The organism is Streptomyces sp. NPDC047049 (assembly GCF_040643995.1).
GTDB classification, from domain to species: Bacteria; Actinomycetota; Actinomycetes; order Streptomycetales; family Streptomycetaceae; genus Streptomyces; species Streptomyces mooreae.
The window spans coordinates 1-57,671 of the sequence record NZ_JBEYVM010000028.1 but is presented as its reverse complement, the minus strand read 5'-3'; the positions used below and the strand labels follow the sequence as shown (position 1 = coordinate 57,671).

The window sequence follows — 57,671 nt, the reverse complement described above, 5'->3', positions numbered from 1 at the left end:
CGACGGCGTGCATCCGGCCCTCGATCTTGGGGCGGGCGTCCCGGGGGACATGGCCGATGGCCTCCCACCGCTCGTTGATCGAGCGGAATGCCGACCGCGCGGCCTTCAGGTCCGAGACGGGGAGCAGCTTCTCGGCCTCGACGGCCAGCTCCTCCTTGCGGGTCAGGTTCTCCCGCTGCTCGGCGTCCCGCTCCGCGAAGACCTCGCCGCGCGCCTGGAAGAAGACGTCCTGGGCGCCGCGGAAGCGGTTCCACAGGTCGTCCTCGTGCTCGCGCTGGGCACGGCCCGCGGCCTTCCAGTCGGCCATCAGCTCGCGGTAGCGGGCCGCGGTGGCCCCCCAGTCCGTCGAGTTCGACAGCGACTCGGCCTCGGCGACCAGCTTCTCCTTCGCCTTACGGGACTCCTCGCGCTGCGCGTCCAGCGACGCGAAGTGCGCCTTGCGGCGCTTGGAGAACGCCGAGCGGGCGTGCGAGAAGCGGTGCCACAGTTCGTCGTCCGTCTTGCGGTCGAGCCGCGGCAGGCCCTTCCAGGTGTCGACCAGGGCGCGCAGCCGCTCGCCGGCCGCCCGCCACTGCTCACTGGCCGCCAGCTCCTCGGCCTCGGCGACCAGCTTCTCCTTGGCCTGCCGGGCCTCGTCGCTCTGCTTGGCCTTCTGCGCCTTGCGCTCCTCGCGGCGCGACTCGACGGCCTCGACGAGCTTGTCCAGCCGCTTGCGCAGCGCGTCCAGATCGCCCACCGCGTGGTGTTCGTCGACCTGGGTGCGCAGATGATCGATCGCGGTCGTCGCGTCCTTCGCCGACAGGTCGGTGGTCTTGACCCGGCGCTCGAGGAGGCCGATCTCGACGACCAGGCCCTCATACTTGCGCTCGAAGTAGGCGAGGGCCTCCTCGGGAGTTCCTGCCTGCCACGATCCGACGACCTGTTCGCCCTCGGCTGTACGCACGTACACGGTCCCCGTCTCGTCGACGCGGCCCCATGGGTCGCTGCTCACAGCGCCTCCTCCACATGATGCCGACGGGGGCGTGCGGCCCCCCGGCATCGTCCACAGTTTCTGTCCGGCAGAGCCGCGCCCTGGCCGGTCCGACGGGCTGAATTGCGGGTGAGGGTGGCAGCCGTCGGAGCAGGCACCCTACCCAACGCCAATCTAGGCGACCGGCGGTCCGCTGTCCGCATCCAGCACGACGAAATTCCGCGGTTCGCCCGGGGCGGCGCCGCGGCGCCGCCCCAGGTCGTCCGGCCGGTCAGGACTTCCGCACGGACGCCTTGTCGATCACGACGGTGGCGTTGGGCGCACTGTTGCGGGTCTGCGGGTCCGTCGTGGCACCGGCCTTGGCGATCTTCCGCAGGACGTCCATACCGCCCGTGATGGTGCCGAACGGTGTGTAGTTCGGCGGCAGCTTGCTGTCCTGGTAGACGAGGAAGAACTGGCTGCCGCCGGAGTCGCGGGTCTTCGCGTTCGCCCCGTCGTAGCGGTTCGCCATCGCGACGGTGCCCGCCGGATAGACGCCGCCCTTGAGCCGCGGGTCCTTCAGGTTTTCGTCCGGGATGGTGTAGCCGGGGGTGCCCCGGCCGGTGCCCTTCGGGTCGCCGCACTGCAGGACGAAGATTCCCTCGTCCACCAGGCGGTGGCACTTGCTGTGGTCGAAGTAGCCCTGGCCGGCCAGGAAGGCGAAGGAGTTGACCGTGTGCGGCGCCTTGCCGGCGTCCAGCTTGATGTCGATGGTGCCGCAGGTCGTGGCCAGCTTCGCGGAGTAGGAGGCCGAGGTGTCGAGCGACATCGCCGGCTCCTTCGGCCAGGTCTTCTTCGACGGGCTGCCCTTCGCGGGCCGGCCGCAGGGGTCCGGCGCCTTGGACGGCGCCGGGGCCGCGGCCCGGTCCTCCTGGTCGCTGCCGCCCGCGAGGCCTGCGGAGGCGTAGACCGCGGCGCCGGCGGCCAGCGCCACGGCCGCGACGGACGCGATGATCACATTGCGGCGTTTGGCCTTCCGCTGGGCCGCGGACCGCCGTTGCTGCTGACGCTCGTACTTCTCGCGGGCGAGCTGCCGCCGCCGCTGATCTTTGCTGACCACCGGTCGTCTCCTTGTCCGATCATCGATCGCGCTCGTGCGCCGTGGCCGTACGGTATACGGGTTCGCCCTGCCGGGAGTCCCGCCGGTAGGCTCTGGAGCTGCCGAGATGTCCGGGAGGAGCGGCCTTGCGGGCCGGCCTCCACACCGACCGTAAGGACGAACGTGCTGATTGCCGGGTTCCCCGCCGGGGCCTGGGGCACCAACTGCTACTTGGTCGCCCCCGCCGCAGGCGAGGAGTGCGTCATCATCGACCCGGGCCACCAGGCGGCCCCAGGAGTCGAGGACGCGGTCGCAAAGCATCGGCTCAAGCCCGTCGCGGTCGTTCTCACGCATGGTCATATCGATCACGTCGCCTCGGTCGTCCCGGTGTGCGGCGCGCACGACGTCCCGGCCTGGATCCACCCCGAGGACCGCTACATGATGAGCGACCCGGAGAAGGCCCTCGGCCGCTCCATCGGTCAGCAGCTCATGGGCGAGCTCACGGTGGGTGAGCCGGACGACGTCAAGGAGCTGGGCGACGGTGCCACCCTGCAGCTCGCCGGGATGGAGTTCTCCGTCGCGCACGCCCCGGGCCATACCAAGGGGTCGGTGACCTTCCGGATGCCCGAGCAGGCCGCCACTCCAGCAAATCAGGGGTGCCCGCCGGTCTTCTTCTCGGGCGACCTGCTGTTCGCCGGCTCCATCGGACGCACCGACCTGCCGGGCGGCGACCACGCCGAGATCCTGCAGTCGCTGGCGCGTGTGTGCCTGCCGCTGGAGGACTCGACCGTCGTCCTGTCCGGCCACGGCCCCCAGACCACCATCGGCCAGGAGCGCGCCACCAACCCCTTCCTGCGGGAGGTGGCCGCCGGCCTCGGAGACGGCTTCAGTCCGGCTCCACGACGAGGAATGTGACGAGAGCTTCCGTGAGCACCTTCAAGGCCCCCAAGGGCACCTACGACCTGATCCCGCCGCAGTCCGCCACCTATCTCGCGGTGCGCGAGGCGATCTCCGCACCGCTGAAGAACTCCGGGTACGGCTACATCGAGACGCCCGGCTTCGAGAACGTCGAGCTGTTCGCGCGCGGGGTCGGCGAGTCCACCGACATCGTGACCAAGGAGATGTACGCCTTCGAGACCAAGGGCGGCGACCGGCTGGCGCTGCGCCCCGAGGGCACCGCGTCCGTGCTGCGGGCCGCGCTGGAGGCCAACCTCCACAAGGCCGGCAACCTCCCCGTCAAGCTCTGGTACTCCGGCTCGTACTACCGCTACGAGCGTCCGCAGAAGGGCCGTTACCGCCACTTCTCCCAGGTCGGCGCCGAGGCCATCGGTGCCGAAGACCCGGCGCTGGACGCCGAGTTGATCATCCTGGCCGACCAGGCCTACCGCGCGCTGGGCCTGCGGAACTTCCGCATCCTGCTCAACTCCCTGGGCGACAAGGAGTGCCGCCCCGTCTACCGCGCCGCGCTGCAGGACTTCCTGCGCGGGCTCGACCTGGACGAGGACACCCGGCGCCGGGTCGACATCAACCCGCTGCGGGTCCTGGACGACAAGCGCGAGGCGGTGCAGAAGCAGCTCGACGGGGCGCCCAGGCTCCGCGACTACCTCTGCGAGGCCTGCAAGGCCTACCACGAGCAGGTGCGCGAGCTGCTGACCGCGGCGGGCGTGGCCTTCGAGGACGACGAGAAGCTGGTCCGCGGCCTCGACTACTACACCCGCACCACCTTCGAGTTCGTCCACGACGGCCTGGGCTCGCAGTCCGCGGTGGGCGGCGGCGGCCGCTACGACGGCCTCTCCGAGATGATCGGCGGCCCCGCGCTGCCGTCCGTCGGCTGGGCCCTGGGCGTCGACCGCACCGTCCTGGCGCTGGAGGCGGAGGGCATCACGCTCGACATCCCCGCCGCCACCGCGGTGTACGCCGTCCCGCTCGGCGAGGAGGCCCGCCGGGTGCTGTTCGGCGTGGTCACCGAGCTGCGCCGGACCGGTGTCGCCACCGACTTCGCGTTCGGCGGCAAGGGCCTGAAGAACGCCATGAAGTCCGCCAACCGCTCCGGCGCGCGGCTGGCGCTGGTGGCGGGTGAGCGGGACCTGGCCGAGGGCATCGTCCAGCTCAAGGACCTGGAGAGCGGCGAGCAGACCGCGGTGACGCTGGACGGCGTGGCCGGGGAGGTCCGGCGCAGGCTGGGCTGAGGCCGCACGGCGAGAGGAGCGAGGGGCCCGACGGCGATCTGCCGTCCGGGCCCTTCGCGCTGCCGGCGTCCGGTGTCAACGCCGGTCGCGGCTGTCATCCCGGCGGAGGGATTCCGGGACCGCCGCACCGGCGCGGGCGCGCCCCGGACCGGCGGCCGGGCGGGCCGGAGCGGGGCGAAGCCTGAGAGAACGCTGTGTGCGGCCGCCTCGTCTTTATGTTCACCGCACAGTGGGTCATGGTGGAGTTGGGGCAGAATGAACGGCGGTGCCGCGCTCGCGGACCCGTGTGCTCAGCCCCATCTCCCCAGGGATCGACGGAACGGCGATATGACGACGACAGCGCTTGACGACGTGTCCACCGACGACGACCACGCGAGCGGCGCGGGCAGCATCGGTTCCGGCCGCGGCCTCGCGCTGCTCCTGGTGATCACCAGCGCGCTGGGGCTGCTGGCGGCCTGGGTCATCACCCTGGACAAGTTCGAGCTGCTGAAGGACCCGAACTACAAGCCGGCCTGCAGCCTCAACCCGATCATCTCCTGCGGCAGCGTCATGCAGAGCAAGCAGGCGGAGGTCTTCGGCTTCCCGAACCCGATGGCCGGGCTGGTCGGCTTCGGCGTGGTCATGGCGGTCGGGATGGCCCTGCTGGCGGGCGCCCGCTTCCGCCGCTGGTACTGGATCGGCCTGAACACCGGCACCGGGCTCGCCGCGGTCTTCTGCATGTGGCTGATGTCCCAGTCGCTGTACAGCATCAACTCGCTGTGCCTGTGGTGCACGCTGACCTGGTGCGTCACCATCCTGATGTTCTGGTACACCACCGCCCACAACCTCAAGCACGGCATCATCCCGGCTCCCGCGGGGCTGCGCGCCGCGGTGGTGGAGTTCCACTGGGTGGTGCCCGTGGTCTGGTACGGCGTGATCGCGATGCTGATCCTCACCAAGTGGTGGTCGTACTGGAGCACGCTGATCTAGGGGGAGGCACCCCCGGCGGACGCCCTCCGGGCCGCCCGCACGAGCCCACCGCACGCCCCGGCCGCCGTCAACGGCGCCCGGGGCGTTGTCAGTGGGGTGGCATAGGCTCGTGGACGTGGAGCCCGACCTGTTCACCGCCGCTGCCGAAGACCGTCAGGAGAAGGACCCCGCGGGGTCCCCGCTCGCCGTGCGGATGCGTCCGCGCACCCTCGACGAAGTCGTGGGCCAGCAGCATCTCCTCAAGCCGGGGTCCCCGCTGCGGCGGTTGGTGGGAGAGGGCAACAGCGGACCGGCCGGGCCGTCCTCGGTGTTCCTGTGGGGGCCGCCGGGCATCGGCAAGACGACCCTCGCGTACGTCGTCAGCCAGGCGACGAACAAGCGCTTCGTGGAGCTCTCGGCCATCACGGCAGGCGTCAAGGAGGTCCGCGCGGTGATCGACGGCGCCCGGCGCGCCTCGGGCGGCTTCGGCAAGGAGACCGTCCTCTTCCTGGACGAGATCCACCGCTTCAGCAAGGCCCAGCAGGATTCCCTGCTGCCCGCCGTGGAGAACCGCTGGGTCACCCTGATCGCCGCGACGACCGAGAACCCGTATTTCTCGGTGATCTCGCCGCTGCTGTCCCGCTCGCTGCTGCTGACCCTCGAACCCCTCACGGACGACGACCTGCGCGGGCTGCTGCGCCGCGCGCTGAGCGATGCGCGCGGGCTGGCGGGCGCGGTCACCCTCCCCCAGGACACCGAGGGGCATCTGCTGCGGATCGCCGGCGGCGATGCCCGGCGGGCGCTGACGGCGCTGGAGGCCGGTGCGGGATCCGCGCTGGCCAAGGGGGAGAAGGAGATCACCCTCCAGACGCTGGAGGAGTCCGTCGACCGGGCGGCGGTGAAGTACGACCGGGACGGCGACCAGCACTACGACGTCGCCAGCGCGCTGATCAAGTCCATCCGGGGCTCGGACGTCGACGCCGCGCTGCACTACCTCGCGCGCATGATCGAGGCGGGCGAGGACCCGCGCTTCATCGCCCGCCGGCTGATGATCTCGGCGAGCGAGGACATCGGCCTGGCCGATCCGACAGCCCTGCAGACCGCGGTGGCCGCCGCCCAGGCCGTGTCGATGATCGGCTTCCCGGAGGCGCGGATCACGCTGAGCCAGGCCACCATCGCGCTCGCCCTGGCTCCGAAGTCCAACGCCGCGTACCTGGCGATCGACGCCGCCCTGGCGGACGTCCGGGCCGGTCAGGCGGGTGCGGTACCGCCGCATCTGCGCGACAGCCACTACAAGGGCGCGCAGAAGCTCGGCCACGGCCAGGGCTATCAGTACCCGCACGACCTGCCGGGCGGCATCGCGGCCCAGCAGTACGCGCCGGACGAGGTGCACGGCAAGCGCTATTACGAGCCCACCCGCCATGGCGCGGAGGCGCGCTACGCCGAGGTGGCCGAGCGGGTCCGCGCCCGCCTGCGCTCGGCCTCCGGCGAGGCCGCCACCGAGTAGCCCCGGTCGCCACCCAGCAGCCCCGGCCGCTCCGCACGCCCCGGCTACTCCGCCGCCGCCTCGAAGAGCCGGTGCATCGCCCGCCGCAGCTCCGTCACGTCCCGCACGGGCCCGGGGAAGTCGAACCGCGCGTCGAAGGACCGCTGCTCGGCGTCGGTGAAGCGGACCCGCAGGCCGAAGCGGTCCAGGCCCACCGGCACGGCCCGGTCGCGCACCCCGCAGGCCTCCTTGCGCTCGCCCAGCAGGGCACACAGCCCGCGCACCTGCTCGCTGTGCGCGGAATGCAGATGCTGCAGCAGCTCCGCCTCGTGGGGCGCCAGCGGATCGGGGGCCGCGGCCGCGAACTCGTCGGGCTCGACGGGCTCGGCGCCCCACAGATCGTCCACCGCGCCCTCGCCGACCTCCAGGCGCAGCATCATCCAGGCGGCCCGCCCGTACAGGCCCGGTGCCGGGTCCGGCTGCAGCGCCTCACCGATGCCCAGCAGCTCGCCCACCGGGTGCCGCTCGGCGAGCAGCATGGCGGCCTCGGCGCGCTGGTCATTGCGTACGGGGGTCAGCCAGCCGGCCACCCAGGCCCGTCCGCGGATGCGATGAGGCACCGAAACCGGGGCGACGTCCGTGATCTCCATCACGGCTGTGACGTCGTCGTCCTGTGCGTGCGCGGCCGCCCGAGCCGCCGCAGAGTCCCCAGGAACCAGCAACAGCACGTCTCCACCGGGTGTGACGGTCCGGCAGACGGGGGCCGAGAGGCCGGCCTCGTCGGGGTCCTCGACACCGGGGATGCTCAAGGACGCCATACCATGGGACTCGACGAGGGTTCGTATGCGCTCGGCGGCGGAGGGCCGCTGGGCGCCTTCCACGGGACGCGGCTGACCCGCCTCGGTGCGGTGTGCACTGGGCAGGGGGATCCCAGGTCGAAACATGCGTTCTCCTCGCGCTAAGGTAAGCCTCACCTAACTTACATGGAGGAACGTTCCACGTGAACCAGTCGCGTCCCAAGGTCAAGAAGTCCCGCGCGCTCGGCATCGCGCTGACGCCGAAGGCCGTCAAGTACTTCGAGGCCCGTCCCTACCCGCCCGGCGAGCACGGCCGTGGCCGCAAGCAGAGCAGTGACTACAAGGTCCGTCTGCTGGAGAAGCAGCGCCTGCGTGCGCAGTACGACATCAGCGAGCGCCAGATGGCGCGTGCCTACGACCGCGCTCGGAAGGTCGAAGGCAAGACCGGCGAAGCGCTGATCATCGAGCTTGAGCGCCGTCTGGACGCGCTCGTCCTGCGGTCGGGCATCGCCCGCACCATCTACCAGGCTCGTCAGATGGTCGTCCACGGCCACATCTCGGTGAACGACCGCAAGGTCGACAAGCCGTCCTTCCGCGTCCGCCCCGGCGACGTCGTGATGGTCCGCGAGCGCAGCCGCGAGAAGCACCCCTTCCAGGTCGCCCGCGAGGGTGGCTACGACACCGAGGGTGAGACCCCGCGCTACCTCGAGGTCAACCTGCCGGCTCTGGCGTTCCGTCTCGACCGGGACCCGAACCGCAAGGAGATCCCGGTGATCTGCGACGAGCAGCTCGTCGTCGAGTACTACGCCCGCTAAGCACCACAGCAGGCACCGCGCCACGCGCGCTCGGCCCGCCGTCTCCCCGCCCTCGCGGAGGGGGAGGCGGCGGGCTCATTCGTGCCCGGGTGCCGTGTCCCGCACCGGGCGCAGCTGTGCGGGCAGCAGTCCGGCGGGCCGCAGGACCCGGGCCACCGCCGCGTCCAGGTCCAGCCGCTCACCCGCGCGCCGGAAGTGCTCGTAGCGCTCGTTCCCCAGCCGCTCGCGCGCCTGCTCCTCGCACCGTGCGTGCGGCTGGTTGAAGTGCCGCGAGCCGAACAGCGGCAGCCCCACCGACGGCCAGATCCGCCCGGCGGCGCCCTGCAGCACGGCCGCCTCCTCCGCGTCGCCCTCGCCGAGCGTCACCAGGGCCAGCAGCTCGATCGCCAGCACCGCCCCGAGCAGATCGTGGAAGGTGTGATCGATGGCCAGGCACTCCTCCAGCAGCGCACGGGCCCGCCCGCCGTCGCCACCGGACCAGGCCGCGAAGGCCAGCACGTACTGGGCGTACGAGAGCGTCCAGCGCTCGCCGTGCTCCTCGCACACCTCCAGGACGTCCTCGCACAGCCGCACCGCGTCCGCCAGCTCGCCCTGGAAGGCCACCGCCATCGCCAGCTCGACCTGCCCCAGCAGCACATTGCTGTTGAGCTCGCCGATCTCCCGGTAGCGCTCCAGCGCCGCGCGCAGCAGCTTCTCGGCGCGCGGCAGGTCATCGCTGACCAGGGCCAGACAGCCGGTGCGGTGCAGCGCATACGCGGCCGCGGTGGCGTTGCCGGTCCGCTCGGCCTCGTCACGGCACTCCTGCAGGGCCCCCAGCGCGCCGACGGTGTCCCCCTGGAGCGCCGCGACATAGCCGGCCACCCACAGCGCCTTCATCCGCGCCTCGTCGTGGGTGCTCTCCAGCTCCAGGGCCCGGTCCAGCCAGTGCCGGCCCTCCGCGAGCCGGCCGCAGCCCACCCAGTAGAACCACAGCGTGCCCGCCAGGTACTGGCCCAGGTGGGTATCGGCGGGGCTCTCCAGGCTCTGTTCCAGCGCCACCCGCACATTGGGCAGGTCGGCCTCGATCCGGGCCGCGATCTCGGCCTGCCGGGAGCTGAACCAGTCCAGTTCGCACCAGGTGGCCAGCCCCAGGTACCAGTCGCGGTGCCGCCGCCGCAGCCGCTCGCCGTCGGGCGTCACCGCCAGCCAGCCCGCCCCGTAGGCCCGTACGGTGTCCAGCATCCGGTAGCGGACCCCGGCCGCGGTCTCCTCGCGCACCAGCACCGACTGGGTGACCAACTCGGTGAGGACGTCGAGGAGTTCACCGGCCGGCAGCTCCGGCCCCGAGCAGACGTATTCGGCCGCCTCCAGGTCGAAGTGCCCGGCGAAGACCGACAGCCGCGCCCACAGCAGCCGTTCCTCGGGCGTGCACAGCTCATGGCTCCAGCCGATCGCGGTACGCAACGTCTGGTGGCGGGACGGGGGCCCGCCCGGCTCGCGCGGCGCCGGGAGCGAGGGCGGGGCCCCCTCCTGCCCGGACGGGACCGAGAGCTCGGGGGAGCGGCGCGGGCGGGTGCCGGTCAGCAGCCGGAAACGGTCGTCGAGCCGGTGCAGCACCTGGTCCACGGACAGGGCGCGCAGCCGTCCGGCGGCCAGCTCCAGCGCGAGCGGAATGCCGTCCAGCCGGTCGCAGAGCTCGGTGACCGCCGCCTCGTCGGCCGGCCCGACGGTGAACCCGGGGACGACGGCGGCGGCCCGCTCGGCGAAGAGGGCGGCCGCGTCGGCGGTGTTCATCGGCGGCAGCGGCACGGTCCGCTCACCGTCCAGCCCGAGCGGCCGCCGGCCCGCGGCCAGCACCTTCAGCCCGGGGGCACGGCGCAGCAGCGCTCCGGTCAGGTCGGCACAGGCGTCGACCAGATGCTCGTGGCCGTCCAGGACGAGCAGCAGGTCCCGGTCGGCGAGGAGGTCGCACAGCGCGGTGCGCACCGGGCGGCCGCTGTGGTCGGTGGCCCCCAGCGCCTCGGCGACGGTGTGCTCCAGGAGGTGCGGCTCGCGCAGGGCGGCCAGTTCGACCAGCCACACCCCATCGCAGAAGCGATCCTGCAAGATCCCTGCCGCCTGGCGGGCAAGCCGTGATTTCCCGACGCCGCCCAGGCCGGTGAGGGTCACCAGCCGGGCGGATTCCAGCTGCCGTGCCAGCGCGGCCAGTTCGTCGTGGCGGCCGATGAAGCCGCCCAGCTCCGCGGGCAGGTTCCCCGGCCGGGCCGGCTCCCGCCGACGCGCGGGGGAGAGGCGGGGAACAGGGCCGGGGCGCGTGAGGCGTCGCATGGCACACGGAGCGTACTCGGCGGGATGCGGACCGTACAATCACGCCCCGGGAATCTTGGGCCCGCGCTCCGCGTTCGAGGGGGAACGGGGTACGGACGGACAGTCACGGCGCGATAAGGTCAAGGGTGCCGTTCGAGCGGGAGTGCCGAGCGGGAATGAGCCCCGACCAAATCATTCGGAGTGTGGTGCCGACGTGTCCGGTGGAGAGGTGGCCGGGATCCTCGTGGCCGTCTTCTGGGCGATCCTGGTGTCGTTCCTCGCCCTCGTGCTGGTGAGGCTCGCGCAGACGCTCAAGGCGACCACCAAGATGGTGGCCGAGGTGTCCGAGCAGGCCGTCCCGCTGCTGGCCGACGCCTCCGCGACCGTCCGCTCCGCGCACACCCAGCTGGCCCGCGTCGACGCCATTGCCGCCGACGTCCAAGAGGTCACCGCCAACGCCTCCGCGCTCTCCTCGACCGTCTCCTCCGCCTTCGGCGGCCCGTTGGTCAAGGTCGCGGCCTTCGGCTACGGCGTGCGCCGCGCGATCGGCAAGAAGGGTGAGCCGGAACCCGAGCGCACCGTCCTCCTCGGCCGTACCCTGCCCGGCGCCCGCCGCGGCGGGCGCCGCAACCGTCGCTCCAAGGACTGATCACAGCGATGTTCCGCCGCGCATTCTGGTTCACCACCGGCGCCGCCGCCGGCGTCTGGGCCACCAACAAGGTCCACCGCAAGCTGCGCAAGCTGCAGCCCGACAGCCTCGCCGCACAGGCCGCGGACAGGGCCGTCGAGACCGGACACCGGCTGCGCCAATTTGCATTGGACGTACGGGCCGGAATGGCGGACCGTGAAGAGCAGCTGCACGAGGCCCTGGGCCTCGGCGGGACGGACGAGGTGCGCGAGCTGCCCGCGCCGCGCCGTGCGGTGCTCGAACCGCAGTACCGCACCACGAGAACAACCGGACAAACCGGTCTGACCGGACCGACTGGAAAAGAGGACCACTGATGGAGTCGGCTGAAATCCGCCGCCGCTGGCTGCGCTTCTTCGAGGAGCGCGGGCACACCGTCGTGCCGTCGGCGTCGCTCATCGCGGACGACCCGACGCTGCTGCTCGTCAACGCGGGCATGGTCCCCTTCAAGCCGTACTTCCTCGGCGAGGTCAAGCCGCCCGCCCCGCGCGCCACCAGCGTCCAGAAGTGCGTCCGTACGCCGGACATCGAAGAGGTCGGCAAGACCACCCGGCACGGCACGTTCTTCCAGATGTGCGGCAACTTCTCCTTCGGTGACTACTTCAAGGAAGGCGCCATCAAGTACGCCTGGGAGCTGCTGACCGGCTCCCAGGCCGACGGTGGCTACGGCCTCGACCCGGAGAAGCTCTGGATCACCGTCTACCTGGAGGACGACGAGGCCGAGCGCATCTGGCACGAGGTCATCGGCGTGCCCAAGGAGCGCATCCAGCGGCTGGGCAAGAAGGAGAACTACTGGTCCATGGGCGTCCCGGGCCCCTGCGGCCCGTGCTCCGAGATCAACTACGACCGCGGCCCCGAGTTCGGCGTCGAGGGCGGTCCGGCCGTCAACGACGAGCGGTACGTGGAGATCTGGAACCTGGTCTTCATGCAGTACGAGCGGGGTGCGGGCACCGGCAAGGAGGACTTCGAGATCCTCGGCGAGCTGCCCAGCAAGAACATCGACACCGGCCTCGGCCTCGAACGCCTGGCGATGATCCTGCAGGACGTCCCGAACATGTACGAGACGGACACCCTCCGTGTCGTCATCGACAAGGCCACCGAGCTCTCGGGCGTGCGCTACGGCGCCGCGGACGACACCGATGTCTCGCTGCGCGTCGTCGCCGACCACATCCGTACGTCCACGATGCTCATCGGCGACGGCGTCACCCCCGGCAACGAGGGCCGTGGCTACGTCCTGCGCCGCATCATGCGCCGCGCCATCCGCAACATGCGCCTGCTCGGCGCCAGTGGGCTGGTCATCGGCGAGCTGCTGGACGTGGTCATCAAGACCATGGGCCAGCAGTACCCGGAGCTGCTGGAGGACCGCCGCCGCATCGAGACGGTCGCCCTCGCCGAGGAGGCCGCCTTCGTCAAGACGCTCAAGGCCGGCACCAACATCCTCGACACCGCCGTCACCGACACCAAGTCCGCCGGCGGCACGGTCCTGCCCGGCGAGAAGGCCTTCCTGCTCCACGACACCTGGGGCTTCCCGATCGACCTCACCCTCGAAATGGCCGCCGAACAGGGCCTTTCGGTGGACGAGTCGGGCTTCCGCCGCCTGATGACCGAGCAGCGGGAGCGCGCCAAGGCCGACGCCCAGGCCAAGAAGAGCGGCCACGCCGACCTGTCGGCCTACCGCGAGGTCGCCGACAAGTCCGGCGCCACGGAATTCACCGGCTACAGCGCCACCGAGGGCGAGTCCACCGTCGTCGGCCTGCTGGTGGGCGGCGTCCCGGCGCCCGCTGCCCATGAGGGCGACGACGTCGAGGTCGTTCTGGACCGCACCCCCTTCTACGCCGAGGGCGGCGGCCAGCTCGCCGACACCGGCCGGATCAAGCTGGACTCCGGCGCCGTCGTCGAGGTCCGCGACGTCCAGCAGCCGGTGCCCGGCGTCACGGTCCACAAGGGCGTCGTCCAGGTCGGCGAGGTGGTGCTCGGCTCGGCCGGGTACGCCGCCATCGACGTCACCCGCCGGCGTGCCATCGCCCGCGCCCACAGCGCCACCCACCTCACCCACCAGGCGCTGCGCGACGCCCTCGGCCCGACGGCCGCCCAGGCCGGTTCGGAGAACTCCCCGGGCCGCTTCCGCTTCGACTTCGGCTCGCCGGCAGCCGTGCCCGGCACCGTCCTCACGGATGTCGAGCAGAAGATCAACGACGTGCTCGCCCGTGAGCTCGACGTCCATGCCGAGGTCATGAGCATGGACGACGCCAAGAAGCAGGGCGCCATCGCCGAATTCGGCGAGAAGTACGGCGACCGCGTCCGGGTGGTCACCATCGGTGACTTCTCCAAGGAGCTGTGCGGCGGCACCCACGTCCACAACACCGCTCAGCTGGGCCTGGTGAAGCTGCTCGGCGAGTCCTCCATCGGCTCCGGCGTACGCCGTGTCGAGGCGCTGGTCGGCGTGGACGCCTACAAGTTCCTCGCGCGTGAGCACACCGTCGTCTCCCAGCTCACCGAGCTGGTCAAGGGACGCCCGGAGGAGCTGCCCGAGAAGATCTCCGGTGTCCTGGCCAAGCTGAAGGACGCCGAGAAGGAGATCGAGAAGTTCCGCGCCGAAAAGGTGCTGCAGGCCGCCGCCGGGCTGGCCGAGGGCGCCAAGGACGTCCGCGGTGTGGCGCTGGCCGCCGGTCAGGTCCCGGACGGCACCTCCGCCGACGACCTGCGCAAGCTCGTACTCGATGTGCGCGGGCGCATCCAGGGCGGCCGGGCCGCGGTGGTGGCGCTCTTCACCGTCGCCAATGGCCGCCCGGTGACGGTCATCGCCACCAACGAGGCCGCCCGCGAGCGCGGCATCAAGGCCGGTGACCTGGTGCGCACGGCTGCCAAGACGCTCGGTGGCGGTGGCGGCGGCAAGCCGGACGTCGCCCAGGGCGGCGGGCAGAACGCCGCCGCGGTGCCCGAGGCCATCGAGGCCGTCGAGCGCCTCGTCGCCGGGGCGGCCTGACGCGCGTGAGTGAGATGCGACGCGGACGGCGCATCGCCGTGGATGTCGGGGACGCCCGTATCGGGGTCGCCTCGTGCGACCCCGACGGGGTCCTCGCCACCCCCGTCGAGACCGTCCCGGGGCGTGACGTCCCGTCAGCGCACCGGCGGCTCAAGGCGATCGTCGAGGAGTACGAACCCCTCGAAGTCGTGGTCGGCCTGCCCCGCTCCCTCAGTGGGGGAGAGGGGCCGGCCGCGGCCAAGGTCCGGGGCTTCGCCCAGGAGATGGCCCGGAACATCGCACCCGTAGGGGTCCGGCTGGTCGACGAGCGGATGTCGACGGTCACGGCCACCCAGGGGCTGCGGGCCTCGGGTGTGCGCAGCAAGAAGGGCCGCTCGGTGGTCGACCAGGCCGCCGCGGTGGTGATCCTGCAGAGCGCCCTGGAGGCCGAACGTGTCTCCGGGGAACCTCCGGGCGAGAGCGTCGAAGTGGTCATCTGATCGCGGTACGGTAACGTTCCGCGCGATGTGCGGCGTTCGAACAGCCGCGCGTGCAAGTAGAGGCGGGTCGGATTCAGCAAGCGCGCTGCCGGTCCGGAGCACACCGCCTCTCGGCTCTAGGGGATCGATGACCGAGTATGGCCGGGGCTACGGCTCCGAACCGTGGCATCCGGAGGACCCGCTCTACGGTGAGCAGGGTGCCTCCAGAGGCCAGGCGCAGCAGCCCCAGTGGGACGGACAGCAGGCCGCCCGGTATCCCCAGCAACACGCCGACCCGTACGCCGGGCAGCAGTACAACGGCGGCTGGGACGGTACGCAGGGCGGGCAGCTGTCGTACGACCCGTACGACCCCTACGGGCAGCAGCAGCCGCCGGTCGACCCGTACAGCGGGACGAGCCCCGACTACTACGCCACCCCTGACGCCTATCCGCCGCCACAGCCGCAGCATCTGCAGCAGCAGGCGCAACAGCAGCAGATGCAGCAGCAGTACCAGCAGGCGCCGCATCCGCAGCAGGTGAGCCCGCAGTATCCGCAGCAGGCGGAGCCGCAGCCGCACTACGACGACGGCGACGGCCCCGGTGACGACTGGCGGGCCGAGCCGGAGCCCCGTGAGCCGGAGCCGGAGCATGCGTTCTTCGCCGGCGGCGGGGACGACGACCACGACGACGACCCGCGCGAGACCCGCCGGGGCGACCGCGAGCGCCGCGGCAAGAAGAACGGCGACAAGAAGAACAAGCGGCGCAGTGGCACCGCCTGCCTGGTCGTCGCGCTGGTCTTCGCTGGAGCCGTGGGCGCGGTCGGCTACTTCGGCTATGACTTCTTCATGGCCCACTTCGGTTCGGCCCCCGATTACGAGGGGGAAGGGTCCGGCGAGGTCCAGGTCGACATTCCGGACGGTTCGACGCTCTCGGAAATGGGCCAGATCCTCCAGCGCGAGGGCGTCATCAAGAGCCCCGGAGCCTTCACCGAAGCGGCCGGTGAGAACCAGAAGGCGAACAGCATGCAGCCGGGGACGTACACGCTGCGCAAGCAGATGTCGGGCGCCGCGGCCATCGACCTGATGCTGGATCCCAAGAGCCGTAACGGCCTCACGATCCGTGAAGGTCTGCGGGCCGGCGACGTCTACAAACTCATCGACAAAAAGCTGCACCTCAAGGCGGGTACGACCAAGGGCGTGGCGAAGAGCGACGTCAAGAGCCTCGGGCTGCCGTCGTGGGCCAACGACTCGCCGAAGATAAAGGACCCGCTGGAGGGATTCCTCTACCCGTCGACCTACAGCGTCGGCGGAAAGGCGAAGCCGGCCGCGGTCCTCAAGCAGATGGTGGCGCGGGCGAACCAGGTCTACACGCGGTACGACCTGGAAGGGAAGGCCCGCACGCTCAAGCTCGACTCGCCCATGCAGCTGCTGACCGTCGCCAGCCTCACGCAGGCCGAAGGCAAGTACAAGCATGACTTCGTCAAGGTCGCGCGCGTCGTCTACAACCGGCTCAAGCCGGACAACACCGAGACGTACGGCCTGCTGGACTTCGACTCGACGGTGAATTACGCGAAATCCCAGAGCACGCTGGACACGGGCTCCGTCGACAACCTGCGCAATTTCAACGATCCCTACAACACCTACAAGTTCAAGGGACTGCCGCCGGGCCCGATCGGCAACCCGGGTGAAGTGGCGCTCAAGTCGGCCATCGCCCCCGCAAAGGGCAACTGGTACTACTTCGTCTCGATCAACCCGGAAAAGACGCTGTTCGCCGAGACGAACGAAGAGCATGAGCGAAACCGGCGCATCTACGAAAAGGAACAAGAGAAGAACAAGCAATGAGCGCCACACGTCGAGCCGCGGTTCTCGGCTCCCCGATCGCCCACTCCCTCTCGCCGGTGCTGCACCGCGCCGCCTACCGGGAACTGGGGCTGAGCGACTGGACCTACGACCGTCACGAGGTCGACGAAGCGGCGCTGCCCGCCTTCATGGAGCGCCTGGACACCACCTGGGCGGGTCTCTCGCTGACCATGCCGCTCAAGCGGGCGGTGATCCCGCTGCTCGACGAGATCAGCCCCACGGCGGCCTCGGTCGAGGCGGTGAACACCGTCGTCCTCGCCGCCGACGGGCGCCGCCTGGGCGACAACACCGACATCCCCGGCATGCTCGCCGCGCTGCGCGAACGCGGGGTGCGGCAGGTCGAGCGGGCGTCGGTGCTGGGCGCGGGCGCCACCGCCTCCTCGGCGCTCGCCGCGCTCTCCCGTCTCTGCACCGGTGAGGTCACCGCCTACGTCCGCAGCCGGGCGCGCGCCGACGAGATGCGCGGCTGGGGCGAGCGGCTGGGCGTCACGGTCCGCACCGCCGCCTGGGAGGACGCCCCAGCGGCCTTCGAGGCGCCGCTGACCATCGCGACCACCCCGGCGGGCACCACCGACGCGCTCGCCGCCGCCGTCCCCGACCGGCCCGGCACGCTCTTCGACGTCCTCTACGAGCCCTGGCCGACGACACTGGCCACCGCCTGGGCCGCCCGCGGCGGCGCCGTGGTGGGCGGCCTCGACCTGCTGGTCCACCAGGCCGTACTGCAGGTGGAGCAGATGACGGGGCGGTCCCCGGCGCCCCTGGCCGCGATGCGCAAGGCCGGGGAGGCGGCACTCGCCTCCCGCTGACCCGCCCGCTCCGGCCCGCTCCGGTTCCCCGCTGCCCGCGTGCGCCCGGTCCGCCCCCTGGACTGGGCGCCGCCCCTCGCGCGCGACGTGGGAGGATCGGGGGGAAGACCGTACGCGGATGAGCAGTACATGAGGAGCACCGTTGAGCAGGTTGCGCTGGCTGACGGCGGGGGAGTCGCACGGCCCCGCACTCGTGGCGACGCTGGAAGGCCTCCCGGCCGGAGTCCCGATCACCACGGAGCTGGTGGCGGACGCCCTGGCCCGGCGCCGGCTCGGCTACGGCCGCGGTGCCCGGATGAAGTTCGAGCAGGACGAGGTCACGTTCCTGGGCGGGGTGCGGCACGGACTGTCACTGGGCTCGCCGGTGGCCGTGATGGTCGGCAACACCGAGTGGCCCAAGTGGGAGCAGGTGATGGCGGCCGACCCGGTGAACCCGGAGGAGCTGGCCGCACTCGCCCGCAACGCGCCGCTGACCCGTCCCCGCCCCGGCCATGCCGACCTCGCCGGTATGCAGAAGTACGGCTTCGACGAGGCCCGCCCGATCCTGGAGCGCGCCTCCGCCCGCGAGACCGCCGCCCGGGTCGCCCTGGGCGCGGTGGCCCGCTCCTTCCTCAAGGAGACGGCCGGTATCGAGATCGTCTCGCACGTCGTCGAGCTGGCCGCGGCCAAGGCCCCGTACGGGGTGTACCCGAAGCCCTCCGACGTCGAGCGGCTGGATGCCGACCCGGTGCGCTGCCTGGACGCGGACGCGAGCAAGGCGATGGTCGCCGAGATCGACCAGGCCCACAAGGACGGCGACACCCTCGGCGGTGTGGTCGAGGTGCTGGCGTACGGCGTGCCGGTCGGCCTGGGCTCCCACGTCCACTGGGACCGGCGCCTGGACGCCCGCCTGGCCGCCGCCCTCATGGGCATCCAGGCGATCAAGGGCGTCGAGGTCGGCGACGGCTTCGACCTGGCCCGGGTGCCCGGCTCGAAGGCCCACGACGAAATCGTCTCGACCGACGACGGCATCAAGCGCAGCTCGGGCCGCTCCGGCGGCACCGAGGGCGGGCTGACCACCGGCGAGCTGCTGCGGGTGCGGGCCGCGATGAAGCCGATCGCGACGGTGCCGAAGGCGCTGGCGACCGTCGACGTGAGCACCGGCGAGGCGGCCAAGGCGCACCACCAGCGCTCGGACGTCTGCGCCGTGCCGGCCGCGGGCATCGTCGCCGAGGCGATGGTGGCCCTGGTCCTGGCGGACGCGGTGGTGGAGAAGTTCGGCGGCGACAGCGTGCCGGAGACCCGCCGCAACGTGCAGACCTACCTCGACCACCTGGCGATCCGATGACGTCGCCGGTCGTCGTGCTGATCGGCCCGCCCGGGGCCGGCAAGTCGACGGTGGGCGCGCTGCTGGCCGAGCGGCTGGACGTCGGCTACCGGGACACCGACGCCGACATCGTCGCCACGGCCGGCCGCCCGATCGCCGAGATCTTCATCGACGAGGGCGAGCCGTACTTCCGCGAGCTGGAGCGGACGGCGGTGCGCGAGGCGCTGGAGGGCCACCCCGGGGTGCTCTCGCTCGGCGGCGGCGCGATCCTGGACGACGGCACCCGCGCGCTGCTCACCGGGCTGCCGGTGGTCTTCCTGGACGTGCAACTCGCCGACGCCGTCAAGCGGGTGGGCCTGGACGCGCCCCGCCCGCTGCTGGCCGTCAACCCCCGCAAGCAGTGGCGCGAGCTGATGGAGCACCGCCGCCCGCTGTACACCGAGGTCGCGCGCGCCGTGATCGAAACGGGGGAGCGCACCCCCGAGCAGGTCGCCGAGGCGATCCTGGACGCTTTGGAGCTACGGTCGGCCGCGGGGAGCCCGCGGGCCGCCCACAGGGAGGAACAGGCATGACGGAGCAGGCCACCCGTATCCAGGTCGGCGGCACGGCGGGCACCGACCCGTACGAGGTGCTTGTCGGGCGGCAGCTGCTCGGCGAGCTCGCGGGCCTGATCGGCGACAGCGCGAAGCGTGTGGCGGTGCTGCACCCGGAGGCGCTGGCCGCCACCGGCGAGGCGCTGCGCGAGGACCTGGCCTCCCAGGGCTACGAGGCGATCGCCATCCAGCTGCCGAACGCCGAGGAGTCCAAGACCGCCGAGGTCGCGGCGTACTGCTGGAAGGCGCTGGGCCAGTCCGGCTTCACCCGCAGCGATGTGATCGTCGGGGTCGGCGGTGGCGCCACCACCGACCTGGCCGGCTTCGTCGCCGCGACCTGGCTGCGCGGGGTCCGCTGGATCGCGGTGCCCACCACCGTGCTCGGCATGGTGGATGCGGCGGTCGGCGGCAAGACCGGCATCAACACCGCCGAGGGCAAGAACCTCGTCGGCGCCTTCCACCCCCCGGCCGGGGTGCTCTGCGACCTGGCCGCGCTCGACTCGCTGCCGGTCAACGACTACGTCTCCGGTCTGGCCGAGGTCATCAAGGCCGGCTTCATCGCCGACCCGGCGATCCTCGAACTGATCGAGTCGGACCCGGAGGCCGCCAAGCGCCCGGACGGTGCGCACACCGCCGAGCTGATCGAGCGGGCGATCCGGGTCAAGGCCGAGGTCGTCTCCGCGGACCTCAAGGAGTCCGGCCTGCGCGAAATCCTCAACTACGGCCACACCCTCGCGCACGCCATCGAGAAGAACGAGCGCTACAACTGGCGGCACGGCGCCGCCGTCTCCGTCGGCATGGTCTTCGCCGCCGAACTCGGCCGGATCGCCGGCCGCCTGGACGACGCCACCGCCGACCGGCACCGCTCCGTGCTGGAGTCCGTCGGGCTGCCGCTGACCTACCGCGGCGACCAGTGGCCCAAGCTGCTGGAGACGATGAAGGTCGACAAGAAGTCCCGCGGCGACCGGCTGCGCTTCATCGTCCTGGACGGCCTCGCCAAGCCGACCGTCCTGGAGGGCCCGGACCCGGCCATGCTGCTCGCCGCACACGCGGAGATCGCGGCATGAGCGGCACGACGAGCCGGCGGGTGCTCGTCCTCAACGGGCCCAACCTCGGCCGGCTGGGCTCCCGTGAGCCCGAGGTATACGGCGCCACCTCCTACGCCGGTCTGGTCCAGGAGTGCGCCCGGCTCGGCAAGGAGCTGGGCTTCGAGGCCGAGGTCCGGGAGACCAACGACGAGGGGGAGATGATCCGCTGGCTGCACGAGGCCGCCGACGGCTCGCTCCCGGTCGTCATCAACCCGGGTGCCTTCACGCACTACTCGTACGCCCTGCGGGACGCGGCCGCCCAGCGCACCGCCCCGCTGATCGAGGTGCACATCTCGAACCCGTACGCGCGCGAGGAGTTCCGCCACCACTCGGTCATCGCGGCCGTCGCCAGCGGCACGGTCGCCGGCTTCGGCATCGGCTCCTACCGTCTCGCGCTCCGCGCGCTGGCCGAGGAACTGAACGGCTGACGCCCCCTGGACGCCCTCTGGAGGGCACCTTCCCCCGCCCCCGGCCGTTCCCGCACCGAGCGCCGGGGGCAGCGGAAGCTCCCACCGCGTCCGGGAGGGTACCGTTCGCTGCAACACCCACCCACGCCGACGGCCGTGGGGCACAACGGCCCCTCCGGGCGGCCGGGTTGGTTACCGTCAGGCACACCGGGCAGCCGAGCCCCGGCGCCTGGGCGCACCCCACCCGGCATGAGCCGGAGGAGCACCGCACCACCTCGACCGCACGAGTCGACCGCACGAGACGGAGAGCCACCGGATGCACTACGCAGTGGGGGCTCCGCTGCCACCGCCCCACGGGCAGGCATCACCCGGCGCCGCCATGAACTGGACGCCCCACCCGGGACAGCACACCCCGCCCGCCCCGCCGTCGGCCCCGGCCGCCCCGCCTGCGCCCGCGCAGCAGCCCGCCTCCGGCCAGGGCGGGCACGGGCCCGCGCACGGGCAGGCCCCGACCGTGCCGCACGGCACGGACATCACCGGCCATGTGCAGCTGCCCCCGGGCGCCCCGGTGCCGCTGCCCAGCCCGCCCACCGACACCACGGCGCCGGACGCCGCGCATGCGGCCGTCGCGGTGCTGCTCATCGGCCCGGCGGGGGCCGGCAAGACCAGCGTGGCGCGCCACTGGGCCGACACCCGGCGGGTGCCGACCGCGCACATCAGCCTCGACGACGTCCGCGAATGGGTCCGGTCCGGCTTCGCCGACCCGCAGGCCGGCTGGAACGACCACTCCGAGGCCCAGTACCGCCTCGCCCGCCGCACCTGCGGCTTCGCGGCCCGCAACTTCCTTGCCAACGGCATCTCCTGCATCCTCGACGACGCCGTCTTCCCCGACCGGCCGGTCATCGGTCTGGGCGGCTGGAAGCGCCATGTAGGACCCGGCCTGCTGCCGATCGTGCTGCTGCCCGGCCTGGAGATCGTCCTGGAGCGCAACGCCCGGCGCAGCGGCAACCGCCGGCTCTCCGACGAAGAGGTGGCGAGGATCCACGGACGGATGGCCGGCTGGTACGGCTCCGGCCTGCCGATCATCGACAACTCCCAGCACGACGTCGCCACGACGGTGCGGGTGCTGGACGACGTCGTCGCCCGCAGCATCGCCAGCCCGCCGAACTGGTAGCGGCCACGGCCGCCCGGTCCCCCGGGCGGCCCCGCTCGACCGGCCGCCCCGGGGGAGCCGCCGTAGGCTCGTGATATGTCCGAGTTGTACGCGGCCCGACGCACGCGGCTGCGTGATCGCGTAGCCGCGACCGGAAGTGCCGCCGCACTGATCTCGCGCCCCGCGAACGTCCGCTACCTCACCGGCTGCGCGCCGCCCGGCGCCGCGCTGCTGCTGGGCCCGGCCGACGAGGTGCTGCTGTGCGGCAGGCCGCTGAGCGGTGATCCCGCCGAGGGCCGGCCGACCGATGACGTACGGGTGTCGGTGCTGCCGACCCGTGGCGGCGACCCGGTGGTGGCCGGCGCCGACCTCGCCGCGACGGCCGGCGCGGACACCCTGGCCGTCGAGGAGCACCACCTCACCGTCACCCGGCACCGCGCCCTCTCCCAGGTCGCGCCCCGGCTGCGGCTGACCGACCTGGCCTGCGCGGTCGAGGGACAGCGGCTGGTGAAGGACGACGACGAGATCGCCTGTCTGCGGATCGCCGCCGAGATCGCCGACCAGGCCCTGGGGGAGCTCCTGGAATCGATCCTGGTCGGCCGCACCGAGCGGCATCTGGCACTGGAGCTGGAACGCCGGCTGGTGGACCACGGCGCGGACGGCCCGGCCTTCCCCACCTCCGTCGCGACCGGCCCGAACGCCGGCCGACCCGGGCATCTGCCCACCGACCGGCGGGTCGAGGAGGGCGACTTCCTCAGTGTCTGCCTGGGCGCCAATTACCGCGGCTACCGCTGCGAGATCGGCCGGACCTTCGTCATCGGCACCACGCCCTCGGACTGGCAGATCGAACTGTACGATCTCGTTTTCGCAGCCCAGCGTGCCGGGCGCGAGGCGCTTGCGCCGGGTGTGGAGTGCCGCGAGGTGGACCGGGTGACCCGCCATGTACTGGACGCCGCGGGCTACGGGGAGCGGCTGGGAGCATGGACCGGGCACGGCGTGGGGCTCGAAATCGACGAGGACCCTCAATTGTCGCCTGCCGCCATGGGTAAACTGGACGCTTGCGTGCCGGTCACCGTCGAGCCGGGGGTTCACATCCCGGGCCGCGGGGGTGTCCGGATCGACGACACACTCGTCGTCCGCCCCGAGGCGGACGGCGGGCCCGAGCTACTCACGATCACGACCAAGGAGCTGCTCGCACTCTGAGCCGTAGGGGTTCGGCGTGCGGTGCTCCGGGGTCCCACCACCTGCAGTCCAGGAGATTCCGCAACCGTGGCATCCACGAACGACCTCAAGAACGGCATGGTGCTCAAGCTCGAAGGCGGCCAGCTCTGGTCCGTCGTCGAGTTCCAGCACGTCAAGCCCGGCAAGGGCCCGGCCTTTGTCCGCACCAAGCTCAAGAACGTGCTGTCCGGCAAGGTGGTGGACAAGACCTTCAATGCCGGCGTGAAGGTCGAGACGGCCACCGTCGACAAGCGCGGGATGCAGTTCTCGTACATGGACGGCGACTACTTCGTCTTCATGGACATGGACACCTACGACCAGCTGCACGTCGACCGCAAGGCCGTCGGCGACGCCGCGAACTACCTCATCGAGGGCTTCGAGGCGGTCGTGGCGCAGCACGAGGGCGAGGTGCTGTACGTCGAGCTGCCCGCCGCGGTCGAGCTGACCATCAAGCACACCGAGCCCGGTGTGCAGGGCGACCGCTCCACCGGCGGCTCCAAGCCCGCCGAGCTGGAGACCGGCTACTCCATCCAGGTGCCGCTCTTCATCACCACCGGTGAGAAGATCAAGGTCGACACCCGCACGGGCGACTACCTCGGCCGGGTGAACAGCTAACCGTGGCTGCCCGCACCAAGGCCCGTAAGCGCGCCTTCCAGATACTCTTCGAGGCCGACCAGCGCGGTGCCGATGTGCAGTCCGTGCTCGCGGACTGGATGCGGCACGCCCGGACCGACCCCCGGCAGCCGCCGGTGAACGAATACACCCTGCAGTTGGTCGAGGGGTACGCGGACCATGTCGCCCGGATCGACGAACTGATCTCCACCTACGCGGTCGACTGGGACCTGGACCGGATGCCGGCGGCCGACCGCAGCATCGTGCGGCTCGGTGCCTATGAACTGCTCTGGGTGGACGACACGCCGGACGCGGTGGCGATCGACGAAGCCGTACAGCTCGCCAGGGAGTTCTCCACGGACGACTCCCCGGCCTTCGTCAACGGCCTCCTCGGCCGGTTCAAGGAGCTGAAGCCGAGCCTGCGGCGCGAGGCGCAGTAGGCGGTCGGCAGAGCGTGTGAACGGGCCCGGAGCGAAGGGCAGTGCTCCGGGCCCTTCGCATGCCCGCAGAACGGCGTACGGGGGCTCTCCTGGCGCTGTGCGCGCCCCCGGTGTGCGCCGCCCGTGCGCCGGGATACAGAAACCGCCGCCCCGGAAACCCGGAGCGGCGGCACGTTTCTGCAGGTGGAGCGGTGGATCAGAGCTCGTCGTGCTGCACGGCACGGCGCGCTTCCGCGTCCAGCACGCCCCAGCTGATCAGCTGCTCGGTCAGCACCGAGGGCGACTGGTCGTAGATGACCGCGAGGGTGCGCAGGTCGTCCTGGCGGATCGAGAGGACCTTGCCGTTGTAGTCACCGCGCTGGCTCTGGATGGTGGCGGCGTAGCGCTGCAGCGGGCCGGCCTTCTCCTGCGGGACATGGGCCAGGCGCTCCAGGTCGAGCACCAGCTTCGGCGGCGGCTCGGCCGCCCCGCCCGGTGTCGTCCCCGGCAGCAGTTCCTGCACCGGAACGCCGTAGAAGTCCGCCAGCTCGGCGAGGCGCTGCACGGTCACGGCACGGTCGCCGCGCTCGTACGAACCCACCACCACGGCCTTCCAGCGGCCCTGGGACTTCTCCTCGACGCCGTGGAGAGAGAGGCCCTGCTGGGTGCGGATGGCGCGGAGCTTGGCCCCGAGCTGTTTGGCGTATTCGCTGGACATAAAACTCCCCAGACGGCTGTATCGACATGCGGCTCCGCCGCGGGCTGGTAACTCACTGTGAGGTTACGCAGCGTAATCTGACTTCGTCAAGCGGAACGGGGCAGACCCTCACCCGTCAGGGGTGCGGACCGCTCCTGTGAGGGGCCCTGATAGCCTGGGCTGCGTAATTCCGACGTCCTTTAAGGTCCGTCCCGTGAGGCGGAGAAGGAGGTCCGTTTCATATGGACGCAAGCAGTTCCGACACGACGGATCGGCTCCCCGCGCGCCCGGTGCTCGAAGGCCCGGACATCGCGCGGATGCTCACCCGCATCGCCCACGAGATCGTCGAGCGCGCCAAGGGCGCGGACGATGTGGTGCTCCTGGGGATCCCCACCCGCGGCGTCTTCCTCGCCCGGCGCCTGGCCGCCAAGCTCGAAGAGATCACCGGCCGCACGGTCCCGGTCGGCTCGCTCGACATCACCATGTACCGCGACGACCTGCGCCTGGGCCCGGCCCGCACGCTCGCCCGCACGGACATCCCCGCCGACGGCATCGAGGGACGCGTCGTCCTGCTCGTCGACGACGTGCTCTTCTCCGGACGCACCATCCGTGCCGCGCTGGACGCGCTGGGCGACATCGGACGGCCGCGCGCCGTGCAGCTGGCGGTCCTCGTCGACCGCGGCCACCGCGAACTGCCGATCCGTGCCGACTACGTAGGCAAGAACCTCCCCACGTCGCTGCGGGAGACGGTCAAGGTCCAGCTCACCGAGGAGGACGGCCGGGACGCCGTGCTGCTCGGCGTGAAGCACCCCGCCCCGGCCGGCGAGCGATAGCGCACCGCGCACGGACCCGGTGACCCCGGGTCCGCAGGCATGCCCGCTCGACGGATATTCCCGTACACCTCCTTCACTCACGGAGAAAACCGGATGAAGCGTCACCTCATCTCGGCCGCCGATCTCACGCGCGACGACGCCGTCCTGATCCTCGACACCGCCGAGGAGATGGCCCGGGTCGCCGACCGGCCGATCAAAAAGCTCCCCACCCTGCGCGGACGCACGGTCTGCAACCTCTTCTTCGAGGACTCGACCCGGACCCGGATCTCCTTCGAGGCCGCCGAGAAGCGGCTCTCCGCGGACGTGATCAACTTCGCGGCGAAGGGATCCAGCGTCTCCAAGGGCGAATCCCTCAAGGACACCGCCCAGACCCTGGAGGCGATGGGCGTGGACGCCGTCGTCATCCGGCACAGCGCCTCCGGCGCCCCCTACCGGCTCGCCACCTCCGGCTGGATCGACGCCCCGGTCATCAACGCCGGTGACGGCACCCACCAGCACCCCACCCAGGCCCTGCTCGACGCCTTCACCATGCGCCGCCGGCTCATCGGGCCGGACGCCGGGATCGGCCAGGACCTCGCCGGCCGGCAGATCACCCTGGTCGGCGACGTCCTGCACAGCCGGGTCGCGCGTTCCAACGTCGACCTGCTGCACACCCTGGGCGCCGAGGTCACCCTCGTCGCGCCGCCCACCCTGGTGCCGGTCGGGGTGGAGAACTGGCCGTGCGAGGTCTCCTACGACCTCGACGCGGTGCTGCCCAAGTCCGACGCCGTGATGATGCTGCGGGTGCAGCGCGAGCGGATGAACGCCGCCTTCTTCCCGACCGAGCGGGAGTACTCGCGCCGCTACGGCCTGGACGGTGAGCGGATGGCGCGGATGCCCGGGCACGCGCTGGTGATGCACCCCGGCCCGATGGTCCGCGGCATGGAGATCACCGCCGAGGTCGCCGACTCCGACCGCTGCACGGTCGTCGAGCAGGTGACCAACGGCGTCTCCATCCGGATGGCCGTCCTGTACCTGCTCCTGGGCGGCAACGAGCCGGCCCTCACCCACCCCCGTACCGAGGAGAAGTAAGAACCATGAGCAAGATCCTGATCCGCGGTGCCAGGGTGCTGGGCGGGGAGCCCCAGGACGTCCTGATCGACGGGGAGTTCATCGAGGCCGTCGGCACCGGGCTGAGCGCCGAGGGCGCCGAGGTCGTCGAGGCCGACGGCAAGGTCCTGCTGCCCGGGCTCGTCGACCTGCACACCCACCTGCGCGAGCCCGGCCGCGAGGACTCCGAGACGGTGCTCACCGGCACCCGCGCCGCCGCCTCGGGCGGCTACACCGCCGTGTTCGCCATGGCCAACACCTTCCCGGTCGCCGACACCGCCGGCGTCGTCGAGCAGGTCTACCGGCTCGGCAAGGAGCACGGCTACTGCGACGTGCAGCCCATCGGCGCGGTGACCGTCGGCCTGGAGGGCAAGAAGCTCGCCGAGCTGGGCGCCATGCACGAGTCCGCGGCCGGCGTCACGGTCTTCTCCGACGACGGCAAGTGCGTCCACGACGCCGTGATCATGCGCCGGGCGCTGGAGTACGTGAAGGCCTTCGGCGGCGTCGTCGCCCAGCACGCCCAGGAGCCGCGGCTGACCGAGGGCGCCCAGATGAACGAGGGCGTGGTCTCCGCCGAGCTGGGGCTGGGCGGCTGGCCGGCCGTCGCCGAGGAGTCGATCATCGCCCGCGACGTGCTGCTCGCCGAGCACGTCGGCTCGCGGGTGCACATCTGCCACCTGTCGACCGCCGGGTCCGTGGAGATCGTGCGCTGGGCCAAGTCCCGCGGCATCGACGTCACCGCCGAGGTCACCCCGCACCACCTGCTGCTGACCGACGAGATGGTGCGCAGCTACAACCCCGTCTACAAGGTCAACCCGCCGCTGCGCACCGAGCGCGACGTGCTGGCCCTGCGCGAGGCGCTGGCCGACGGCACGATCGACATCGTCGCCACCGACCACGCCCCGCACCCGCACGAGGACAAGGACTGCGAGTGGGCCGCCGCCGCCATGGGCATGGTGGGCCTGGAGACCGCGCTCTCCGTCGTCCAGCGGACGATGGTCGACACCGGCCTGCTGACGTGGGCGGACGTCGCGGACCGGATGTCCTTCGCGCCGGCCAGGATCGGCCGCGCGGCCGGCCACGGCCGTCCCGTCTCGGCTGGTGAGCCTGCCAACCTCGTGCTGCTCGACTCCGCTTACCGTGGAGAGGTGGACCCCGCGGGCTTCGCCTCCCGCAGCCGCAACACCCCCTACGAGGGCCGTGAGCTGCCGGGGCGCGTCACCCACACCTTCCTGCGGGGCCGGGCAACGCTCGTCGACGGGAAGCTGGCGTGACACCTCCACTGAGTACCTTGGCCGCGGCGCAGCACTCCGCTCCGGTCACCGACTGGGCCGCACGGATCGGCTGGGTCGCCGGTCTGCTGGTCTTCGTCGTCTTCGTCTACTGGCTGATGCGCCAGGGCTGGAAGTGGCGCGGCACGCTCCAGGGCGACCTGCCCGAGCTGCCGTCCGCGCCCGAGGACCCCGGAGCCCCGCTCCTGACCCTGTCGGGCCGCTACCACGGCTCCACCACCGCGGGCCAGTGGCTCGACCGGATCGTGGCGCGCGGCCTGGGCACCCGCAGCCGCGCCGAGCTGACCCTCACCGACCGGGGACTGGACGTCGTACGGCCGGGCGCGGCGGACTTCTTCGTGCCGGCCTCCGCACTGCGCGGCGCCCGCCTCGACAAGGGCATCGCCGGCAAGGTCCTGACCGAGGGCGGCCTGCTGATCGTCACCTGGGAGCACGGCGGCCGGCAGCTCGACTCCGGCTTCCGCGCCGACACGGCGGACGTCCACCCGGCCTGGGTCGAGGCCGTCAACCGGCTGAGCACCACCGAGCACACCACCAGCACCACCGAGCACACCGAAACGGAAGGCGCACGATGACGACCTCCACCAGGGGCACCGCCCACGGCACAAGGGGGATCCCCGCCGTACTCGTCCTGGAGGACGGCCGCAGCTTCCGCGGCCGCTCCTACGGGGCCGTGGGGGAGGCCTTCGGCGAGGCGGTGTTCTCCACCGGCATGACCGGCTACCAGGAGACCCTGACCGACCCCTCGTACCACCGCCAGGTCGTCGTCATGACCGCCCCGCACATCGGCAACACCGGGGTGAACGACGAGGACCCCGAGTCGCAGCGGATCTGGGTGGCCGGCTACGTCGTCCGCGACCCCGCCCGTGTCCCGTCCAACTGGCGCTCGGTGCGCTCCCTCGACGACGAGCTGGTCGCCCAGGGCGTCGTCGGCATCAGCGGCGTCGACACCCGCGCCCTGACCCGCCACCTGCGTGAGCGCGGTGCCATGCGGGTCGGCATCTTCTCCGGCGAGGCGCTGGCCGACGAGGGCATGATGCTGGCCAAGGTGCGCCAGGCCCCCGAAATGCAGGGCGCCGACCTGTCCACGCAGGTCGCCACCAAGGAGTCCTACGTCGTCCCGGCGATCGGCACGAAGAAGTTCACCGTCGCCGCGATCGACCTGGGCATCAAGGGCATGACCCCGCACCGGATGGCCGAGCGCGGCATCGAGGTGCACGTCCTGCCCGCCACCGCCACCGTCGAGGACGTCTACGCGGTGAACCCGGACGGGGTGTTCTTCTCCAACGGCCCCGGCGACCCGGCCACCGCCGACCACCCGGTCTCCGTGATGCGGGGAGTGCTGGAGCGCAAGACGCCGCTGTTCGGCATCTGCTTCGGCAACCAGATCCTGGGCCGCGCGCTGGGCTTTGGCACCTACAAGCTCAAGTACGGCCACCGCGGCATCAACCAGCCGGTGCAGGACCGCACGACCGGCAAGGTCGAGGTCACCGCGCACAACCACGGATTCGCCGTCGACGCCCCGCTCGACACCGTCTCCGACACCCCCTTCGGCCGCGCCGAGGTCTCCCACGTCTGCCTCAACGACAACGTGGTGGAGGGCCTGCACCTCCTCGACCAGCCGGCCTTCAGCGTCCAGTACCACCCCGAAGCCGCCGCGGGTCCGCACGACGCCGCGTACCTCTTCGACCGCTTCGTATCCCTGATGGAGGGCCAGCGTGCCTAAGCGCACCGATATCCAGTCCGTCCTGGTCATCGGCTCCGGCCCGATCGTCATCGGCCAGGCCGCCGAGTTCGACTACTCCGGTACCCAGGCGTGCCGGGTCCTCAAGTCCGAGGGCCTGCGCGTCATCCTGGTGAACTCCAACCCGGCGACGATCATGACCGACCCGGAGATCGCCGACGCCACCTATGTCGAGCCGATCACCCCGGAATTCGTCGAGAAGATCATCGCCAAGGAGCGCCCGGACGCCCTGCTGCCCACCCTGGGCGGCCAGACGGCGCTGAACACCGCGATCTCGCTGCACGAGTCCGGCACCCTTGACAAGTACGGTGTCGAGCTGATCGGCGCCAACGTCGAGGCGATCAACAAGGGCGAGGACCGCGACCTGTTCAAGGAGGTCGTGGAGGAGGTCCGCAAGAAGATCGGCCACGGCGAGTCCGCACGCTCCTACATCTGCCACTCCATGGACGACGTCATGAAGGGCGTCGACGAGCTCGGCGGCTACCCCGTCGTCGTCCGTCCCTCCTTCACCATGGGCGGCGCCGGCTCCGGCTTCGCGCACGACGAGGAGGAGCTGCGCCGGATCGCCGGCCAGGGCCTCACGCTCTCGCCGACCACCGAGGTGCTTCTGGAGGAGTCCATCCTCGGCTGGAAGGAGTACGAGCTGGAGCTGATGCGCGACAAGAACGACAACGTCGTGGTCGTCTGCTCCATCGAGAACTTCGACCCGATGGGTGTGCACACCGGTGACTCGATCACCGTCGCCCCGGCGATGACGCTCACCGACCGCGAGTACCAGACCCTGCGGGACGTCGGCATCGCCGTCATCCGCGAGGTCGGCGTGGACACCGGCGGCTGCAACATCCAGTTCGCGGTCAACCCCGAGGACGGCCGGGTCATCGTCATCGAGATGAACCCGCGCGTCTCGCGCTCCTCGGCGCTGGCCTCCAAGGCCACCGGCTTCCCGATCGCGAAGATCGCCGCCCGGCTCGCCGTCGGCTACACCCTCGACGAGATCCCCAACGACATCACCGAGAAGACCCCGGCCTCCTTCGAGCCGACCCTCGACTATGTCGTCGTCAAGGTGCCGCGGTTCGCCTTCGAGAAGTTCCCCGCCGCCGACGCCACCCTCACCACGACCATGAAGTCGGTCGGCGAGGCCATGGCCATCGGCCGCAACTTCCCCGAGGCGCTGAACAAGGCCCTGCGCTCGCTGGAGAAGAAGGGCAGCCAGTTCGACTTCCTGGCCGAGCCGGGCGAGAAGGCCGCGCTGCTGGAGAAGGCCAGGGTCCCCACCGACGGCCGGATCAACACCGTCATGGAGGCGATCCGGGCCGGCGCCACGCCCCAGGAGGTCTTCGACGCCACGAAGATCGACCCCTGGTTCGTCGACCAGCTCTTCCTCGTCAAGGAGATCGCCGACGAGATCGCGGCCGCCGAAAAGCTCCACCCGGAGATCCTTGCGGACGCAAAGCGCTACGGCTTCTCCGACGCCCAGATCGCCGCGATCCGCGGGCTGCGCGAGGACGTCGTCCGCGAGGTCCGCCACGCCCTCGGCGTCCGCCCGGTCTACAAGACGGTCGACACCTGCGCCGCCGAATTCGCCGCGAAGACCCCGTACTTCTACTCGTCCTACGACGAGGAGACCGAGGTCGCGCCCCGCGAGAAGCCGGCCGTGATCATCCTCGGCTCCGGCCCCAATCGCATCGGCCAGGGCATCGAGTTCGACTACTCCTGCGTCCACGCCTCGTTCGCGCTCAGCGACGCCGGCTACGAGACCGTGATGGTCAACTGCAACCCGGAGACCGTCTCGACGGACTACGACACCTCCGACCGTCTGTACTTCGAGCCGCTGACGCTCGAGGACGTGCTGGAGATCGTGCACGCCGAGACCCAGGCGGGCCCGGTCGCCGGCGTCGTCGTCCAGCTCGGCGGCCAGACCCCGCTGGGCCTGGCGCAGGCGCTCAAGGACAACGGCGTGCCGATCGTCGGCACCTCGCCCGAGGCGATCGACCTCGCCGAGGAGCGCGGAGCCTTCGGCCGGGTGCTCACCGAGGCCGGACTGCCCGCGCCCAAGTACGGCACCGCCTTCTCCTTCGACGAGGCCCGGCGGATCGCCGCCGAGATCGGCTACCCGGTCATGGTCCGCCCGTCCTACGTGCTCGGCGGCCGCGGCATGGAGATCGTCTACGACGAGCCGTCGCTCGGCGAGTACCTCACCCGCCACGCCGGCCTGATCGACCGCCACCCGGTCCTCATCGACCGGTTCCTCGACGACGCCATCGAGATCGACGTCGACGCGCTCTACGACGGCCACGAGCTCTACCTCGGCGGCGTCATGGAGCACATCGAGGAGGCCGGCATCCACTCCGGCGACTCCGCCTGTGCCCTGCCCCCGATCACGCTCGGCGGCTACGACATCAAGCGGCTGCGCACCTCGACGGAGGCCATCGCCAAGGGCGTCGGCGTCCGCGGACTGATCAACATCCAGTTCGCGATGGCCGGCGACATCCTCTACGTCCTGGAGGCGAACCCCCGCGCCTCCCGTACGGTCCCCTTCACCTCGAAGGCCACCGCCGTACCGCTGGCCAAGGCCGCCGCGCGGATCTCGCTGGGCGCCACCATCGCCGAGCTGCGCGCCGAGGGCATGCTGCCCAGGACGGGCGACGGCGGCACCCTGCCGCTGGACGCGCCGATCTCGGTGAAGGAAGCCGTGATGCCCTGGTCGCGGTTCCGCGACATCCACGGCCGCGGTGTGGACACCGTCCTCGGCCCGGAGATGCGCTCCACCGGCGAGGTCATGGGCATCGACTCGGTCTTCGGCACCGCCTACGCCAAGTCGCAGTCCGGCGCCTACGGGGCCCTGCCCACCAAGGGCCGGGCGTTCGTCTCCGTCGCCAACCGCGACAAGCGCTCGATGATCTTCCCCGCCCGGGAACTGGTCGCGCACGGCTTCGAACTGCTCGCCACCTCCGGCACCGCCGAGGTGCTGCGCCGCAACGGCATCAACGCCACCGTGGTGCGCAAGCAGTCCGAGGGCGAGGGCCCGGACGGTGAGAAGACCATCGTCCAGCTCATCCACGACGGCCAGGTCGACCTGATCGTCAACACCCCCTACGGGACCGGTGGCCGGCTCGACGGCTACGACATCCGTACCGCGGCGGTGGCCCGCGCCGTGCCCTGCCTGACCACGGTCCAGGCGCTGGCGGCCGCGGTCCAGGGCATCGAGGCGATGTCCCGCGGCGACGTGGGCGTGCGTTCCCTCCAGGAACACGCCGAACATCTCACGGCGGCCCGCGAGGAGTAGCGGCCAGGAGGGGGACACCGGCGCGGTGTCCCCCTCTTCATGAGCCCTCGCACTCCTCACCCCGGAAGGCCCACCCCGACGATGTACCGCCTCTTCTTCCACCTGATCTTCAAGCGCATGGACCCCGAGCAGGCCCACCACCTGGCCTTCCGCTGGATCCAGCTGGCCGTGTGCGTCCCCGTGCTGCGCACCTTCCTGGCGGCCGCCCTCGCGCCCCGCTACCGGGAGCTGCGCACCGAGGCCCTGGGCCGCCGGATGCACGGTCCCTTCGGCCTGGCCGCCGGCTTCGACAAGAACGCCGTCGCGATCGACGGGATGACCATGCTCGGCTTCGACCATGTCGAGATCGGCACGGTCACCGCCCAGCCGCAGCCCGGCAACCCCAAGAAGCGCCTGTTCCGGCTCGTGGCGGACCGCGCGCTGATCAACCGGATGGGGTTCAACAACGACGGCTCCGCGTCCGTGGCGGCCCGTCTGGCCGCCCGCAACCCCGTCTTCCCGGCCACCGTCGGCGTCAACATCGGCAAGACCAAGGTCGTGCCGGAGGACGAAGCCGTCGCCGACTACGTCACCTCCACCGAGCGGCTTGCCCGGCACGCCGACTACCTGGTCGTCAATGTCTCCTCCCCGAACACCCCGGGGCTGCGCAACCTCCAGGCCGTCGACCATCTGCGCCCGCTGCTGACGGCCGTCCGCGAGGCCGCCGACCGTACGGTCACCGGCCGCCGGGTCCCCCTGCTGGTCAAGATCGCCCCCGACCTCGCCGACGCGGACGTGGACGCGGTCGCCGATCTGGCCGTCGAGCTGGGCCTCGACGGAATCATCGCCACCAACACCACCATCGCCCGCGAGGGCCTTGGCCTGGTCTCCGACCCGAAGCTGACCGCCGAGACCGGCGGGCTGTCCGGCGCGCCCGTCAAGGAGCGCTCCCTGGAGGTGCTGCGCCGCCTCTACGCCCGCGTCGGCGACACGGTCACCCTCATCGGGGTGGGCGGCATCGAGAACGCCGAGGACGCCTGGCAGCGCATCCTGGCCGGCGCCACCCTGGTCCAGGGCTACAGCGCCTTCATCTACCAGGGCCCGTTCTGGTGCCGCGCGATCCACAAGGGCCTCGCCGCCCGCCTGCGCAACAGCCCGTACGCCACGCTCGCCGACGCCGTCGGCGCCGAGCACAAGAAGGTGACCGCATGATCCAGGAACCCTTCGGCGCCCGCCTCCGCCGCGCCATGGACGAGCGCGGCCCCCTCTGCGTCGGCATCGACCCGCACGCCTCGCTGCTGGCCGACTGGGGCCTGAACGACGATGTCGCGGGCCTGGCGCGGTTCACCCGGACCGTCGTGGAGGCCCTGGGCGAGACGGTCGCACTCTTCAAGCCACAATCCGCGTTCTTCGAGCGCTTCGGCTCCCGCGGCCTCGCCGTCCTGGAAACCGCCGTCGAAGAGGCGCGCGAGCGCGGGGCCCTGGTGCTGATGGACGCCAAGCGCGGCGACATCGGCTCCACCATGGCCGCCTACGCCGAGACCTACCTGCGCAAGGACTCGCCGCTGTTCTCCGACGCGCTGACCGTCTCCCCGTACCTCGGGTACGGCTCGCTGCGGCCGGCCGTCGACCTGGCACGCGAGAGCGGCGCCGGGCTCTTCGTCCTCGCCCTCACCTCCAACCCGGAGGGCGCCGAGGTCCAGCGGGCGGTGCGCGAGGACGGTCGCACGCTCGCCGCGACCATGCTCGGCCACCTCGCCGCCGAGAACGCCGGTGCCGAGCCGCTGGGCTCCTTCGGCGCGGTCGTCGGCGCCACGCTCGGCGATCTCTCCTCGTTCGACCTGGCGATCAACGGCCCGCTGCTCGCCCCCGGCATCGGCGCCCAGGGCGCCACCCCCGCCGACCTCCCGAAGGTCTTCGGTGACGCCGTGCGCAACGTCGTGCCGAGCGTCAGCCGGGGGGTGCTGCGACACGGTCCGGACACCGCGGCACTGCGCGCCGCGGCCGACCGATTCGCCGGCGAAGTGCGCACCGCGCTCGATTGAGAGCCGTCCGACGGGGACTTTGGTCCCGAATTGTCCTGGTCAGCAGAGTCTGACCAGGACTTTTCGCTTGTTCTCGCTGACTCTGGCGCCCTCTGGCGCTAGTCTCCGACGAGAGCACTGCACGTAAGCGCGTTGCTCGTTGCTCCGCAGGTGCGGGGCGACTAGGTTCCACACCGGTCCGTATCCGACAGTTCGACATCCGAGGTGACGTAGGCGTGGCTCTTCCGCCCCTTACCCCTGAACAGCGCGCAGCCGCGCTCGAGAAGGCCGCCGCGGCTCGCCGGGAGCGCGCCGAGGTCAAGAATCGGCTCAAGCACTCCGGTGCTTCCCTCCATGAGGTCATCAAGCAGGGCCAGGAGAACGACGTCATCGGCAAGATGAAGGTCTCCGCGCTCCTTGAGTCCCTGCCGGGCGTCGGCAAGGTCCGCGCCAAGCAGATCATGGAACGGCTCGGGATCTCCGAGAGCCGTCGAGTCCGGGGTCTTGGCTCCAACCAGATCGCGTCGCTGGAGCGCGAGTTCGGCAGCACTGCTTCCTGAATTTTCCGGCATCACCGGGAAGCTGGAATAATCGCTGCATGAGTTCTGCAGTCTCCGGGGGGACGACCCCCGCGCCCCCGGCCAGACAACCGCGACTGACCGTGCTCTCCGGCCCCTCCGGGGTCGGCAAGAGCACGGTCGTCGCGCATATGCGCAAGGTCCACCCCGAGGTCTGGCTCTCGGTTTCGGCCACCACCCGCAAGCCGCGCCCCGGGGAGCGGCACGGTGTCCACTACTTCTTCGTCGACGACGGGGAATTCGACAAGCTCATCGCCAACGGTGAGCTGCTCGAATGGGCCGAGTTCGCGGGCAACCGGTACGGCACTCCCCGCAAGGCGGTGCTGGACCGCCTGGAGTCCGGGGAGCCGGTCCTGCTGGAGATCGACCTGCAGGGCGCCCGCCAGGTCCGCGAGTCCATGGCGGAAGCGCATCTGCTCTTCCTGGCCCCGCCGAGCTGGGACGAGCTGGTCCGCCGGCTCACCGGCCGGGGCACGGAGGCGCCGGAGGTCATCGAACGCCGGCTCGCCGCCGCCAGGATCGAACTGGCAGCGGAGAAGGAGTTCGATACGACGCTTGTCAACACCTCCGTCGAGGACGTCAGCCGTGAGCTGCTAGCCTTGATGCTGAATAGGTCCGGAGACGAGAACACCAGCGGCTGACCGCGCAGCTCCCCGGACCGTCGAAGACTTTGCGTCACACCCCCGCTTCATCCCCCTTCGGAAGGTAGAGAGTGTCCTCTTCCATCACCGCACCCGAGGGCATCATCAACCCGCCCATTGATGAGCTTCTCGAGGCCACCGACTCGAAGTACAGCCTGGTGATCTACGCCGCCAAGCGCGCGCGCCAGATCAACGCCTACTACTCGCAGCTCGGCGAGGGCCTGCTCGAGTACGTCGGCCCGCTCGTGGACACCCACGTCCACGAGAAGCCCCTGTCGATCGCGCTGCGCGAGATCAACGCGGGCCTGCTGACCTCCGAGGCCATCGAGGGCCCGGCTCAGTAAGCAGCGGCACTTTTCACCAAGGGCCCGGCGGAACTCCCCCAGCCAACGCTGGGAGGGGCCCAGCCGGGCCCTTGGTGTGTCATAGGGGCAATACGTAGGGACCGAGCCCGGGGAGCGGCGAAGCGATGGACAGGCGTGAGCGGGAGCGGCCCAGGGTCGTCCTGGGGGTGAGCGGCGGGATCGCCGCCTACAAGGCGTGTGAGCTGCTGCGGCGGCTGACCGAGTCCGGGCACGACGTACGGGTCGTGCCGACCGCCTCGGCGCTGCACTTCGTCGGGGAGGCCACCTGGTCGGCGCTGTCCGGCCACCCGGCCGGCACCGAGGTCTGGGAATCCGTCCACGACGTCCCGCACGTCCGGATCGGCCAGAGCGCCGACCTCGTCGTGGTCGCCCCCGCCACCGCCGACCTGCTCGCCAAGGCGGCCCACGGCCTGGCCGACGACCTGCTGACCAACACTCTGCTCACCGCGCGCTGTCCGGTGGTCTTCGCCCCGGCGATGCACACCGAGATGTGGGAGCACCCCGCCACACAGGAGAACGTCGCCACGCTGCGCCGCCGCGGCGCCCTCGTCATCGACCCGGCGGTCGGCCGGCTGACCGGCGTCGACACCGGCAAGGGCCGTTTCCCCGACCCGGCCGAGATCTTCGCGTTCTGCCGCCGGGTGCTGGCCCGCGGCGACCGGGCGGCGGAGCAGGATCTGGCCGGCCGCCGTGTGGTGGTCAGCGCGGGCGGCACCCGCGAGCCGCTGGACCCCGTCCGCTACCTGGGCAACCGCTCCTCCGGCCTGCAGGGCTACGCGCTCGCCCGTACGGCGGCGACCCGTGGCGCCCAGGTCACCCTGGTCGCCGGCAACACCGAGCTGCCCGATCCGGCCGGGGTGGACGTGATCCGCATCGGTACCGCCCGTCAGCTCCATGAGGCGATGCGGAAGGCGGCCGCGGACGCCGACGCGGTGATCATGGCCGCCGCCGTCGCTGATTTCCGGCCTGCCGTCTACGCCAGCGGCAAGATCAAGAAGGTGGAAGGGCAGGAGCCGGAACCGGTCACTCTGGTCCGAAATCCGGACATCCTCGCCGAACTCTCCGCCGAGCGGGCCCGCCCCGGCCAGCTCGTGGTGGGCTTCGCCGCGGAGACCGACGACGTGCTCGCCAACGGTCGCGCCAAGCTGGCCCGCAAGGGTTGTGACCTGCTGGTCGTCAATGAGGTCGGCGAGCACAAGGCCTTCGGTTCGGCGGAGAACGAGGCAGTGATCCTGGCGGCCGACGGAACCGAGACCCCGGTCCCGTACGGCCCGAAGGAAGACCTGGCCGACACGGTCTGGGACCTGGTCGCGCCCCGCCTGGCCGAGACTCGCCCCTGACGCGCCCGTACGGACCCGGGAGTCACCCCACCGGCCGTCTACACTCCGGCATGTCCCCTTGACCCGGCCCATACTCGAGGTGATCGTCCTACCGAGGGCCGTGGTGTCCCAGGTCACGGGGGGTCCATAAATCGAGACCGCGTGCCCGAACGCCGCACACGACCGATAAACTGGCGAGTGGATCGGGCCGAGCGCAGCTCTCGGCCCTTCCGCCAATGATCAGCCAGCAGCCGCTGCAACCCCAGGGAGCGATGTGTCCCGCCGCCTGTTCACCTCGGAGTCCGTCACCGAGGGCCACCCCGACAAGATCGCTGACCAGATCAGCGACACCATCCTCGACGCTCTCCTCAAGGAAGACCCGACCTCCCGGGTCGCCGTGGAGACGTTGATCACCACCGGCCTGGTGCATGTGGCCGGCGAGGTGACGACGAAGGCGTACGCCGACATCCCCAACCTCGTCCGCAACAAGATCCTGGACATCGGTTACGACTCGTCCAAGAAGGGCTTCGACGGCGCTTCCTGCGGCGTCTCGGTGTCCATCGGCGCGCAGTCCCCGGACATCGCCCAGGGTGTCGACACCGCGTACGAGAACCGCGTCGAGGGCGACGACGACGAGCTGGACAAGCAGGGCGCGGGCGACCAGGGCCTGATGTTCGGCTACGCCTGCGACGAGACCCCGGAGCTGATGCCGCTCCCGATCAACCTCGCGCACCGCCTGTCCAAGCGCCTGTCCGAGGTCCGCAAGAACGGCACCATCCCCTACCTCCGTCCCGACGGCAAGACCCAGGTCACCATCGAGTACGACGGCCACAAGGCCGTCCGCCTCGACACCGTCGTGGTCTCCTCCCAGCACGCCAGCGACATCGACCTCGACTCGCTGCTCGCTCCCGACATCCGCGAGTTCGTCGTCGAGCACGTCCTGGCCCAGCTCGTCGAGGACGGCATCAAGCTGGACACCGACGGCTACCGGCTGCTGGTCAACCCGACCGGCCGCTTCGAGATCGGCGGCCCCATGGGTGACGCCGGCCTCACCGGCCGCAAGATCATCATCGACACCTACGGCGGCATGGCCCGCCACGGCGGCGGTGCCTTCTCCGGCAAGGACCCGTCCAAGGTCGACCGCTCGGCCGCCTACGCGATGCGCTGGGTCGCGAAGAACGTCGTCGCCGCCGGCCTCGCGGCCCGCTGCGAGGTCCAGGTCGCCTACGCCATCGGCAAGGCCGAGCCGGTCGGTCTCTTCGTCGAGACCTTCGGCACCGCCACCGTCGACACCGACAAGATCGAGCAGGCCATCGGCGAGGTCTTCGACCTCCGCCCGGCCGCCATCATCCGCGACCTCGATCTGCTCCGCCCGATCTACTCCCAGACCGCCGCCTACGGCCACTTCGGCCGTGAGCTGGAGGACTTCACCTGGGAGCGCACGGACCGCGTGGAGGCGCTGAAGAAGGCCGCTGGTCTCTGAGACTCCTCCCGGTTTTCGTACCGCCCGGGTAGTGGCCGACGGCCCCGGACCGCACCAGTGGTCCGGGGCCGTCGGCTGTCCACAGGCACCCCTCGCTGTCCGTGCCATCTGCTAAGACTGATGCTGTGAGCAGGGAGAACGGGCGACCGGAGGCGGGGGCGTCGGGTGCGGGCGAGCAGTTGGCCCTCATCCGGGAGGCCGTGCGGGAGACCAAGGCGGAGCGGGCGAAGCCGCGGACGTGGCGGGGGGCCGAGCTGGCCGCCGGGCTGCCGGTGGCGCGGGTGCTGGTCGACAAGGGGCTGGTGCACCTCGACCGCTATTTCGATTACGCGGTGCCCGCGGCGATGGACGCCGAGGCCCAGCCCGGGGTGCGGGTGCGGGTGCGCTTCGGGGCGGGGGAGAAGGGCGGCCGCCGTGAGGGCGGCAAGCTGGTCAGCGGATTCATCGTGGAGCGGGTCGCGGAGAGCGACTACCGCGGGGTGCTCGCCCCGATCGCGCAGGTGCTGTCGTCCGAGCGGGTGCTGACGCCCGAGCTGCTGGGGCTGTGCCGGGCGGTGGCGGACCGCTATGCCGGGACGCTCGCCGATGTGGTGCAACTGGCCGTGCCGCCGCGCCGGGCGCGGGCGGAGGCCAAGCCGTCGCCTGCGCCCCTGCCGCCCAACGCCGCCCCGGAGCCCGGCAGTTGGACGCGCTACGGCGCGGGCCCCGGGTTCCTGGCCGCGCTGACGCGGGGGGACGTGCCGCGGGCGGTGTGGACGGCGCTGCCCGGCGCGACCTGGCCGCAGGAGCTGGCGCGGGCGGTGGCCGCGGCGCTGGCCGGCGGGCGGGGCGCGCTGGTGGTGGTGCCGGACGGGCGCGCCGCCGCGCGGGTGGACGCGGCCCTCGGCGAGCTGATCGGGGAGGGCCGGCATGTGCTGCTGACCGCCGATGCCGGGCCCGAGGAGCGCTACCGCCGCTGGCTGGCGGTCAGCCGTGGCGCGGTGCGCGCCGTGGTCGGGACGCGCGCGGCGATGTTCGCACCGGTCGCCGGCCTCGGCCTGGTCGCCCTGTGGGACGACGGGGACGCCAGCCACAGCGACCCGCATGCGCCCCAGCCACACGCCCGTGAGGTCCTTATCCAGCGGTCGGTCAACGAGCGGGCCGGGTTCCTGCTGGGCGGGCTGAGCTGCACGGTCGAGGCGGCCCAGCTCGTCGAGACCGGCTGGGCGCGCCCGTTGACCGCCGAGCGCGAGCAGGTGCGGACCGCGGCGCCCCTGGTGCGTACGGTCAGCGACGGTGACGAGGCGCGGGACGCCGCCGCGCGCGCCGCCCGGCTGCCGACGATGGCCTGGCAGGTGGTGCGCGAGGGCCTGCAGCGCGGACCGGTGCTCGTCCAGGTGCCGCGCCGGGGGTATGCGCCCCGGCTGGCCTGCGAACGCTGCCGCACCCCCGCGCGCTGCCGGGCCTGTGCGGGCCCGCTGGAGTCGCAGGACGCGGGCGAGCTGGCCTGTGCGTGGTGTGGCCGGCCCGAGCCGGACTGGCACTGCGCCGAGTGCGGCGGGGCGCGGCTGCGGGCCCAGGTCGTGGGCGCGCGGCGGACGGCCGAGGAGCTGGGCCGGGTGTTCCCGTCGGTCCCGGTGCGCACCTCGGGGCGCGATCATGTGCTGGCAACGGTTCCGGGCGCTCCCGCGCTGGTGGTGAGCACGCCCGGTGCGGAGCCGGTGGCCGAGGACGGCGGCTACGCGGCGGCGCTGCTGCTGGACGGCTGGGCGCTGCTGGGGCGCCCCGACCTGCGGGCGGGGGAGGAGGCGCTGCGCCGCTGGCTGGGCGCCGCCGCGCTGGTCCGCGGCCAGGCGGAGGGCGGCACCGTCGCGGTGATCGCTGAGCCGACGCTGCGGCCGGTGCAGGCGCTGGTGCGCTGGGACCCGGCCGGCCATGCCGTCCGCGAGCTGGCCGAACGGGCCGAGCTGGGTTTCCCGCCGGTGTCGCGGATGGCTTCGGTGGCGGGCCGCGCCGAGGACGTCGTCGAGCTGCTGAGGGATACCGAACTCCCCGCGGGCGCCGAAGTGTTGGGACCCGTTCCGCTGCCGGTGCCGGACCCCGCGCGCCCGCGCCGCCCCGGTGATCCTCCGCCGGGCGAGCAGTGGGAACGCGCGCTGGTCCGCGTCCGTCCCGGCCAGGGTGCCGCCCTCGCCGCGGCGCTCAAGGCCGCCCGGGCGGCCCGGCTGGTCAAGCGGGAGGGCGAGGCGGTACGGGTCCGGATCGATCCGCCCGATCTGGGGTGAGACCGCCCGGGTGCCCCGGACATGGCGCCGCCCCGGGACCGGTGTCGGCGGGTGGTCCCGGGGCGTTGGCGAGCGGCGGGTGCGGCGGGTGCGGCGGGTGCGGCGGGGAGCCAGGGGCGCTCGGTGCCGGGGTGGTTCAGCCGTTGCGGGGGCCGGGGAAGGCGCCCGGGCGGGCCGGCTCGTCGCGGGAGACCGCGGAGGGCTGGGCGGGCATGGCGCGGGCGGCCGGGACGGACGGGGAGCCGGGCAGCCCCGCGGCCATGGTCACCGCACGGCTCGCGGCGGCGGAATCGGACGAACGCACCGTCGGTTCACCGCCGTTGCTCTCCGCGGCGGGCTGGGCAGCGGCCCGGCGGGCACCGTAACGGCGGTGCACCGCCTGCTTGGTGACGCCGAGCGCCGAGCCCACCGCGTCCCAGGAGAAGCCCAGCGAACGGTCGAAGTCGACCGCGGCCGTGACCAGGGTTTCGACGCTGTCCCGCAACTCCTGGGCGAGGCGCACCGTCGGGGCGGGGGCGCGTCCGTAGACGACGAAGCCTGCGGAGGGGCCGGTGCGCCGCGGCCGGTAGACGTTGCCGAGCTGAGCGGTCAGCGTGCGCAGTGCGTCCACCTGCCGGCGCACCCGTTCGATGTCCCGCACCAGGAGATGCAGGCTGGCGCGCGCCTGGGCGTCGTGGGTTGCGTGGTCGGCCATGAGCAAGCCTCTCGAACCGGCGTGGAAAAGGAAGGATGAAAGCGAGCGGGCCGCCAAAGCGGCCCGGTCCGGGTCAATGCTGTTTGACCAACGCGACAGCAGCGGCTCTGGTCACGGTATGGGGGCGCACGATCTTCCGTACAAGGCGCGGGAAATGTCGTACGCCCCCTGATCCACCGCCCAGGGCCCGGTACGGTCCGCCTAGACTGGTGTGTCGTTCCGCTGCGTGTGAGAGGTAGATCGCCACCCATGAGGCTCGTCTTCGCCGGCACCCCCGAGGTCGCCGTACCCGCCCTCGATGCCCTGCTCGCCTCGGACCGGCACGAGGTCGTGGCCGTCGTCACCCGGCCCGACGCGCCCGCGGGGCGCGGCCGGAAGCTGGTGGCCAGCCCCGTTGCGGAGCGGGCGGAGGAGGCAGGCATCGAGGTGCTCAAGCCCGTCAAGCCGCGCGACGAGGACTTCCTGGCCCGGCTGCGGGAGATCGCGCCGGACTGCTGCCCGGTGGTCGCCTACGGGGCGCTGCTGCCGAAGGCGGCGCTCGACATTCCCGCCAAGGGATGGGTCAATCTGCACTTCTCGCTGCTGCCCGCGTGGCGGGGCGCGGCGCCCGTGCAGCACGCGGTGCTGGCGGGGGACGAGGTGACCGGTGCCTCGACGTTCCAGATCGAGACCGGACTGGACTCCGGCCCGGTCTACGGCGTGTTGACCGAGGAGGTCCGGCCGACCGACACCAGCGGCGATCTGCTCACCCGGCTGGCATTCGCCGGTTCCGGGCTGCTCGTGGCGACGATGGACGGCATCGAGGAGGGCACGCTGCAGGCGGTGCCGCAGCCGGCCGAGGGGGTCACGCTCGCGCCGAAGATCGAGGTCGAGGACGCCAAGGTGGACTGGGCGGCGCCCGCGCTCCGGGTCGACCGGGTGATCCGCGGCTGTGCGCCCGCGCCGGGGGCCTGGACGGTCTTCCGCGGGGAACGCCTCAAGCTGATGTCGGCCGTTGCCGCCCCGGGCCACACCGAGCCCGCCCTCGCACCCGGCGAACTCGCCGTGACCAAGAAGGCGGTGTACGTCGGTACCGGCAGCCACCCCGTCGAACTCGGCTGGGTCCAGCCGCAGGGCAAGAAGCCGATGCAGGCGGCCGATTGGGCGCGCGGGGTGCGGATCGGGAGCGGGGAGCTGCTGGGGGACTGAGCCCCCGCCGTCCGTTGTCAGGGGAGGGCCGCCTCCGGAGGGCGGTCCCGGTCCGGCTCCGGCCTCCGCGCGCCGGCCCGGCTCCGGCCTCCGCGCGCGCTCCGCCCGCGCGCCCGCGTAGGCTGGGACGGACCCCTCATCTCGTATCCGGAGCACCTTTTCTGTGAGCCAGCAGCCGCGCCGTCGCCCCAGCAAGCCCCATCGCCGCCCGCAGAAGGACCCGGTCAGGGTCCTCGCGTTCGAGGCGTTGCGGGCCGTCGACGAGCGGGACGCCTACGCGAACCTCGTCTTGCCGCCGTTGTTGCGCAAGGCCCGCGAGGGCGGTGACTTCGACGCCCGGGACGCGGCGCTGGCGACGGAGCTGGTCTACGGCTCGCTGCGGTGGCAGGGGACGTATGACGCGATCCTCGCGAGCTGTGTGGACCGGCCGCTGCGGGAGGTGGACCCGCCGGTCCTGGACGTGCTGACCCTCGGCGCGCACCAGTTGCTCGGCACCCGCATCCCGACGCACGCCGCGGTGAGCGCCAGCGTCGAGCTGGCGCGGGTGGTGCTGGGCGACGGGCGGGCGAAGTTCGTCAACGCGGTGCTGCGCAAGGTCGCCGCCCATGACCTGGACGGCTGGCTGGAGCGGGTCGCCCCGGAGTACGACGAGGACCCCGAGGACCACCTCGGCATCGTGCATGCGCACCCCCGCTGGGTCGTCTCGGCGCTGTGGGACGCGCTCGGCGGGGGCCGGGCCGGTATCGAGGACCTGCTGGAGGCGGACAACGAACGCCCCGAGGTGACGCTGGTGGCCCGGCCCGGCCGGGCCACCACCGAGGAGCTTCTGGCGGCGGCCGGCGAGGAGCGGGCGCTTCCCGGGCGCTGGTCCCCTTATGCGGTCCGGCTCGCGGAAGGCGGGGAGCCGGGCGCTCTGGGCCCGGTCAGCGAGGGGCGCGCCGGGGTGCAGGACGAAGGCAGCCAGCTCGTCGCCCTCGCGCTGGCGAACGCACCGGTCGAGGGCCCCGACCGCGCCTGGCTCGACGGCTGCGCGGGCCCCGGCGGCAAGGCGGCGCTGCTGGCAGCGCTCGCCGCCGAGCGCGGTGCCGCCCTGCTGGCCTCGGAGAAGCAGCCGCACCGTGCGCGTCTGGTGGCGCGGGCACTCGACGGCAACCCCGGTCCGTATGCGGTCATCACCGCCGACGGCACCCGCCCGGCCTGGCGGCCCGGCGCCTTCGACCGGGTCCTGGTCGACGTTCCGTGCACCGGTCTGGGGGCGCTGCGCCGGCGTCCGGAGGCGCGCTGGCGGCGCCGCCCCGAGGACCTGGACGGGTTCGCCCCGCTGCAGCGCGAACTGCTCCGGCAGGCGCTCGCGGCCGTACGGGTCGGCGGCGTCGTCGGCTATGCGACCTGCTCGCCGCATCCGGCCGAGACCCGGGCCGTGGTGGAGGACGTCCTCAAGGGGCGGGGCGGCGAGCCGGTGCAGGTGGAGTGGATCGACGCCCGCCCGCTGATGCCCGGCGTACCGGCGCTCGGCGACGGCCCGGACGTCCAGCTGTGGCCGCATCTGCACGGCACGGACGCGATGTATCTGGCGCTGCTGCGCCGGACCGCGTGAGGAGACGTCCGCCTTCGCGGTGTCCCGGAACCGCCGCGGTGGGAGCCACCCCGCGCCCTGCGATCTCCCGTCGTGGTGTCCCGCTACGAATGGCGGCGCAGACCACATGAGGTGAGGTCTGCGCCGCCGTTCAGGGCCCGGGAGGCCGGCTGGCCGACGCGCGATCAGGGGCGGTCGAGCTCGTCAGCGGTTCCGTCGATCGCCGGACCGCAGCCGGGCGGGAGATGAGCGACGACCAAAGCGGCAGCCTCTTCGGCTGAGTCCGCGTCTCCGACGATCTGGCGGCTCGACCCTACGGGTTCGTTCATCCGGATCACCCGAAATCCTCCACCGGAGGCCGGATAGATGGACGGCACGTCGTTTGTCCAGGGGAATGTGGTGCAGCGGCTGAAGTGCAGCGACCCGTGGCTGATGAGGGGAAAGAGGGATCGGAGGTGAACATTCGCGTAGGCAGCTTCGACCATGGCATGGTCGATCAACTCATCGCTGGTTTCCCGCGCTTTTTGCCATTTGGCCGCCACGGCGCTTGATGCCGGGGGTTCGATATTGCCGTGAGTCACGTGTATACCTTATCGGGTTTCGCGGTGTGTGGTGGAGTCCGCTGTGCCTGACCGGCAGAATCAGCGGCGGCGTCTTCCGGCCGTCTGGTCTTCCCTGGGCGGGAGAGGAATGTCCGGTTCGGGAACGGTCACCCTCTCATTGCCGGAATACCAGTGTATGGAGTCCCATGAGCGGCCCCCCAGGTCTTCGTTGAACGCCAGGACGTTCCGGGCCACCACGCTCATCTCCCAGGCCGTTCCGTGGCCGGGGCCAGGGCGTTCCTGGCCGGGGCCCACACCGAACTGCCGGCCGTGCTCAACGGCCACCAGGAATGCTTCATGGATGGATTCGGGAGTGTTCCAATTTCCGTTGTCGCCATTGCGATTGGGCATGCCATCCAGGGTGATGGAGAGAGTGGTGTCCGGATCGCCCACCGCGGCCATGACATGGGACATCCAAACGGGGGTTCCGTTCACGTCATCCGCATAAGCGCGGCCATTGTAGTTGTGGGCGTCAGGGTCGCCGTTCTCGCGAAGGTGTTTCGCCAGAACATCAGATCCGAAATCGTCTCCGTTGACGCCGAGAACCACACTGTGCCTGCCACCCTTCTTTCGGTGGGGGCAGGCCGACAGGCCCAGTGGGTCAATCCACGTGGTCGGGTTATGGACGTAGGCCGTGGGATGTGGTGCGGGAAGAAGGCCGAGTGGGTCCGGTGTGATGTAACGGGCGGTGTCGGGGTCGTAGTAGCGCTGATTGTTGTAGTGGAGTCCGGTTTCCGGGTCGAAATACTGGCCGGGGAAACGGAGCGGCGTATAGGCGGTGGCATGGGTGTTCCAGGTGGTGCAGCCCCACAGGGTGCTACGGGCGCGCCAGGCGACGTTGCCGTCTTCGTCCACGAGTTCGGCAGGGGTGCCGATCAGGTCTGTGACGATGGCAAAGAAGCGTTGGTCTATTTCCTGCTGCGGGGCTTCGGCCAGATTTTTGCGTTCGGTCTGGGAGACGGGGTGCAGTCCCTTGTGTTCCCAGGTGAGGGTGATCAGATGTGTGCCATCGGGTGAGGCGGTGGTCTGCTCGGCGAGGGTGTTGCCGTCCCAGGTGAAGTTGGTTTGTTCCAGCACCTCCCGGCCATCCGGGGCAAGGCGTTGCTTGGCGACCCGGCGGCCGAAGGGGTCATAGATGTAGCGCCAGGTGCCGCCGCCGGGCGTGATGACCCGGACGAGCCGGTCCTCGGCATCCCACTCGTACCGCCACGTTTCGGGTTTGCGGGACAGCCTGGTCTTCTGCCGCAGGACGATATGGCCCTGCGCGTCGTGTTCATAGCGAATGCCGCCGGCTCGCGTGATGCGAGTCCCCGTATACGTGCGCGGGCCGCGGGATTCGGGAGAGGGGTACCGGTCGGACCAGTCGGCTTCGGTCTGGTTGCCGGACTCGTCGTAGGCATACCGTTCGGACCAGCCGCGGGCATGAACGGCAGTTACTCTGCCCGCGCTGTCGAGGTCGAAGGTGCGGGGACCATTCAGCTGATCGTCGATTCCGGCGAGACTGCCGTCCGGGTGGTAGGAGTAGGCACGGTGCTGAACGGTCCCTGACGGTGAGGTGAGGGACTGGTCGGTGAGGAGACCGCTTGCATCCCAGCTGTGGGTGAGGGTCAGATCCGCGCCGAAGTGACGGGCCGTTTCTTGGCCCGTGAGGTCGTATTCGAATGCGAGGGTGCGGCCGGAGGTGGTCAGGGCGGTGCCCCGGCTTGCCGCGTCGTATTCCCAGCTGCTCGTCGCGCCTGAGGGGGTGGTGCGGTGGGTGCGGCGTCCCAGGGCGTCGTAGGTGAAGGTCGTGGTGCGGTCGTTCAGGGTCTCGGCTACCACCCGGCCCAGAGAATCGCGCCGGTATGCCAGCTCGACGTCCGGAGTCGATGCCTGCAGCAGGCGCCCCGCCGGATCGTGCTGATATGAAGTGACCCGTCCGTCCGCGTTCTTCTCCACGATCCTTCCGAGGGAGTCGTGGGCGTAGGTGACGGTGTGGCCGAGGGCGTTGGTGCGAGTGGCGAGTCGGCCGGCCGGGGTGTGGGTGTATCTGAGGGTGCGGTTGTCGAAGTCGGTCTCGGATATCAGGTGGCCGGCCGGATCGTATTCATAAGTCCACGTCAGGCCTTGCTGGTTGGTGACGGAAGTGAGCTGCAGCTCCGTGTCGTGGGTGAACTCGTAGCGAGCTCCGTCCTGGCTGGTCCTTGCCTTGAGCTGGTCGAAGTGGGTGTACTCGAAGGTGGTGACCCCTCCGGCTGCGTTGGTGTGGGCGACGCAGTTGCCCTCGCCGTCGTATGTCCAGGACTGCTTGGAACCATCGGAGCCGATATGGCCGGCCAGCCGTCCTTCCACCGTCCAGGCCAGACGGCTTGACGCGCCCAGTGGATCGGTGACGGAGATGACGCGGCCGAAGGCATCGCGGCGGTAGCGGGTCTCTGCCCCCAGCGGATTGATGATGCGGAGAGGGAGTCCCGCCGGGTCACAGATGACGGAGGTGGTGTTGCCCAGGGCATCGGTGACAGAAGTCGGACGGCCTTGCGCGTCGTAGCTGAAGCGGGTGGTGGCGCCGCTCGGATCGATGTTCGCCGTGCGATTGCCGCGGCTGTCATATTCGTCCCGCCAAGTGGACCCGTCCGCGCCGGTCACGGCAACCAGTCGGCCGAGGCTGTTGTACTCGGCGATGGCCTGACGACCGTCGGGGCGGCTGATGGTGGTCAGGTGGCCGTGCTCGTCGTATGTGTACCGGGTGGTGTGGCCGAGGGGGTCGGTGACGGCCAGCGGACGGTCGTACGCGTCGTACTGGGTGCGGGTGGTGTGGCCGAGCGGGTCGGTCTCGGCGATGACCTGGAGCCGGTCGTTGATGAGGTAGCGGGTGGCATGCCCGAGAGAGTTCGTGGCGGTGGTGACGCGGTTGCCGGTTCCGGGCTCCGGTTGGCCGAAGTCGAAGCGGTACCGCAGGTGGCCTTCGGCCCCGCCCTCAGCGACGCACCGGCTGTGGTGGTCGTAGACGTACTCGTAACGGCTGTCGTTGGTGTCGGTCCAGGCGACGAGACGGTGATCGGTGTCGTACTCGAACCGGGTCGGGATGCCGGAGGAATTCGTGAGGGCGGTGAGGTTGCCGTGCTCGTCGTGGCCGTAGGAAATGACCAGCACGTCGGTGCCATCGGCAGCCGCGTCGGCGAGGTGCAGCGCGGTGATGTTCCCGTTGCCGTCGGTGGCGATTTTGAGGTGGTATCCCGCAGAGTGGCGGATGGCGAGCGGGGCGCCGGATTCGTCGTCGTAATCGAAGGCGATCCGGTTCCCGTTGCGGTCCGACAATTCGTCCAGCAGGGCGGTGCCGGGGGAGTGGCTCGCTTCGGTGAAGTAGCGGGTCTGCCCGGTGTCGGGGTCGTGGACTGCCCAGTCGCCCCGCGGTGTTCGCGTCAGAGGCCAGCGCGGACCGTGGGCAGGCAGCACACGTTGGCCGGGCTCGGGCGTCTCGTAGGAGAGCAGCAGGCCGTCCTCGGTGACGAAGATGATGCCCTGCTCGTCGATCTCCAGGCGCTGGTCGGCCGTGGAGGACCAGGACGGCCCCATATGGCGGCCCGCGCGGTACGACGACTCGAATCTCCGCGTGAACGTGAGAGGCAGAGCGCCGGGCAGGGCGATGTCGGTCTGACGGAGGAAGACCCGGCCGGTGGCGACGTCCACCGGGTCACCGCAGTCCTTGACAGCCTTGGCGGTGCGAGTGCTGTTGTTGGGGTGCTCCTTGCCCAGTCGGGCGCGGGTCTTGTGGTTCTTGCCGCGTCCCTTGCCCGTGGAGTTCGCGGACGAGACGGAACCGTTGTCGGGTGACTTCGGGTCGTGCTTGTTCTTCTTGCCGATGCCTTTGAGGTGCTCGGCGATCGTGTTGTCGTTGTCGCGGTGGTTCTTGATCATCTGCTTGACGCCGCGCGTCATGTTCTCGCCGAGGTGCTTGGCAGTCTTCTTGACGCCGTCCTCGATGCCGTCGACGACCTTGTCCAGCACCACATTCGCCGCATCGGCGATGGCGTCCTTGCCGCGGGTACGACCGTGGTGGCTCCTGGCCCGGCCGATCTTGCCGCCGGCTTTGGTGCGGAACGTGCCGCTCGCGCTCTGCAGACCGCTCACGACGTGGTGATGTTCGCCTTCGTCGAAGCTGAACCCGCCGCCGGCTCCACCTGCGGACCTGCCCCCTCCACCGCCGCTTCCGCCTGCGCTGAGCAGCCCCGTCGTCGGGTTCGCGGCAGCTCCCTTGGCCGTGCCCTTGGCGTCCTGTGCGCCCTGCCGGAGGCCGTCCCCGCCGGCCTTGGCGGTACGGCCGAGGTCGACACCGTCCTGGACGCCGAGGGCATTGGCGCCGAGCTGGACCACGAGGTCCCCGGCCATGGCCCCGAGCGCTTCCTCCACCGGGGTGAGCGCGATGCTGACGGCCTGCTCGGCGACCTGTTGGCAGACCTCTTTGAAGAGCCGTTTGAGGATCATCCGGGTGGCCTGCGTCGCACCCATCGCCCCCAATTCCGACAAGCCAAGGGTGAAGGGGGCTGCGGCCTGGGCGGCGATCACCTCCGCAGCGAGGATGCCCAGCTGGACCAGCGCGCCGATTTTCGCGCCCTCGATGAGGGTCGCGACACCGTCCATCGCCGTGCCCGCCTTGCGGCCGCACTCTGCAAGGCCCTTCAGATGTTTGCCGTTGACCTTCCCCCAGTGGGTGTTCAGCGCCTCCACGGCAAGGGAACCGCCGGCCGAGCCGACCAAACCCTGGATGGCGGTGTGCGCCTGGTCGGCGCCTTCGGCGATGTCGTCGGCGAACTCCCGCATGGCGTGGGCCATTTCGCGGTAGTCGTCCTCGTCCACGTTCGGCCACGACACGCCGATCAGGTCAAGCAGCTCATCCGCCCACCCAGGCAGGACCACACCCATCAGAACCCCCGTTCGATCATGATCCACTGGAACGTAATGTCAGATCAGTGGGCAGGCAAGTGGCCCATGGTCACGCGGGGGTCCGGTTCCGGCGGGGCCGGGGCGCGGTGTCTACCAGGGCACGACCTGCCCCTGGTGGTCGACGAAGTGCAGGCCGGGCCCTCGGTGGCGCTCGATCGTCTCCACCACCCCGGGGATGCTCTCCTCCACGCTGAGTTCGGCGTCCGGGCCACCGAGTTCGGTGCGTACCCAGCCCGGGTCGACGAGCAGCAGCTTGCGGGTGTCCTCGGCGTGGCGGGCGGCGTAGCTGCGCATCAGCTGGTTCAGCGCGGACTTGCTGGCCCGGTACAGATCCTGGCCGCCCTCGGTGTTCAGGGCGATGCTTCCCTGGTCGGAGGACATGACGCCGATGGTCCCGGTGGGCGCGACCAGCGGACGCAGGGATTCCACCACCCGCATCGGGCTGAGGGCGTTGGTGACCATGACCTCGGTGAACATAGCCGTCGGGACCTCGCCGATCGGGAGGTCGCCGCGGGTGACGGCGGCGTTGACGAAGAGCAGGTCGAGGATGCGTCCGGCCAGCCGGTCGCGCAGCGCCGAGATCTGCTCCGGCTCGGTCATCTCCAGCGACTCGACGGTCAGCCGTCCACCGGACGTTTCGGCCAGTTCGTGGAGGCCGGTGCGCCGGCTGCCGCGGACCGTGCCGATGACGTCCCAGCCGCGGCGCAGGTACGCGGCGGCGAGCCCGAGACCCAGGGTCCGGGAGGCCCCGATGACGAGGGCGGTCTTGCGGGTGTGGGTCATGTGATTCCTCTTGTGGGGCAGGGCTTGTGGGGCAGAGCCTGCGGGTCAGGACTTGTGGGCCATGGCATGTGGGCCAGGAATCCTGCCGTCAGGGCTGCTGCAGGGCCGCGTTGACGCAGCCGGTGGACGTGACGGAGGAGCCGTCCAACGGCGGGCGGCCGTGGCCCACTTGACGGTTCAGAAGCTCGGTGAGGCGCGCCATGCCGTGGGCGAGGGGCCCGCGTGGGTGCCGCCCGCCGGAGAGGTGATGGCGATCATGAGTCAAGTCTCCGAGGGGTTCCGCCGGGCGTCCAATACCCTTTCCGTCACGTTGATACCTTTCGGGTATGGATTTAGACCTGCGTAAACTCCGCTATTTCGTCGCGGTGGCCGAGCACCGGCAATTCGGCCGGGCGGCACAGGCGTTGTTCATCGCGCAGCCCGTCCTCAGCCGGCAGATCCGCGCGTTCGAGCAGGAGTTGGGCTGCCCGCTGTTCACGCGGACCACGCGCAGCGTCGAACTGACCCCCGCGGGACGGCAGTTGTACGACGAGGCGGGCAGGATCACCACGGTGGTCGAGACGGCGCTGCGGCGCGTGCACGAGGCCGGGCGGGGCGAGCAGCGGCTCGTCGTCGCCTTCTCGCCCGGCCTGCGCGTCTCGGAGGCGCTCCTGGCGTTCACGGCGAGCCACCCGAAGGTCCGGATCGATGTGTTTCCGCTGCGCTGGTGGGAGCAGGACGCGCCGCTGCGCGACGGCCGCGCGCACATCGGATACCTCCGGCGCCCCTTCGACGACACGGGGCTGCACACCGTCCCCATCGGTCACGAGACCAAGGTCGCGTGCCTGCCCGTGACCCATCGGCTGGCCGGCCGTCGCAGCCTCACGTCGGCCGCTCTCGACGGCGAGCCGGTCCTCGACGTCAGGACGCGGCGGACCTCCTCACTGGAGGAGAAGTTCGAGCTCATCGCCTCCGGGCAGGGCCTCGCGCTGGTTCCCGTCAGCGTCGCGGGCTCGTACTCCCGCCCCGATCTCGTCTACCTGCCCGTCACCGATGCCCCGCCCGTCGAGACCTGCCTGGCGGTGCCGGAGGGCAGCTGCGCGGGCCCCGTGGCGGACTTCCTGGACATCGCCACCGCGACGCTGCGACGGCAGCCCGGCGAGGCGACGGCGGAGGAGGACGGAGGAAGCGCATGAGAGGGCTCGTGGCCGCTCCCGTCGCCGCTCCCGTCGCCGCTCCCGCCGCCGCGCTCCGCGTCCCAGGGAGGCCTCACCGGCCCGCCGGAATCCGGTCCCTCCCGCCGCCGTCCCTTCCCGGCCCGCAGGCCATACTGGGGGCATGGCCTTGATCAACCCCAGCATCCTGTCCGCAGACTTCGCCCGCCTCGCCGAGGAGGCGCAGGCCGTCAAGGGCGCCGACTGGCTGCACGTCGACGTCATGGACAACCACTTCGTCCCGAACCTCACCCTCGGCGTGCCGGTGGTCGAGTCGCTGAGCAAGGCGACGGACACCCCGCTCGACCTGCATCTGATGATCGAGGACCCGGACCGCTGGGCGCCGCAGTACATCGAGGCCGGAGCCGGGTCCGTGACCTTCCACGTGGAGGCGGCGGCCGCGCCGGTGCGGCTGGCGCGGGAGATCCGGGCCAAGGGCGCGCGGGCCTCGATGGCGCTGAAGCCCGCCACGCCGATCGAGCCGTACGAGGACCTGCTCCCCGAGCTCGACATGGTGCTGATCATGACCGTGGAGCCCGGCTTCGGCGGCCAGGCGTTCCTGGACATCATGCTGCCCAAGATCCGCCGCACCCGTGAACTGATCTCCCGGCACGGCCTGCAGCTGGGGCTCCAGGTGGACGGCGGGGTCTCGGCGGCCACCATCGAGCGGTGCGCCGACGCGGGCGCCGATGTGTTCGTGGCGGGCTCCGCGGTGTACGGCGCGGACGACCCGGCCAAGGCGGTCAGGGACCTGCGCGAACAGGCCGAGACGGCGACCGCGGCGGCGGGCTGGGGCTGCGCGCACTGAGCGCGAGGGCCGGTCAGGGGGCGAGTGCCGGTCAGGCCCCCGGAGCGGGAGCCGGCGGCCCGGCTGATTCACGCCAGGGGAATCCGCCCGTGGCAGGGGCCGTGCCGCCCGTTGTACGGGGCGCAACCGAGCGTTCACGAGGGTCGGGACGGTCATGGTCCCCGTTGCCGCCGGGTTTCTGAAAGGATGAGCAAAGACTCGATCAGATGCGCAAAAGGGGAGAATTTCGTGGTAGCCAGCCGCCCACAGTCCGGAATGGGCCCTGCCGAGCTGGTGCAGGCCGCGGCCATGGCCCGCCGTTTCTATCTTGAGGGCAAGTCGAAGATCCAGATCGCGGAGGAGTTCGGCGTCAGCCGGTTCAAGGTCGCGCGGGTGCTGGAGACCGCCCTGGAACGTGATCTCGTACGGATCGAGATCCGGGTGCCCTCCGAGCTGGACGCCGAACGCTCCGACGCCCTGCGGGCCCGCTACGGCCTGCGGCACGCGGTCGTCGTCGAGTCGCCCGCGGACGCTCCCCCCGCCTTCGGCGGCCAGACGCCGCCCGACGACGCCGCGGACCCGGAGAACCTGGGCGAGGTCGCGGCCGATCTCCTCGGTGAGCTGGTCACCGAGGGCGATGTGCTGGGGCTGGCGTGGGGCCGGTCGACCATTCATATGGCGGCCGCGCTGCACCGCCTCCCGCCGTGCACCGTGGTGCAGTTGACCGGTGTGTACGACGCCGGTACCGCCGACCGCGGCTCGGTCGAGGCGGTCCGCCGTGCGGCCGATGTCGCCGGCGGCGAGGCGCATCCGATCTATGCGCCGATGCTGCTGCCCGACTCGGCGACCGCCGAGGCGCTGCGCCGCCAGACCGGGATCGCCCGCGCGTTCGACTACTTCGACAAGGTCACCGTCGCCTGTGTCTCCATCGGTTCCTGGGAACCGGGCGTCTCGACCGTCTACGACATGCTCTCCGAGCAGGAGCGGGAGCACTACGCCTCGCTGGGGGCGGCCGCCGAGATGTCGGCGCACCTCTTCGACGCCGAAGGACGCCGGATCGGCCGGGACCTCGGCGAGCGCTGCATCACCGTCGAGGCGGACCGGCTCCGCCGTATCCCGGAGGTCGTCGCCATCGCCGGCGGCCGGCGCAAGGCCGACGCGATCGGCGCGGTGCTCCGCTCCGGGCTGGTGACCAGCCTGGTCACGGACACCGCCGCGGCCGACCACCTGCTGCTGGAGACCGGCCCCGGGCCGCGCCCCGCACTGGACCGGGCGGACCCTGACGGAGCGTGACCCGCGCCGGGCGGACGCGGCGGCGGACGGCCCCGCGTGACCGCCCCGGGTGACCGTCCTGCCGGCCCGTCGCCCGCCCGTGCGTGCGCGCGCCCGCCCGTGCGGACCGCCTCGCCGCCTCGCGACCCCGCCCGCTGCCCCGCCCCTGCGCGCCCGCCCCGTGCACCCCCGGCGCCGGTCACCGACGAGCAGCCTGCGCAGCCCTGTGACAGCATCGGCGCATGGTGATCCGCTCCGTCCCGCGTCGTGCCGCCGTGGTCCTCGGCACGCTGCTCGCCGGGCTGCTCCTCGTGCTGACCGGCTGCGCCACGGGCGGTGCCGCGGGCGGGAGTTCGTCCGGGCCGCCGCGGTCCACCGCCACGGCCGCGGCCGATGCGCCGGGCCCCTCCGGCGCTCCGGACCGGCCGCGGGGCATGCCGGTCGTGCCGGCCGGCGCGCTGCCGGTCCAGGCGCGGGACACCCTGCGGCTCATCGATGCCGGCGGTCCCTTCCCGTATCCGCAGGACGGCACCGTCTTCGGCAACCGTGAGCGGCTGCTGCCCCGTCAGCCGCGCGGCTACTACCACGAGTACACGGTGCCCACGCCCGGCTCGCCGGACCGCGGAGCCCGTCGGCTCGTCACCGGGCAGGGCCATGAGACGTACTACACCGACGACCACTACCGGACCTTCAAGGCGGTGCTTCGATGACGGGTTCCGTGCCCCGGCCGCTCGCCGCGGTGCTCGACGGACGTACGCCCCCCGGGGTACTGCCCTGGCCCGCGGAACGCTCGGTGGCCCAGGCGCTGGCCGCCGCGCGGGACGCCGGCTGGACCGGCACGTCCCTGGACCTGGAGGGGGTCGCGGACAAGGCCGCCTTCATGGACCGGTGTGCCCGTGCCCTGCGGCTGCCGGACTGGTTCGGCCGCAACTGGGACGCGCTCGCCGACTGCCTCACCGACCTGTCCTGGTGTCCCGCCGACCGCGGCCGGCTGCTCGTCGTGACGGGCTGGCAGGGCTACGCGGCCGCGTCCCCGGACGAGTGGAGCATCGTCGAGGGCGTCCTGGCGGATGCGGTGGGCTACTGGCGCGACACGGACACCGGACTGGCCGTGATCATGGCCAGGGGGCGGGACCGGCAAGGCGTGTAACGACGACGCACCAGGCCTGACCGGCGGCGATGCGGTGCGGCCCGGCGAGCGGCGGAGCGCCCCCGTTCCGGCGGGGCCCGCCCCGCCGTCCACGGCGCCTTTGGCGGATCGCACACACGGCCGGGGAAAGCCTCGGATTATCACATGAGCCCTGGTCAGGGCCCGTATCCTGGCCGTATGCGATTCCTGAATCCGAAGAACGGCGCGCTCGAAGAGAGTTCTTCGGTGCCCTACGACCTGACCTACGACGATGTGTTCATGGTGCCCGGCCGCTCCGCCGTGGGCTCCCGCCAGGGAGTGGACCTGTCCTCCCATGACGGGACCGGTACCACCATCCCTCTCGTGGTCGCCAACATGACGGCGATCGCCGGCCGCCGGATGGCCGAGACCGTTGCCCGCCGTGGTGGTCTGGTCGTCATCCCGCAGGACATCCCGCTCGATGTCGTCACCGACGTGGTGACCTGGATCAAGCGCCGCCACCTGGTCCTGGACACCCCGATCGTGCTGTCCCCGGTCGCGACCGTCGCCGACGCCCTGGCGCTGCTGCCCAAGCGGGCGCACGGCGCGGGCATCGTCGTCGAGGGCGGCCGCCCGGTCGGCGTCGTCACCGAGCACGACCTGGCCGGTGTGGACCGCTTCACCCAGGTGGCCGAGGTCATGTCCAGGGACCTGCTCGTCCTGGACGCGGACATCGACCCGCGGGAGGCCTTCAACCGCCTGGACGCCGCCAACCGCAAGCTCGCGCCCGCGGTCGACGCGGACGGCATGCTGATCGGCATCCTCACCCGCAAGGGCGCCCTCCGCGCCACCCTGTACACCCCCGCCACGGACGCCAACGGCAAGCTGCGGATCGCGGCCGCCGTCGGCATCAACGGCGATGTGGCCGGCCGGGCCAAGGCGCTGCTGGCCGCCGGTGTGGACACCCTCGTCGTGGACACCGCGCACGGCCACCAGGAGTCGATGATCACCGCGGTCCGGGCCGTCCGCGGGCTGGACCCGCAGGTCCCGATCGTGGCGGGCAACGTCGTCGCCGCCGAGGGCGTCCGCGATCTGATCGAGGCCGGCGCGGACATCATCAAGGTCGGCGTCGGACCGGGCGCGATGTGCACCACCCGGATGATGACCGGCGTCGGCCGGCCGCAGTTCTCCGCGGTCCTGGAGTGCGCCGCCGAGGCGAAGAAGTTCGGCAAGCACGTCTGGGCCGACGGCGGGGTGCGCCACCCCCGCGATGTCGCGATGGCGCTGGCCGCGGGCGCCTCCAACGTCATGATCGGCTCGTGGTTCGCCGGCACCCTCGAATCGCCCGGAGACCTCCAGCACACCGCCGACGGCCGGCCGTACAAGGAGAGCTTCGGCATGGCCTCCGCGCGTGCCGTGCGCAACCGTACGAGCGACGAGTCGGCCTACGACCGGGCCCGCAAGGGACTCTTCGAGGAGGGCATCTCCACCTCGCGGATGTTCGTCGACCAGGCGCGCCCCGGCGTCGAGGACCTGATCGACTCGATCATCGCGGGGGTCCGCAGCTCCTGCACCTACGCGGGCGCCGCCTCCCTGGCGGAGTTCGCCGACAAGGCCGTGGTCGGGGTGCAGAGCGCCGCCGGCTACGCGGAGGGCAAGCCGCTGCACGACAGCTGGAACTGACCCGTCACGGGACCTAGGTGTGTTGTCCGGAGAGGTTGGTGACGCGGCTGGCTGGGGTGTGGCCGCTGATTCCGGTGTGGGGTCGGTGGTAGTTGTACCAGTGCAGC

The 57,671-nt window shown here is 71.4% G+C and carries 50 protein-coding genes (1 of these 50 running past the window's edge); 41 read left to right on the top strand and 9 right to left on the bottom strand.

Features of this window, described 5'->3' with window-relative positions; all coding sequences use genetic code 11:
• Together ABZ851_RS35185 and ABZ851_RS35180 are read right to left on the bottom strand one after the other, a co-directional pair.
• Positions 1 to 991 carry the 5' portion of a DUF349 domain-containing protein gene (locus tag ABZ851_RS35185; RefSeq protein ID WP_336050849.1) on the bottom strand. 239 nt of this gene lie to the left of the window's left edge, so 991 of the gene's 1,230 nt are visible here — the first part of the coding sequence; the start codon lies at positions 989 to 991; its stop codon lies off the left edge, out of view.
• Positions 992 to 1,241: 250 nt separating this feature from the next.
• On the bottom strand, positions 1,242 to 2,069 hold the full coding sequence (locus ABZ851_RS35180; RefSeq protein WP_361136470.1) for a peptidylprolyl isomerase: 828 nt from the start codon (positions 2,067 to 2,069) through the stop codon (positions 1,242 to 1,244).
• Positions 2,070 to 2,231: 162 nt separating this feature from the next.
• On the opposite strand from ABZ851_RS35180, the gene ABZ851_RS35175 reads away from it, so the two are divergent.
• The 4 genes from ABZ851_RS35175 (at position 2,232) to ABZ851_RS35160 (ending at position 6,692) form a co-directional block, all read left to right on the top strand.
• A complete protein-coding gene (locus tag ABZ851_RS35175; RefSeq protein ID WP_361136468.1) occupies positions 2,232 to 2,963 on the top strand; it encodes an MBL fold metallo-hydrolase in 732 nt (243 codons plus the stop codon).
• Between the two features lie 11 nt (positions 2,964 to 2,974).
• Positions 2,975 to 4,237: a histidine--tRNA ligase gene (gene hisS, locus ABZ851_RS35170; protein WP_361136466.1), complete on the top strand. Its 1,263-nt coding sequence runs from the start codon at positions 2,975 to 2,977 to the stop codon at positions 4,235 to 4,237.
• A 327-nt stretch (positions 4,238 to 4,564) separates the two neighbouring features.
• Complete coding sequence (locus tag ABZ851_RS35165; RefSeq protein ID WP_361136464.1) at positions 4,565 to 5,206, top strand: vitamin K epoxide reductase family protein; 642 nt, start codon at positions 4,565 to 4,567, stop codon at positions 5,204 to 5,206.
• Positions 5,207 to 5,321: 115 nt separating this feature from the next.
• A complete protein-coding gene (locus ABZ851_RS35160) occupies positions 5,322 to 6,692 on the top strand; it encodes a replication-associated recombination protein A (protein WP_361136462.1) in 1,371 nt (456 codons plus the stop codon).
• Between the two features lie 44 nt (positions 6,693 to 6,736).
• Here ABZ851_RS35160 and ABZ851_RS35155 read toward each other — a convergent pair whose 3' ends face one another.
• A complete protein-coding gene (locus ABZ851_RS35155) occupies positions 6,737 to 7,489 on the bottom strand; it encodes a DUF2470 domain-containing protein (RefSeq protein WP_361136460.1) in 753 nt (250 codons plus the stop codon).
• A 182-nt stretch (positions 7,490 to 7,671) separates the two neighbouring features.
• Between ABZ851_RS35155 and rpsD the strand changes: the two genes are divergently transcribed.
• Complete coding sequence (rpsD, locus tag ABZ851_RS35150; protein WP_129297355.1) at positions 7,672 to 8,283, top strand: 30S ribosomal protein S4; 612 nt, start codon at positions 7,672 to 7,674, stop codon at positions 8,281 to 8,283.
• Positions 8,284 to 8,358: 75 nt separating this feature from the next.
• Here the strand turns inward: rpsD and ABZ851_RS35145 are convergent, their stop codons facing one another.
• Entirely contained in the window at positions 8,359 to 10,590 is a 2,232-nt protein-coding gene (locus ABZ851_RS35145) for an AAA family ATPase (protein WP_361136458.1), read from the bottom strand.
• A gap of 193 nt (positions 10,591 to 10,783) precedes the next feature.
• Here ABZ851_RS35145 and ABZ851_RS35140 point away from each other — a divergent pair, with 193 nt between their 5' ends.
• The 14 genes from ABZ851_RS35140 (at position 10,784) to nusB (ending at position 24,182) form a co-directional block, all read left to right on the top strand.
• Complete coding sequence (locus ABZ851_RS35140; protein WP_176956563.1) at positions 10,784 to 11,218, top strand: DUF948 domain-containing protein; 435 nt, start codon at positions 10,784 to 10,786, stop codon at positions 11,216 to 11,218.
• A gap of 8 nt (positions 11,219 to 11,226) precedes the next feature.
• The gene (locus tag ABZ851_RS35135) at positions 11,227 to 11,571 is read left to right on the top strand and encodes a DUF6167 family protein (RefSeq protein WP_361136455.1); all 345 of its coding nucleotides are present in this window, start codon (positions 11,227 to 11,229) and stop codon (positions 11,569 to 11,571) included.
• Positions 11,571 to 14,240: an alanine--tRNA ligase gene (gene alaS, locus ABZ851_RS35130; RefSeq protein ID WP_361136453.1), complete on the top strand. Its 2,670-nt coding sequence runs from the start codon at positions 11,571 to 11,573 to the stop codon at positions 14,238 to 14,240. The genes ABZ851_RS35135 and alaS overlap by 1 nt, the downstream gene beginning before the upstream one ends.
• Positions 14,241 to 14,254: 14 nt before the next feature.
• Positions 14,255 to 14,719 (top strand): Holliday junction resolvase RuvX, encoded by a 465-nt coding sequence (gene ruvX / locus ABZ851_RS35125; RefSeq protein ID WP_088796744.1) that lies wholly within the window; start codon positions 14,255 to 14,257, stop codon positions 14,717 to 14,719.
• 127 nt (positions 14,720 to 14,846) lie between these two features.
• Complete coding sequence (gene mltG, locus ABZ851_RS35120; protein WP_361136451.1) at positions 14,847 to 16,538, top strand: endolytic transglycosylase MltG; 1,692 nt, start codon at positions 14,847 to 14,849, stop codon at positions 16,536 to 16,538.
• Entirely contained in the window at positions 16,535 to 17,362 is an 828-nt protein-coding gene (locus ABZ851_RS35115) for a shikimate dehydrogenase (RefSeq protein WP_361136449.1), read from the top strand. Before mltG ends, ABZ851_RS35115 begins: the two co-directional genes overlap by 4 nt.
• Positions 17,363 to 17,504: 142 nt before the next feature.
• Entirely contained in the window at positions 17,505 to 18,689 is a 1,185-nt protein-coding gene (gene aroC / locus ABZ851_RS35110; protein WP_088796741.1) for a chorismate synthase, read from the top strand.
• Complete coding sequence (locus tag ABZ851_RS35105) at positions 18,686 to 19,240, top strand: shikimate kinase (RefSeq protein ID WP_336050864.1); 555 nt, start codon at positions 18,686 to 18,688, stop codon at positions 19,238 to 19,240. The genes aroC and ABZ851_RS35105 overlap by 4 nt, the downstream gene beginning before the upstream one ends.
• Positions 19,237 to 20,328, top strand: a complete 1,092-nt coding sequence (gene aroB / locus ABZ851_RS35100; protein WP_361136446.1) for a 3-dehydroquinate synthase — start codon at positions 19,237 to 19,239, stop codon at positions 20,326 to 20,328. The genes ABZ851_RS35105 and aroB overlap by 4 nt, the downstream gene beginning before the upstream one ends.
• Positions 20,325 to 20,777, top strand: a complete 453-nt coding sequence (gene aroQ / locus ABZ851_RS35095; protein ID WP_336050867.1) for a type II 3-dehydroquinate dehydratase — start codon at positions 20,325 to 20,327, stop codon at positions 20,775 to 20,777. The genes aroB and aroQ overlap by 4 nt, the downstream gene beginning before the upstream one ends.
• A gap of 295 nt (positions 20,778 to 21,072) precedes the next feature.
• Positions 21,073 to 21,930 (top strand): Pro-rich N-terminal domain-containing protein, encoded by an 858-nt coding sequence (locus tag ABZ851_RS35090; RefSeq protein ID WP_361136444.1) that lies wholly within the window; start codon positions 21,073 to 21,075, stop codon positions 21,928 to 21,930.
• Between the two features lie 75 nt (positions 21,931 to 22,005).
• Positions 22,006 to 23,112 (top strand): aminopeptidase P family protein, encoded by a 1,107-nt coding sequence (locus ABZ851_RS35085; RefSeq protein ID WP_361136442.1) that lies wholly within the window; start codon positions 22,006 to 22,008, stop codon positions 23,110 to 23,112.
• A gap of 66 nt (positions 23,113 to 23,178) precedes the next feature.
• Positions 23,179 to 23,745, top strand: coding sequence for an elongation factor P (gene efp / locus ABZ851_RS35080; RefSeq protein WP_018087607.1), 567 nt, complete (start codon positions 23,179 to 23,181; stop codon positions 23,743 to 23,745).
• A 2-nt stretch (positions 23,746 to 23,747) separates the two neighbouring features.
• A complete protein-coding gene (gene nusB, locus ABZ851_RS35075) occupies positions 23,748 to 24,182 on the top strand; it encodes a transcription antitermination factor NusB (protein ID WP_088796735.1) in 435 nt (144 codons plus the stop codon).
• A 196-nt stretch (positions 24,183 to 24,378) separates the two neighbouring features.
• Here the strand turns inward: nusB and bldD are convergent, their stop codons facing one another.
• Positions 24,379 to 24,879, bottom strand: coding sequence for a transcriptional regulator BldD (bldD, locus tag ABZ851_RS35070; RefSeq protein WP_030076442.1), 501 nt, complete (start codon positions 24,877 to 24,879; stop codon positions 24,379 to 24,381).
• A 221-nt stretch (positions 24,880 to 25,100) separates the two neighbouring features.
• On the opposite strand from bldD, the gene pyrR reads away from it, so the two are divergent.
• The 14 genes from pyrR (at position 25,101) to ABZ851_RS35000 (ending at position 41,755) form a co-directional block, all read left to right on the top strand.
• Positions 25,101 to 25,691, top strand: a complete 591-nt coding sequence (pyrR, locus tag ABZ851_RS35065) for a bifunctional pyr operon transcriptional regulator/uracil phosphoribosyltransferase PyrR (RefSeq protein WP_129297368.1) — start codon at positions 25,101 to 25,103, stop codon at positions 25,689 to 25,691.
• Between the two features lie 93 nt (positions 25,692 to 25,784).
• On the top strand, positions 25,785 to 26,762 hold the full coding sequence (locus ABZ851_RS35060) for an aspartate carbamoyltransferase catalytic subunit (protein ID WP_336050875.1): 978 nt from the start codon (positions 25,785 to 25,787) through the stop codon (positions 26,760 to 26,762).
• Positions 26,763 to 26,767: 5 nt separating this feature from the next.
• Complete coding sequence (locus ABZ851_RS35055) at positions 26,768 to 28,054, top strand: dihydroorotase (protein WP_361136439.1); 1,287 nt, start codon at positions 26,768 to 26,770, stop codon at positions 28,052 to 28,054.
• Positions 28,051 to 28,647 carry a hypothetical protein gene (locus ABZ851_RS35050; protein ID WP_336050877.1) on the top strand — a complete coding sequence of 199 codons (597 nt, stop codon included), beginning with the start codon at positions 28,051 to 28,053 and terminating at the stop codon, positions 28,645 to 28,647. The genes ABZ851_RS35055 and ABZ851_RS35050 overlap by 4 nt, the downstream gene beginning before the upstream one ends.
• Entirely contained in the window at positions 28,644 to 29,798 is a 1,155-nt protein-coding gene (carA, locus tag ABZ851_RS35045) for a glutamine-hydrolyzing carbamoyl-phosphate synthase small subunit (protein WP_361136437.1), read from the top strand. The genes ABZ851_RS35050 and carA overlap by 4 nt, the downstream gene beginning before the upstream one ends.
• Positions 29,791 to 33,102 carry a carbamoyl-phosphate synthase large subunit gene (carB, locus tag ABZ851_RS35040; RefSeq protein ID WP_361136435.1) on the top strand — a complete coding sequence of 1,104 codons (3,312 nt, stop codon included), beginning with the start codon at positions 29,791 to 29,793 and terminating at the stop codon, positions 33,100 to 33,102. The genes carA and carB overlap by 8 nt, the downstream gene beginning before the upstream one ends.
• A gap of 81 nt (positions 33,103 to 33,183) precedes the next feature.
• A complete protein-coding gene (locus tag ABZ851_RS35035) occupies positions 33,184 to 34,293 on the top strand; it encodes a quinone-dependent dihydroorotate dehydrogenase (protein WP_361136486.1) in 1,110 nt (369 codons plus the stop codon).
• Entirely contained in the window at positions 34,290 to 35,126 is an 837-nt protein-coding gene (gene pyrF / locus ABZ851_RS35030; RefSeq protein WP_361136433.1) for an orotidine-5'-phosphate decarboxylase, read from the top strand. Before ABZ851_RS35035 ends, pyrF begins: the two co-directional genes overlap by 4 nt.
• Positions 35,127 to 35,341: 215 nt before the next feature.
• Positions 35,342 to 35,665 (top strand): integration host factor, encoded by a 324-nt coding sequence (locus ABZ851_RS35025; RefSeq protein ID WP_006607450.1) that lies wholly within the window; start codon positions 35,342 to 35,344, stop codon positions 35,663 to 35,665.
• A gap of 38 nt (positions 35,666 to 35,703) precedes the next feature.
• Positions 35,704 to 36,324, top strand: a complete 621-nt coding sequence (gmk, locus tag ABZ851_RS35020; protein ID WP_088796726.1) for a guanylate kinase — start codon at positions 35,704 to 35,706, stop codon at positions 36,322 to 36,324.
• Between the two features lie 71 nt (positions 36,325 to 36,395).
• Positions 36,396 to 36,668 carry a DNA-directed RNA polymerase subunit omega gene (gene rpoZ, locus ABZ851_RS35015; RefSeq protein ID WP_005319902.1) on the top strand — a complete coding sequence of 91 codons (273 nt, stop codon included), beginning with the start codon at positions 36,396 to 36,398 and terminating at the stop codon, positions 36,666 to 36,668.
• A gap of 125 nt (positions 36,669 to 36,793) precedes the next feature.
• Positions 36,794 to 38,029: a bifunctional phosphopantothenoylcysteine decarboxylase/phosphopantothenate--cysteine ligase CoaBC gene (coaBC, locus tag ABZ851_RS35010; RefSeq protein ID WP_361136431.1), complete on the top strand. Its 1,236-nt coding sequence runs from the start codon at positions 36,794 to 36,796 to the stop codon at positions 38,027 to 38,029.
• 253 nt (positions 38,030 to 38,282) lie between these two features.
• Positions 38,283 to 39,491: a methionine adenosyltransferase gene (metK, locus tag ABZ851_RS35005; RefSeq protein ID WP_088796724.1), complete on the top strand. Its 1,209-nt coding sequence runs from the start codon at positions 38,283 to 38,285 to the stop codon at positions 39,489 to 39,491.
• A 125-nt stretch (positions 39,492 to 39,616) separates the two neighbouring features.
• On the top strand, positions 39,617 to 41,755 hold the full coding sequence (locus ABZ851_RS35000) for a primosomal protein N' (protein WP_361136429.1): 2,139 nt from the start codon (positions 39,617 to 39,619) through the stop codon (positions 41,753 to 41,755).
• Positions 41,756 to 41,891: 136 nt separating this feature from the next.
• Here the strand turns inward: ABZ851_RS35000 and ABZ851_RS34995 are convergent, their stop codons facing one another.
• The gene (locus tag ABZ851_RS34995) at positions 41,892 to 42,449 is read right to left on the bottom strand and encodes a hypothetical protein (RefSeq protein WP_361136427.1); all 558 of its coding nucleotides are present in this window, start codon (positions 42,447 to 42,449) and stop codon (positions 41,892 to 41,894) included.
• Between the two features lie 249 nt (positions 42,450 to 42,698).
• Here ABZ851_RS34995 and fmt point away from each other — a divergent pair, with 249 nt between their 5' ends.
• Complete coding sequence (fmt, locus tag ABZ851_RS34990; RefSeq protein ID WP_336050895.1) at positions 42,699 to 43,637, top strand: methionyl-tRNA formyltransferase; 939 nt, start codon at positions 42,699 to 42,701, stop codon at positions 43,635 to 43,637.
• Between the two features lie 163 nt (positions 43,638 to 43,800).
• On the top strand, positions 43,801 to 45,234 hold the full coding sequence (locus ABZ851_RS34985; RefSeq protein ID WP_361136424.1) for a transcription antitermination factor NusB: 1,434 nt from the start codon (positions 43,801 to 43,803) through the stop codon (positions 45,232 to 45,234).
• Positions 45,235 to 45,398: 164 nt separating this feature from the next.
• On the opposite strand, the gene ABZ851_RS34980 is transcribed toward ABZ851_RS34985, so the two are convergent.
• The 3 genes from ABZ851_RS34980 to ABZ851_RS34970 all read right to left on the bottom strand — a co-directional run bounded on the left by ABZ851_RS34980 (position 45,399) and on the right by ABZ851_RS34970 (position 51,521).
• A complete protein-coding gene (locus ABZ851_RS34980) occupies positions 45,399 to 45,794 on the bottom strand; it encodes a DUF6193 family natural product biosynthesis protein (protein WP_361136422.1) in 396 nt (131 codons plus the stop codon).
• A 60-nt stretch (positions 45,795 to 45,854) separates the two neighbouring features.
• A complete protein-coding gene (locus ABZ851_RS34975) occupies positions 45,855 to 50,666 on the bottom strand; it encodes a DUF6531 domain-containing protein (protein WP_361136420.1) in 4,812 nt (1,603 codons plus the stop codon).
• 162 nt (positions 50,667 to 50,828) lie between these two features.
• Positions 50,829 to 51,521: an SDR family oxidoreductase gene (locus tag ABZ851_RS34970; RefSeq protein ID WP_361136418.1), complete on the bottom strand. Its 693-nt coding sequence runs from the start codon at positions 51,519 to 51,521 to the stop codon at positions 50,829 to 50,831.
• Positions 51,522 to 51,847: 326 nt separating this feature from the next.
• On the opposite strand from ABZ851_RS34970, the gene ABZ851_RS34965 reads away from it, so the two are divergent.
• From ABZ851_RS34965 to ABZ851_RS34940, 6 genes are all read left to right on the top strand, one after another.
• Positions 51,848 to 52,696, top strand: coding sequence for a LysR family transcriptional regulator (locus ABZ851_RS34965; RefSeq protein ID WP_361136416.1), 849 nt, complete (start codon positions 51,848 to 51,850; stop codon positions 52,694 to 52,696).
• A 142-nt stretch (positions 52,697 to 52,838) separates the two neighbouring features.
• Entirely contained in the window at positions 52,839 to 53,522 is a 684-nt protein-coding gene (gene rpe, locus ABZ851_RS34960) for a ribulose-phosphate 3-epimerase (RefSeq protein WP_328388655.1), read from the top strand.
• Positions 53,523 to 53,777: 255 nt separating this feature from the next.
• The gene (locus ABZ851_RS34955; RefSeq protein ID WP_336050943.1) at positions 53,778 to 54,794 is read left to right on the top strand and encodes a sugar-binding domain-containing protein; all 1,017 of its coding nucleotides are present in this window, start codon (positions 53,778 to 53,780) and stop codon (positions 54,792 to 54,794) included.
• A gap of 221 nt (positions 54,795 to 55,015) precedes the next feature.
• The gene (locus tag ABZ851_RS34950) at positions 55,016 to 55,483 is read left to right on the top strand and encodes a ribonuclease domain-containing protein (RefSeq protein ID WP_361136414.1); all 468 of its coding nucleotides are present in this window, start codon (positions 55,016 to 55,018) and stop codon (positions 55,481 to 55,483) included.
• Positions 55,480 to 55,923, top strand: coding sequence for a barstar family protein (locus ABZ851_RS34945; RefSeq protein WP_336050903.1), 444 nt, complete (start codon positions 55,480 to 55,482; stop codon positions 55,921 to 55,923). Before ABZ851_RS34950 ends, ABZ851_RS34945 begins: the two co-directional genes overlap by 4 nt.
• Positions 55,924 to 56,100: 177 nt before the next feature.
• Positions 56,101 to 57,564, top strand: coding sequence for a GuaB1 family IMP dehydrogenase-related protein (locus tag ABZ851_RS34940; protein WP_361136411.1), 1,464 nt, complete (start codon positions 56,101 to 56,103; stop codon positions 57,562 to 57,564).
• The last annotated feature ends 107 nt before the right edge of the window (positions 57,565 to 57,671 follow it).

Coding starts and splice junctions, on each gene's coding strand:
- ABZ851_RS35165 (WP_361136464.1), top strand. CDS start 4,565: ATGACGACGACAGCGCTTGACGACGTGTCCACCGACGACGACCACGCG.
- ABZ851_RS35155 (WP_361136460.1), bottom strand. CDS start 7,489: ATGGCGTCCTTGAGCATCCCCGGTGTCGAGGACCCCGACGAGGCCGGC.
- ABZ851_RS35145 (WP_361136458.1), bottom strand. CDS start 10,590: ATGCGACGCCTCACGCGCCCCGGCCCTGTTCCCCGCCTCTCCCCCGCG.
- ABZ851_RS35135 (WP_361136455.1), top strand. CDS start 11,227: ATGTTCCGCCGCGCATTCTGGTTCACCACCGGCGCCGCCGCCGGCGTC.
- alaS (WP_361136453.1), top strand. CDS start 11,571: ATGGAGTCGGCTGAAATCCGCCGCCGCTGGCTGCGCTTCTTCGAGGAG.
- ruvX (WP_088796744.1), top strand. CDS start 14,255: ATGCGACGCGGACGGCGCATCGCCGTGGATGTCGGGGACGCCCGTATC.
- mltG (WP_361136451.1), top strand. CDS start 14,847: ATGACCGAGTATGGCCGGGGCTACGGCTCCGAACCGTGGCATCCGGAG.
- ABZ851_RS35115 (WP_361136449.1), top strand. CDS start 16,535: ATGAGCGCCACACGTCGAGCCGCGGTTCTCGGCTCCCCGATCGCCCAC.
- ABZ851_RS35105 (WP_336050864.1), top strand. CDS start 18,686: ATGACGTCGCCGGTCGTCGTGCTGATCGGCCCGCCCGGGGCCGGCAAG.
- aroB (WP_361136446.1), top strand. CDS start 19,237: ATGACGGAGCAGGCCACCCGTATCCAGGTCGGCGGCACGGCGGGCACC.
- aroQ (WP_336050867.1), top strand. CDS start 20,325: ATGAGCGGCACGACGAGCCGGCGGGTGCTCGTCCTCAACGGGCCCAAC.
- ABZ851_RS35090 (WP_361136444.1), top strand. CDS start 21,073: ATGCACTACGCAGTGGGGGCTCCGCTGCCACCGCCCCACGGGCAGGCA.
- ABZ851_RS35085 (WP_361136442.1), top strand. CDS start 22,006: ATGTCCGAGTTGTACGCGGCCCGACGCACGCGGCTGCGTGATCGCGTA.
- bldD (WP_030076442.1), bottom strand. CDS start 24,879: ATGTCCAGCGAATACGCCAAACAGCTCGGGGCCAAGCTCCGCGCCATC.
- pyrR (WP_129297368.1), top strand. CDS start 25,101: ATGGACGCAAGCAGTTCCGACACGACGGATCGGCTCCCCGCGCGCCCG.
- ABZ851_RS35060 (WP_336050875.1), top strand. CDS start 25,785: ATGAAGCGTCACCTCATCTCGGCCGCCGATCTCACGCGCGACGACGCC.
- ABZ851_RS35055 (WP_361136439.1), top strand. CDS start 26,768: ATGAGCAAGATCCTGATCCGCGGTGCCAGGGTGCTGGGCGGGGAGCCC.
- carA (WP_361136437.1), top strand. CDS start 28,644: ATGACGACCTCCACCAGGGGCACCGCCCACGGCACAAGGGGGATCCCC.
- ABZ851_RS35035 (WP_361136486.1), top strand. CDS start 33,184: ATGTACCGCCTCTTCTTCCACCTGATCTTCAAGCGCATGGACCCCGAG.
- pyrF (WP_361136433.1), top strand. CDS start 34,290: ATGATCCAGGAACCCTTCGGCGCCCGCCTCCGCCGCGCCATGGACGAG.
- gmk (WP_088796726.1), top strand. CDS start 35,704: ATGAGTTCTGCAGTCTCCGGGGGGACGACCCCCGCGCCCCCGGCCAGA.
- coaBC (WP_361136431.1), top strand. CDS start 36,794: ATGGACAGGCGTGAGCGGGAGCGGCCCAGGGTCGTCCTGGGGGTGAGC.
- ABZ851_RS34995 (WP_361136427.1), bottom strand. CDS start 42,449: ATGGCCGACCACGCAACCCACGACGCCCAGGCGCGCGCCAGCCTGCAT.
- fmt (WP_336050895.1), top strand. CDS start 42,699: ATGAGGCTCGTCTTCGCCGGCACCCCCGAGGTCGCCGTACCCGCCCTC.
- ABZ851_RS34970 (WP_361136418.1), bottom strand. CDS start 51,521: ATGACCCACACCCGCAAGACCGCCCTCGTCATCGGGGCCTCCCGGACC.
- ABZ851_RS34965 (WP_361136416.1), top strand. CDS start 51,848: ATGGATTTAGACCTGCGTAAACTCCGCTATTTCGTCGCGGTGGCCGAG.
- rpe (WP_328388655.1), top strand. CDS start 52,839: ATGGCCTTGATCAACCCCAGCATCCTGTCCGCAGACTTCGCCCGCCTC.
- ABZ851_RS34955 (WP_336050943.1), top strand. CDS start 53,778: ATGGGCCCTGCCGAGCTGGTGCAGGCCGCGGCCATGGCCCGCCGTTTC.
- ABZ851_RS34950 (WP_361136414.1), top strand. CDS start 55,016: ATGGTGATCCGCTCCGTCCCGCGTCGTGCCGCCGTGGTCCTCGGCACG.
- ABZ851_RS34945 (WP_336050903.1), top strand. CDS start 55,480: ATGACGGGTTCCGTGCCCCGGCCGCTCGCCGCGGTGCTCGACGGACGT.
- ABZ851_RS34940 (WP_361136411.1), top strand. CDS start 56,101: ATGCGATTCCTGAATCCGAAGAACGGCGCGCTCGAAGAGAGTTCTTCG.